The organism is Citrobacter sp. S39 (genome assembly GCF_009495675.1).
Lineage (GTDB): Bacteria > Pseudomonadota > Gammaproteobacteria > Enterobacterales > Enterobacteriaceae > Citrobacter > Citrobacter freundii.
The window spans coordinates 460032-517702 of record NZ_CP045555.1 but is presented as its reverse complement, the minus strand read 5'-3'; the positions used below and the strand labels follow the sequence as shown (position 1 = coordinate 517702).

The window sequence follows — 57671 nt, the reverse complement described above, 5'->3', positions numbered from 1 at the left end:
CTGGGTATCCCACGGGTCACCCTGCGTGCCAAGGAAGTCTTCCGCACCTTGTCCCATTGCCAGCGCTGCCCACCACTCGATCAGTTCATACATTGCGCTAATCGCCAGGGCTACGCAGCAGACCAAAAATGCCAGCATCTTACGACCACGGACAATATTGCCACGCACTAAAATCTCTCTTGCTGTTAGGGCTGGTACCAGCCCCTGGAAGAAGTGACCCAACTTGTCATAGGGGTTACGACTGAGATCCAGCCATTCCTGAACCTGAAAACCGACGGGAACTTTGGCGTAGGTATACATCCCGCCTACCATCAGAATGATGGCGTGCAAGAAAATCAACGTATAAAGCAGCGGCGTCAATGGATACTGCTTCATGGTAGCCAGCAACAGCGGGACGACAATAATGACCGGCGTGACTTCCATCAGCCAGGTGATTTTCTCCGAGGCAGAGATACCGGTGTAGATAAGGATCAGCGCCAGGAACACTGCGCCAGTGTGCAAGATTGTGGGGTTCAGAGTGCGGAGCATTGCGAATTCACACGTAATGGAAAAGGTCACTATTCCCTGTGAACGGCAAAAATTCAATACCAGTAAATGGGGGGATAAAGTTGGCCCGGGGGGATCGCTGGACTGACGCCAAAAATTTAGTGCCAGTCCAGTGCCGGGCCGAATGGGTTACTTCGCGCAGTTAGCGCATTGTTTGCTGACGATTTGCTGGAAGAAATCGTTGCCTTTGTCATCGACCAGGATGAAAGCAGGGAAATCTTCTACTTCGATTTTCCAGATAGCTTCCATTCCCAGCTCCGGGTATTCCACGCATTCCAGATGCTTAATGCTCTGCTGCGCCAGTACCGCTGCCGGACCACCGATGCTGCCTAAGTAGAAGCCGCCGTGTTTGTGGCAGGCGTCAGTCACTTGCTGACTGCGGTTACCTTTCGCCAACATGATCATGCTGCCGCCGTGAGACTGCAACAGGTCAACGTAGGAGTCCATACGACCCGCGGTGGTTGGGCCTAAAGAACCGGACGGATAGCCTGCAGGCGTTTTGGCCGGACCCGCGTAGTAGATCGGATGATCTTTCACGTACTGCGGTAAACCTTCGCCGGACTCAATACGTTCTTTTAACTTCGCGTGGGCAATGTCACGACCGACAATGATAGTACCGCTCAGTGACAGACGAGTAGAAACCGGGTACTGAGAGAGCTGGGCGAGGATCTCTTTCATCGGGCGGTTAAGGTCAACTTTAACCACTTCACCTTCACCCGCCTGGCGCAGAGATTCCGGAATGTACTGACCTGGGTTATGTTCCAGTTTTTCAATCCAGATCCCTTCGCGGTTAATCTTGGCTTTAATATTACGGTCTGCGGAGCAAGAAACGCCCATACCAACTGGGCAGGATGCGCCGTGGCGAGGCAGGCGGATCACGCGGATATCATGTGCGAAGTATTTCCCGCCAAATTGAGCGCCAAGGCCGAGTTTCTGTGCCTCGATCAGCAGTTCCTGTTCTAGTTGCAGATCGCGGAACGCCTGGCCGTGAGCATTACCTTCAGTCGGCAGCGCGTCATAGTAGTGTGTGCTGGCCAGTTTCACCGTTTTAAGGGTACTTTCCGCTGACGTCCCGCCAATGACGAATGCGATGTGGTACGGCGGGCAAGCTGCAGTACCCAGCGTGCGCATTTTCTCAACCAGGAAGTTTTTCAGTTTGCCGGGAGTCAGCAGCGCTTTGGTTTCCTGATACAGATAGGTTTTGTTGGCTGAGCCGCCGCCTTTGGCCACGCACAGGAATTTGTATTCGTCACCGTCCACGCTGTACAGATCGATTTGTGCGGGCAGGTTGGTGCCAGTATTCACTTCTTTGTACATATCCAGCGCCGCGTTTTGCGAGTAGCGCAGGTTATCTTCAATATAGGTATTAAATACGCCTTTGGAGAGGGCCGCTTCATCGCCGCCGCCGGTCCAAACGCGCTGACCTTTTTTACCCATGATAATTGCCGTACCGGTGTCCTGGCAGGTTGGCAACACGCCTTTGGCGGCGATTTCGGAGTTTCTCAGGAACTGCAGCGCTACGTACTTATCGTTTTCGCTGGCTTCGGGATCATGGAGAATTGAGGCTACTTGCTGTTGGTGTTCTGGGCGGAGCATGAAGGAGGCATCGTGGAAGGCTTGTTGGGCCAGTAGCGTAAGTGCTTCAGGAGCTACTTTCAGGATTGTTTCGCCTTCAAACTCGCCGACACTGACGTGATCGGATGTCAGCAGGTAGTACTCAGTTTTGTCTTCCCCCAGTGGGAAAGCCGCCTGGTAAGTGAATTCAACTTTTGACATTTGCTTCCAGCCTTTTCATTTTTCTCAGGAATTTTAAAATTCTCTGTGTCTTAATGGTGGCGTGCCGTACCAACGCGGACGGCACGCGAACTGTGATTACAGGAAACCGTACATTGCGGCGAAGATCCAACCAAAGACACAGGATACGCTTACGCCGATCAAACCAGGCAGAATGAAGCTGTGGTTGATAACGAAGCGGCCGATGTGGGTGGTGCCAGAGCGGTCAAACTGAATAGCCGCCAGGTCGCTCGGGTAGGTCGGCAGAATGTAGTAACCGTAACATGCCGGAGCGGAAGCCACGATGTACGCTGGATCAACCCCGATTGCCAGTGCGACCGGAACAATCGCTGCCAGCGCTGCTGCCTGGGAGTTTACAAATTTGGATACCAGCAGCAGAACAATTGCATAGGCCCACGGATACTCTTTCACCATATTGCCCAGCACACCTTCGATTTCTGTCATGTGCGCGCCGAACATTGTTTCGGCCATCCAGGCAATACCGTACACCGCCACAATCGCGATCATACCGGAACGGAAGACTTCGTTTTTAGATATTGAAGCGGGATTGGTCTTCGTCAGGATAATAATCAGCGCACCGGTCAGCAGCATGAACATCTGGATAACCAGCACCATTGACAGTGGTTTGCCGCTAAAGGTAGGGCGCAGCTCAGAGAACGCGCCGAGTACGGCAACAACGGCGATAGCGGCAAGGAAGATCCACATGGCCAGCCAGTTGCTTTTCGGCAGCTTTTTGTCTAACAGCGTGGCGGTATCGCCATACACATAGTTGTGGTTTTCAGGTACAGAAATGAACTTCTGGAACTCTTCATCTTTATCCAGATCTTTACCACGGAACCAGCTGAAGATACCGATCGCCAGGATACCCAACAGGGTAGACGGGATGGTGATGCTGAGCAGGTCGAGGAATTCGAGATGCTTGCCTTCAAACGTTACGTTACCCAGCATTGCCACCAGTGACACAACGGCTACAGAAACCGGGCTGGCGATAATCCCCATCTGCGCACCGATAGAACTCGCCGCCATCGGACGTTCCGGGCGAATATTGTTCTTAATGGCAACGTCATAAATGATTGGCAGGATGGTGTATACCACGTGCCCTGTACCGCAGAGAATCGTCAGGGTGCAGGTAACGAAAGGTGCGACGATGGAAACATATTTTGGGTTACGGCGCAGCAGCTTTTCAGCGATTTGCAGCATAACGTCAAGACCGCCGGAGGCTTGTAAGGTTGCCGATGCGGCCACCACGGCAATAATAACCAGCATGACATCTACAGGTGGTTTACCCGGCTGGAGATGGAAAACGAAAACCAGAATGACCAGGCCGATACCGCCTAATAAACCCAGCGCGATACCGCCCTTTCTGGCACCATAAAACAAACATATTAATATTATGAGAAGTTGTATACTAAATAACATTTTATTTACCCTCGCGAAAAACCCAGTCAATTTTTTGAAAAATGGATCTGTGCCACATTCTTTTTTGCCAGAATAAGCATCAAAAAATGGTCAGTATTCGATATGTCCGTATTTGCGATTAATGTTCAAATGTCTTGCTAGAATTTTTTTTTAAAGTTATGGCGATATTTGGTTTTTTCTGTGGCTTTGATCAGAGGAGAGAATCCTCAGGCGATGGGAAGCAGAGCTGAACATGGAGAGCCGCGGTTGACGCTGTAATTTATCTATTTTGCGTTTTCCGCTATTACATGAACCACCGACAGAATGAGTGAGTGGGTTATTTATGTGATCACGGTCACGCCATTTCATGATGTGATGAAGTCGGCGTGCGGATACTTTTATTTGCTCACAAAAATGTACGGTGTCCATGGTACGTAGCATGGTCTCCATTGCTACCAGTCTAGATTTTGTATGTCTGGTTAATTTCAGACTAATCCTTTATGGGTAAAAATACACACTCTGCGAGTTAGATAATACTTAATTAACTTTTGTTAGCGATTTTGAAATTAAAAACAGTGTGATATTTGTCAATATTAAAATAATACATTTAACATGCCGGATACAAATATATTTGATCTAACGCAAATTTATAATTTTGCAGTGTCAACTGGTGAAATAGGGATTTTTCATTATTTTAATAATTGTTACTTTCAAATAACAAATAATCCCAAGTGTATTTATTGGCAATATTGTTTAAGCAATGAATAGTGTTCAGCCTGCACGCGATAACGATAAACAGGTCTGCCGGTCACGCCATAATGGATGCTGGTAAATAAGATGTGACAATTGACGAGCCAGATAAGGTATTTACGGCAAGAGACGCGCGAGATATTGACCTCGTTAGCCAGCTCATCCGTGGAGAACTCCTGATCCTGGTGCTCATCAATCCACTGGCACAACGTGCGCAACGTTTGTGGCGTTAATCCTTTGGGTAAGCGCCGCGTTTCTTGTTCATTGGAGGAGCTGCCGTGAATCAACTGGTCAAGCTCAGACTGTTCATAGTACTGATGCTTTTCCATCTCAGTTTTTTTCTGTAGCCAGCCGGTGAGCGCCTCTTCAAACCGGGACGCCTGGAAAGGTTTGATCAAGTAGTCAACGACGCCGTAGTGAAGTGAATCTTTGATGGTAGTGGCATCGGCTGCAGAAGAGATGACGATGACATCGCACTTGCAACCTTCACTGTGCAGAACCGGTAGCAGGTCCAGACCGTTTTCTTTTTGCATATAAATATCTAGCAAAATCAGATCGATATGATGACCGCTATGAAAGATTATCTCTTTTGCTTTCTCCAGCGTGGAGGCTGTGCCGCAGCAGTGAAAACCGGAGAGTTGCGCGACATAACGGCGGTTTAATTCCGCTACCATTGCATCGTCATCGACAATTAAGACATTGATCATCTGCTGGCCCTCTCACCATTCCACGGTAACTGTACAAAAAATTGGGTGAAGATCCCAGGTTCAGACTCGACGGATATATTGCCGCCAACGTTTTCAACCTGTTGTTTAACAAGCGCTAAACCTACGCCCCGTTCGGTTCCTTTTGACGAAACGCCCTTCTCAAAGATGTGCTCAATGTTTTCGGGGGCGATCCCCGGACCATCGTCATTCACTTCGCAATGCAACCAGCCGTGTCGATAATGCAAGGATACGCTGATCTCACCACCAGGTTCTTGACCTAGCGCCTCCAGGGCGTTTTCAATCAGATTCCCCAGAACGGTAATCAGCACCGCCACCTGATCTTCGTTGTTATTTTCCGGTAGCTGGCTTTCATTGCTGATGACCAGGCTATGGCCTAAATCAGATGTGCGATTAATCTTACTGAGTAAAAATCCTGCGATCACCGGAGATTTTATTTTTCCTAACAGTGAGCCAATTTCTTCCTGATAATTGTTCGCGGTCTTTAGGATGTAATTTTCAAGCTGCTTATAACTTTTCAGATGCAATAATCCCAGAATCACGTGCAATTTATTCATGAATTCGTGGGATCGTTCACGAAGTGCATCGGCATAGTTGACCATACCGTCCAGGCGTTGCATTAACTTTCGGACTTCAGTCTTATCTCTGAAGGTTGAAATGGCGCCGATGATTTTACCGTTGCTGAGTACCGGGACCGTGTTAATTAAGAGTAGCCGATCCTTCACCATGATCTCTTCATCGCGGCGCGGCGTTCCGTCATGTAGTACCTGTGAAAAATCGACCACCTGTGACCACGCATGGCTGAGCGTGGAGAGCTGGGCATCATCTTGTGATTTGTGATAATCCAGCAGCTCCTGCGCAGCTTGGTTAATCAACGTCACCTCACCGCACTCGTCAACGGCAATGACTCCTTCCTTTATAGAGTGCAGCATCGCCTGGCGTTGTTCGAACAGATTGGAGATTTCATAAGGTTCCAGACCAAACAGAATGCGTTTGAGGACCTTAACGAATATCCATGTGCCGAGCAGCCCAACCAGCACGCCAAATAAGATTGACCAGATGATGCTGCCGCGGCTGTTATTGATCTGTTCAGCAACTCTGCTTAGCTCAAGACCGATCGCCACCACGCCAATTTGCTGGTGATGTTCGTCGTATATAGGGGTGAATACCCGTAGGGCTTTAGCCAGAAATCCGCGATTAATGGCGACATTCTCTTTACCTTGCAGGGCCAGCAAAATGTCATCGCCTTTAAATGGCTGGCCGATTCGCTGTGCTTCGGGATGGGAGTAACGAATGCTTTGCATATCGGTGACGACGATGAACAAAAAATCGTTGCTCTTATTCACCGCCTGGGCAATCGCCTGAATACCGCTTTCCTCGGGCTTTTTCATTAGTCCCTGGCGGATCTCCGGAGAGTTGGCCAACGTTCGCGCGACGGCAAGCGCTTTACTCGCTAACGCATCGCGCGTCATGTTGCTAATTTGCGAGAAATAAATCAGATGAACGACGAGCAGCACGGAGAAGAGAACTGCACTAACCATGAGGATCACGGTGGTGCCAAGCTTCATCGGGCGTTTGCGTATAGCAGTACGTTGCAGTGAGTGTCTCATCACGGTCCTGGAATCACGGTTTGTGCGGGTATTATCGCCTGATGGGGGGCGTAATTCAAAGGTGGTAGGGATTATGGAGCTTAAGTTGTCAGCCCTTCTTCTTTATATAGCGTAGAGTGAATTTCTTTCTATATAGAGGTTTTCATATCGGTTCTCTCCCTTTTCAGGGACGCTGACAGATAATTTGCTTACGATTGTGGATAACTCTGTGTGTAAATGGGTATAAGGCGGGGTTTTGCTGTGGAATGCAGCAGTCAGTCATTTTTCTGCAATTTAAGGGTTGCGGGCCACAGGAAACTCCCTATAATGCGCCTCCATCGACACGGCGGATGTGAATCACTTCACACAAACAGCCGGTTCGGTTGAAGAGAAAAACCTGAAAATGAGGGTTGACTCTGAAAGAGGAAAGCGTAATATACGCCACCTCGCGACAGAGCGCTAAAGCGCGTCGCAACTGCTCTTTAACAATTTATCAGACAATCTGTGTGGGCACTCGAAGATACGGATTCTTAACGTCGCAAGACGAAAAATGAATACCAAGTCTCTGAGTGAACATACGTAATTCATTACGAAGTTTAATTCACGAGCATCAAACTTAAATTGAAGAGTTTGATCATGGCTCAGATTGAACGCTGGCGGCAGGCCTAACACATGCAAGTCGAACGGTAGCACAGAGGAGCTTGCTCCTTGGGTGACGAGTGGCGGACGGGTGAGTAATGTCTGGGAAACTGCCCGATGGAGGGGGATAACTACTGGAAACGGTAGCTAATACCGCATAACGTCGCAAGACCAAAGAGGGGGACCTTCGGGCCTCTTGCCATCGGATGTGCCCAGATGGGATTAGCTAGTAGGTGGGGTAACGGCTCACCTAGGCGACGATCCCTAGCTGGTCTGAGAGGATGACCAGCCACACTGGAACTGAGACACGGTCCAGACTCCTACGGGAGGCAGCAGTGGGGAATATTGCACAATGGGCGCAAGCCTGATGCAGCCATGCCGCGTGTATGAAGAAGGCCTTCGGGTTGTAAAGTACTTTCAGCGAGGAGGAAGGCGTTGTGGTTAATAACCGCAGCGATTGACGTTACTCGCAGAAGAAGCACCGGCTAACTCCGTGCCAGCAGCCGCGGTAATACGGAGGGTGCAAGCGTTAATCGGAATTACTGGGCGTAAAGCGCACGCAGGCGGTCTGTCAAGTCGGATGTGAAATCCCCGGGCTCAACCTGGGAACTGCATCCGAAACTGGCAGGCTAGAGTCTTGTAGAGGGGGGTAGAATTCCAGGTGTAGCGGTGAAATGCGTAGAGATCTGGAGGAATACCGGTGGCGAAGGCGGCCCCCTGGACAAAGACTGACGCTCAGGTGCGAAAGCGTGGGGAGCAAACAGGATTAGATACCCTGGTAGTCCACGCCGTAAACGATGTCGACTTGGAGGTTGTGCCCTTGAGGCGTGGCTTCCGGAGCTAACGCGTTAAGTCGACCGCCTGGGGAGTACGGCCGCAAGGTTAAAACTCAAATGAATTGACGGGGGCCCGCACAAGCGGTGGAGCATGTGGTTTAATTCGATGCAACGCGAAGAACCTTACCTACTCTTGACATCCAGAGAACTTAGCAGAGATGCTTTGGTGCCTTCGGGAACTCTGAGACAGGTGCTGCATGGCTGTCGTCAGCTCGTGTTGTGAAATGTTGGGTTAAGTCCCGCAACGAGCGCAACCCTTATCCTTTGTTGCCAGCGGTTAGGCCGGGAACTCAAAGGAGACTGCCAGTGATAAACTGGAGGAAGGTGGGGATGACGTCAAGTCATCATGGCCCTTACGAGTAGGGCTACACACGTGCTACAATGGCATATACAAAGAGAAGCGACCTCGCGAGAGCAAGCGGACCTCATAAAGTATGTCGTAGTCCGGATTGGAGTCTGCAACTCGACTCCATGAAGTCGGAATCGCTAGTAATCGTGGATCAGAATGCCACGGTGAATACGTTCCCGGGCCTTGTACACACCGCCCGTCACACCATGGGAGTGGGTTGCAAAAGAAGTAGGTAGCTTAACCTTCGGGAGGGCGCTTACCACTTTGTGATTCATGACTGGGGTGAAGTCGTAACAAGGTAACCGTAGGGGAACCTGCGGTTGGATCACCTCCTTACCTTAAAGAAGCGTTCTTTGTAGTGCTCACACAGATTGTCTGATGAAAAGTAAATAGCAAGGCGTCTTGCGATTGAGACTTATACGTCCCCTTCGTCTAGAGGCCCAGGACACCGCCCTTTCACGGCGGTAACAGGGGTTCGAATCCCCTAGGGGACGCCACTTGCTGGTATGTGTGAGTGAAAGTCGCCGACCCCAATATCTCAAAACTTACCTTCGGGTGACGTTTGAGATATTTGCTCTTTAAAAATCTGGATCAAGCTGAAAATTGAAACGACACACTGTTTCATTTCTCCGTAATAAGAAATGAAAAGCGGTGTGTTCGAGTCTCTCAAATTTTCGCAACACGATGGTGTTTTACGAAACATCTTCGGGTTGTGAGGTTAAGCGACTAAGCGTACACGGTGGATGCCCTGGCAGTCAGAGGCGATGAAGGACGTGCTAATCTGCGATAAGCGTCGGTAAGGTGATATGAACCGTTATAACCGGCGATTTCCGAATGGGGAAACCCAGTGTGTTTCGACACACTATCATTACGTGAATACATAGCGTAATGAAGCGAACCGGGGGAACTGAAACATCTAAGTACCCCGAGGAAAAGAAATCAACCGAGATTCCCCCAGTAGCGGCGAGCGAACGGGGAGCAGCCCAGAGTCTGAATCAGCTTGTGTGTTAGTGGAACGGTCTGGAAAGTCCGACGGTACAGGGTGATAGTCCCGTACACCAAAATGCACAGGTTGTGAACTCGAAGAGTAGGGCGGGACACGTGGTATCCTGTCTGAATATGGGGGGACCATCCTCCAAGGCTAAATACTCCTGACTGACCGATAGTGAACCAGTACCGTGAGGGAAAGGCGAAAAGAACCCCGGCGAGGGGAGTGAAAAAGAACCTGAAACCGTGTACGTACAAGCAGTGGGAGCCTCTTTATGGGGTGACTGCGTACCTTTTGTATAATGGGTCAGCGACTTATATTCTGTAGCAAGGTTAACCGTATAGGGGAGCCGAAGGGAAACCGAGTCTTAACTGGGCGTTAAGTTGCAGGGTATAGACCCGAAACCCGGTGATCTAGCCATGGGCAGGTTGAAGGTTGGGTAACACTAACTGGAGGACCGAACCGACTAATGTTGAAAAATTAGCGGATGACTTGTGGCTGGGGGTGAAAGGCCAATCAAACCGGGAGATAGCTGGTTCTCCCCGAAAGCTATTTAGGTAGCGCCTCGTGAACTCATCTTCGGGGGTAGAGCACTGTTTCGGCTAGGGGGTCATCCCGACTTACCAACCCGATGCAAACTGCGAATACCGAAGAATGTTATCACGGGAGACACACGGCGGGTGCTAACGTCCGTCGTGAAGAGGGAAACAACCCAGACCGCCAGCTAAGGTCCCAAAGTCATGGTTAAGTGGGAAACGATGTGGGAAGGCACAGACAGCCAGGATGTTGGCTTAGAAGCAGCCATCATTTAAAGAAAGCGTAATAGCTCACTGGTCGAGTCGGCCTGCGCGGAAGATGTAACGGGGCTAAACCATGCACCGAAGCTGCGGCAGCGACACTATGTGTTGTTGGGTAGGGGAGCGTTCTGTAAGCCGTTGAAGGTGTATCGTGAGGTATGCTGGAGGTATCAGAAGTGCGAATGCTGACATAAGTAACGATAATGCGGGTGAAAAACCCGCACGCCGGAAGACCAAGGGTTCCTGTCCAACGTTAATCGGGGCAGGGTGAGTCGACCCCTAAGGCGAGGCCGAAAGGCGTAGTCGATGGGAAACAGGTTAATATTCCTGTACTTGGTGTTACTGCGAAGGGGGGACGGAGAAGGCTATGTTAGCCGGGCGACGGTTGTCCCGGTTTAAGCATGTAGGCGGAGGTTCCAGGTAAATCCGGTACCTTTTTAACGCTGAGGTGTGATGACGAGGCACTACGGTGCTGAAGTAACAAATGCCCTGCTTCCAGGAAAAGCCTCTAAGCATCAGGTAACACGAAATCGTACCCCAAACCGACACAGGTGGTCAGGTAGAGAATACCAAGGCGCTTGAGAGAACTCGGGTGAAGGAACTAGGCAAAATGGTGCCGTAACTTCGGGAGAAGGCACGCTGATATGTAGGTGAAGTGATTTACTCATGGAGCTGAAATCAGTCGAAGATACCAGCTGGCTGCAACTGTTTATTAAAAACACAGCACTGTGCAAACACGAAAGTGGACGTATACGGTGTGACGCCTGCCCGGTGCCGGAAGGTTAATTGATGGGGTTATCCGTAAGGAGAAGCTCTTGATCGAAGCCCCGGTAAACGGCGGCCGTAACTATAACGGTCCTAAGGTAGCGAAATTCCTTGTCGGGTAAGTTCCGACCTGCACGAATGGCGTAATGATGGCCAGGCTGTCTCCACCCGAGACTCAGTGAAATTGAACTCGCTGTGAAGATGCAGTGTACCCGCGGCAAGACGGAAAGACCCCGTGAACCTTTACTATAGCTTGACACTGAACACTGGTCCTTGATGTGTAGGATAGGTGGGAGGCTTTGAAGTGTGGACGCCAGTCTGCATGGAGCCATCCTTGAAATACCACCCTTTAATGGCTGGTGTTCTAACGTGGACCCGTAATCCGGGTTGCGGACAGTGTCTGGTGGGTAGTTTGACTGGGGCGGTCTCCTCCTAAAGAGTAACGGAGGAGCACGAAGGTTAGCTAATCCTGGTCGGACATCAGGAGGTTAGTGCAAAGGCATAAGCTAGCTTGACTGCGAGAGTGACGGCTCGAGCAGGTGCGAAAGCAGGTCTTAGTGATCCGGTGGTTCTGAATGGAAGGGCCATCGCTCAACGGATAAAAGGTACTCCGGGGATAACAGGCTGATACCGCCCAAGAGTTCATATCGACGGCGGTGTTTGGCACCTCGATGTCGGCTCATCACATCCTGGGGCTGAAGTAGGTCCCAAGGGTATGGCTGTTCGCCATTTAAAGTGGTACGCGAGCTGGGTTTAGAACGTCGTGAGACAGTTCGGTCCCTATCTGCCGTGGGCGCTGGAGAATTGAGGGGGGCTGCTCCTAGTACGAGAGGACCGGAGTGGACGCATCACTGGTGTTCGGGTTGTCATGCCAATGGCATTGCCCGGTAGCTAAATGCGGAAGAGATAAGTGCTGAAAGCATCTAAGCACGAAACTTGCCCCGAGATGAGTTCTCCCTGAGACTTTAAGTCTCCTGAAGGAACGTTAAAGACGATGACGTTGATAGGTCGGGTGTGTAAGCGTAGCGATACGTTGAGCTAACCGATACTAATGAACCGTGAGGCTTAACCTTACAACGCCGAAGATGTTTTGGCGAAGAGACGACATTCAGCTTGATACAGATAAGATTAACCGGCGAAAAGCGGGTTAATAACAGAATTTGCCTGGCGGCTGTAGCGCGGTGGTCCCACCTGACCCCATGCCGAACTCAGAAGTGAAACGCCGTAGCGCCGATGGTAGTGTGGGGTCTCCCCATGCGAGAGTAGGGAACTGCCAGGCATCAAATAAAAGCGAAAGGCCCGGTCGAAAGGCCGGGCCTTTTGTTTTATCTGTGGTCTGTCGGTGAGCGCTCTCCTGAGGAGGACAAATCCGCCGGGAGCGGATTTGAACGTTGCGCAGCAACGGCCCGGAGGGTGGCGGGCAGGACGCCCGCCATAAACTGCCAGGCATCAAATAAAGTGAAAAAGCCCATCCTGACGGATGGGCTTTTTTGCGTCTGAGCGGGGTAAAACCGCCGGGCTGAACGTATTGTGCAGGCCTGATAAGCGCAGCGCATCAGGCAGATCACGACACCGCACCATCGGGTGCAAAGCAATATCCTGAGCCTCCATAACACAAGCCATTCTGCGGCATACACGATAAACACCCAATCTGAATTATCTGTATTACCTCCCGAAAATATCAGGATCTCCTGCGGCAGTTACGTGTACCTTTATCTATTAGTAAGGGTCAATCCGGAGAATAAAGTGTTCGGAAAAATGGTATTAAACTACATGCCGGGTCTAAAAAATTTATTAGCGTACGATAAAAGCTGGCTAAAACATGATGTTAAAGCCGGATTATCCGTTGCTGCCGTAGCACTACCGGTTGCGATTGCTTACGCTGAGTTGGCGGGAGTCGGGGCTATCGTCGGGTTATATTCCTGCGTTTTGCCAATGCTAGCTTATGCACTGTTTGGTTCTTCCCGCCAATTGATTGTTGGTCCTGATGCCACGACCTGCGCGGTAATTGCGGCAGTTGTGGTTCCTCTTTCTGCCGGAAATCCAGAACTCCACTGGCAGTTAACAATCGTCATGACCGTGATGATGGGAGGATGGTGTCTACTTGCCAGTAAGTTTCGCCTGGGTGCGCTTGCTGATCTGCTTTCTCATCCCATTCTAACGGGGCTGCTTAACGGTGTTGCCGTGACGATTATTGTCGGGCAACTCGGTAAGGTGCTGGGGATTACGCTTGATGAAGAGCAAGTGATAGAGAAGATTATTGCCCTGCCAGGCCGACTCTCAGAAATTCATTTATTAACCTTAGGGATCTCCATCCTAACGTTAGCGATTTTAATAGCTATCAAAACGTTTCGTAGCCAATGGCCAGCACCGTTAATTGCAATTGTGATAACAACGGCGCTGGTATGGGTCACATCTGCACAGCAGTATGGTATTGCCACTATTGGGGGATCGGGCTTCCAGTCTGGTTTGCCTGTTGTTCACTGGGGCTCATTTCAGCCTGGTCTGGCGCGTGATTTATTGATCCCTGCGCTGAACCTGGCATTAGTCAGTTTTGTTAGCCTGATGCTAACCGCTCGCAGTTTTGCCGCGAAAAATGGATACGAAATAAATGCTGATGCTGAGTTCAGGGCTTTGGGTGTTGCGAATCTGATGTCTGGCTTATCTCAGGGGTTTGCGATTAGCGGAGCCGATTCCCGGACTGCGGTAAATGACTCCACCGGAGGGAAAAGTCAGCTGGTTTCCGTTGTTGCAGCCTTAATCATCGGAATTGTCGTGGTATTTTTCACGCAGCCATTACAATTTATTCCGGTATCTGCATTAGGCATTGTTCTAATTTATGCATCGTGGTCATTGATTGATTTACGCGGACTCTGGAATCTGAGGCGAAGAAATAAACCCGCATTTCGCCTGGCGTTCTTCACTTTTGGCTGTGTTCTGATTATTGGTGTTATTCAGGGGATCGGCCTTGCGGTATTGCTGGGTCTGTTGCAGTTCCTGCGCACAGTTTTTCGTCCTACTGAACACTTATTGGGAATTGACGAAAATGGGATGATTCACTCACTAGGTAATTCAACTGATGTGAAAATGATCCCTGGCGTGTTGATGTACCGATTTAACTCACCGCTGACCTATTTTAATGTGGCCTATTTTAAGCGCCGCGTTTTGAATTTAGTCGATGGTGCAGTACTACAACCTAAATGGGTGGTCATTGACGCCGTTTCTTGCTTTACCTATTCAGATATCAGCGTCCTGGCAACCATTAATGAGTTAAAGCGGGACCTGAAGGGGCGGCAGATTAAGTTAATTCTTGCGGGCCGGAAAACGGAGTTAACACGCTGGTTTAAAGAGAGTCGACCGACAATGAAGGACGACGACATGATTCTGGCACCAGACCTTTATTTGGCGCTGCGGTTTATTCAAAGCAAAGAAAGCATGAGTGATGGTGAATCTGGCGTTGTTGAATAAAGCAGATTTAGGTAAATAATCAGGATGGATGGAAGGCGCTGAGGACGGGTTTTCGTCCAGCAGGACCTGACATCGACCAGAACCCTATGTTGCTAAAGGGGGGATCAGCATCCGCCGGGGACGGTGAGTTCCCCGGCAGAGCATTGATATCGGCAAGCTACCTGAAATATAAGCAGTGTGACTGTTGTTAACCTTACGCTGTGAATGCGACAGATCGCTTAAATGATATCCTTCCCATTGCTGGCTTCGAGCTCCCGAATCAGGCGCTTGTTGATCTTGCCAACGCTGGTTTTGGGAATATCCGGGACTATCCTTATCTGTCGTGGGATCGCCCATTTAGTGATGTGGCCGCGGTCGACGAATCCTTGTAGATGTGTCGCTATGGCTTGCGGCTCCAGGTCCTCCCCTTCCTTGCAAACCACCAGAGCCAGGGGGCGTTCGCCCCACTGCTCATCAGGTATCCCGACGACGGCTACCGACCTGACCGCCGCGTGTGAGCTGATGAGGCTCTCCAGCTCCAGCGTGCTTATCCACTCACCACCCGTCTTGATTACGTCTTTGATGCGATCCTTGATTTCCACTATCCCATGGGGATCGATAGAGGCTATGTCGCCGGTGTGCAGCCAACTGCCATTCCATAGCTCAGCCCCTTTCTCGGGCTCCTTCAGGTAGCCCTGAGTCAACCAAGGGGCTCGCACCACTATTTCGCCCAAGGCTTCTCCGTCGTGCACCACCTCCCGACCTTCGCCATCGACGATACGCAGATCCACCAACGGGACAGGCAGGCCGGTCCGAATCCGCAGGGGTAACTGTTCATCCATGGGAAGGGCCAGCTCGGCATCGCTTAAGTGGGTCATACAGAGCAGGGGACAGGTCTCAGACATGCCATAGCCGGCGTGAATGCGTATGCCCCTATGGTGGGCCTGTGTCGCCAGTCCAAGGGACAGTGAACTGCCACCCAGTAACATCTTCCATCCTGACAGATCAGTCTGCGTGGCTTCTTCGCACTCAAGGATCATTTGCAAAATGGTTGGCACACAATGCGAGAAGGTCACACCCTCATCGTGATAAAACCGCACCAGTTTGTTGGGTTCGTAACGACCGGGGTATACCTGCTTCACACCCAGCATTGTTGCGACATAGGGAGCGCCCCAGGCATGCACGTGGAACATAGGGGTGATCGGCATGTAGACATCGTTCGATCGTAGCAGCGACTGTCCCTCGTGGGCTGCCAGGAGACCCAGCTCATTGAGCGTGTGCAGGACCAGCTGGCGATGGCTGAAGTAGACTCCCTTGGGATTGCCCGTGGTTCCAGTGGTATAGAACAAGGTAGCTATCGAGTTTTCATCGAAGTCGGGGAAGTCAAAGAGTTCTCCCGCTGCGGCCAGCAGGGTCTCATATTCCCCTAGCACCGGCAGGCTGGTCGCCTTCGATTCTTCGTCACTAAGCTGGATGTATCCCCGGACAGTGGTCAGTGTCTCTGCCAGTGACTCGACAACCGGCAAGAAGTCGTCGTGCACCAGTACCAGGTTGTCCTCGGCATGATTCATGGTGTAAGCGATTTGGTCCGCCGAGAAGCGGACGTTCACCGTGTGCAGCACGGCACCAATCATGGGTACCGCGAAGAAGCACTCGAGGGCGCGATGGCTGTCCCAATCTAGCAAGGCGACGGTGTCTCCAGGCATGACACCGGCCGCTGTCAGCATGTTTGCCAGGCGATGAATGCGCTGTTTGAGGGTACGATAGTCGTAACGGAGCTTATCGGCGTAGACGATTTCTCGCTCGGGATGAGAACGCCCACCCGACAGCAGTAGGCTCTTGATCAGCAACGGATAGGCATGGGCCCCCTGCGCTGACTGTATGATTCTTGTTTTCACCATCCAGATTCCTCGTTGACTCACTATTTGCTCGGTATGATGGCAATTGTAGATGAAGGTTGGCTTTTACTCCCTGGCGTTTGCTTCAGATATCGAGGCGGAGACCAGTTCCAGCCCCTGGGGATGAATGTGCGTACCTTGCAACGCGATCGGGTTATTCGCTACCTGCAGAATCCTGGCTACTCTATGCCCAGTTCCTTCACCCGCTGGTTCAGTGCCCAAGGTTGTTCAGATAAATTACTCAAATCTGGCCTACGGTTAAGCACGCCAGAAAAAGAGGTGTTCCTGATACCGCTATATTTTTTGCAGTACCATCGTGGTCTCACTGAAAGGTTTAGCTGGCGTGATGAGGTAGGGTAGGAGTCGCTGTGGACAGAACGATCAGAAATCTAGCAGAACCCTAAAAGCAAAAACCCGCCATAGGCGGGTTTTTCTGAATAGTGGTGCCCGGACTCGGAATCGAACCAAGGACACGGGGATTTTCAATCCCCTGCTCTACCGACTGAGCTATCCGGGCAACGGGGCGCATTAAACCGTATTCACGTCTGTCAGTCAATCAAATTTCTGGAAACATTGTTCAACCGCTTAATATTGCGGCAATCTGCATGGTTATGCCTGAAGTTTGCACAAATCTCCCCGACAGATGCGGCTAAAACAGATAATGCTCGCTTAGGTCAGCGCACCGCCCATTCGGCACTGGGCAAAGCGTAGGATATCTTCGGCCAGGTGGTGTGCCGTTTCGACATCAGCATGACTACGATTAACCAGCATGCGGCTCAGGCAGCCTTCCAGCACCAGTTCCATCTGTTTGGCGACCATTGCCGGGTCGTCAACTTCCAACGTCGTGAGCAGTTCATGGGTGAAGTCATGTGCTGCCTTTTTTTGCTGATCGGCTAACTGATGGATCGGATGCCCAGGATCGGGGTAAAACGTACAGGCGGCGATGAACAGACAGCCGGGATAGCGATTATTGCTCACGCATTCGGACAGTGCAGTGTAGCGCGCTAGTAATTTCTGCTCAGCGCTCAGGGTGTCATCCAGCAAAAGCTGACGCCGCCAGATATCCACCCGCTGGCTGAGGTAACGTAGCGCATCGTACAGAATGGCCTCTTTATCGGGCCAAAAGCGCTGCAGTTCATCCAGAGGATAATCGATACGTTCGGCCACCATTTCCAGCGTGGTATTGGCTATCCCTTGCACCTCAAGTAATTTCAGGGCTTCTCCCAGGACATCTTCACGTTGCACGGTATTCTCCTCCGTATTTCCTGTTGCAAGTGTCGCTCACGGTTGGCGATCGCGCAAATGTGCGCTGAAGGTCGCGGCATCCATAAAACCCGTTACCCGGGCCTCCGGATGTTCTTTTCCCTCGGCATCAAAGAACAAGATAGTCGGCAAACCTAAAACCTGTAGATGTTTCAGCAGAGCAACATCCTGGGCATTGTTTGCTGTCACATCCGCTTGCAACAGCACCGTGTTGCCTAGCGCTTGCTGAACCTGCGGATTACTGAACGTGTACTTTTCAAATTCCTTACAGGCTACACACCAGTCGGCATACAGATCCAGCATGACTGGCCTGCCTTTAGCTTGCTCCAGCGCTTGATTTAACGCATCTACCGATGCCACCGGCGTGAAGTTAAGGTGTGCCTGGGTTTGAGTATGCGGCGCGCCGAACGCCCAGTCTTGCAGTGGACGCACGCATACCAGTGCTGCGGCTAACAGGACAATCTGCACGATACGCATCCAGGCGTGCTTTGCCTGCAGGCTGGTAATGAACGCCCAGCCAAAGAACGCGACGCCTAACAGTGACCATAAGCGAACGCCCCACTCGTCGCCAACGATACGTTCGAGTAAGAAGACGGGAAGCGCCAGAATGACAAAGCCAAAAGCGGTTTTGACATGTTCCATCCATGGGCCACTTTTAGGCAGCAGGCGGTTGCCAAATACGGTAATTAGCATCAGGGGGAATCCCATCCCCAACGCATACAGATACAGCGTGCCGCCTCCCAGCCACATGTTCCCGCTCTGAGCGATATACAGCAAAATCGCGCTTAGCGGGGCCGTTGTGCAAGGAGAACAGATGAGGCCAGCAATCGCCCCCATCGCAAAGACGCTGCCGGGAGCTCCGCCTTGCTGGCGGTTACTCATTAGCGTGAGGCGCGTTTGCAGCGATGAAGGCAGTTGCAGTGTGAACAGGCCAAACATCGACAGAGCCAGCAGCGTAAAGATGACGGCAAGGCCAATCAGGACGTAAGGATGTTGTAGCGCGGCCTGGAACTGTAAACCGGCGGCTGCAACAACCAAACCCAGCGCGGTATAGGTGAGCGCCATCCCTTGAACGTAGATAAACGTCAGCAGCAGTGCCCGTCCGGTTGATAAGCGTTGCTTGCCGCCCAGTACGATCCCGGAAATCAGCGGATACATCGGCAGTACGCAAGGCGTAAACGCGATACCAATTCCAATCAGCAATGCCCACAGTGCGGAAAAGGGAAGTTGGGCCGTGGGCTGCGGTTTCTCTTGCGGATCGACAGTGGCTGGCACCGGCGCAGGTGTCGCCTGGATATCGGCAGACACTTCACTTAATGGCACCGTTTTTGTTTCTGGTGGATAGCAAAATCCGGCGTCGGCGCAGCCCTGGTATGTGATCGTTAATGTTGCGCCAGACTTAGCCTGATTGACCGTGATCGGGATAGTCAGCTGTTTACGGTAAATCTCACTTTTGCCGTAAAACTCATCTTCATGCCAGACGCCTGGCGGCAGTTTTATCTCGGCAATATCGGCCTGAGATGGCGTAATGCTTATCTGTTTGCGATACAGATAGTAGCCATCTTTAACCTGCCATGTGAGGTTCAGATCGTGTTGGTTTTGCTGAAAATCAAAAACAAACGCCCGATCGGCAGGAACAAACTGCGAGCGGCCAGGCGCGTCAAATAATCCAGCAAAGGTAGATGTGCTGCACAGCAGCAGGATCAGCGTAAGGATGCGTTGAGCCATGAGCGGTAATCAAAGTCTCCGTGAGTGACGGGTAAAACCAGAAGTTCAGGCGTTTGATACGGATGATGTGACTTCAGGCAATCGAGAAGGGCTTGCTGGTGTGTGACGGTGGTTTTTAAAATCATCTGGACTTCATATTCCTGTTCCAGTTTACCTTCCCAATAGTAGAGGGAGGTCGCACCGGGTAGCAGGGTTACGCAGGCAGCCAGCTTTTCCGCCAGCACTTTGGCGGCGAGATCCTGGGCGGTTGCTTCATCCGGGGCGGTACAGAGCACCACAACGGTATCGGGGATGGAAATATCCTGACTCTTTACATCAAGCATAAACACCTCGAAAGAACAGAGTAACCAGCAAAAGAATGGTCACTATACAACGGACGAGGGAAGGATGTTAGTTAAAGCGGGGTGGGGAGTAGGAACTGCAGGGCGCCCAGGCACCCTGCAGGAAAAACTTACAGCATGAAGCTGCCCAGCAAGAAGCCGAAGCAGACAGCCAGAACCACACCCAGAGTACCAGGGATGAAGAACGGATGGTTAAAGACGAATTTACCGATGCGGGTTGTACCGGTGTCATCCATCTGAACCGCCGCAACCAGAGTTGGGTAGGTTGGCAGAATGAACAGACCAGAAACAGCGGCGAAAGACGCAACAGCAGTCAGTGGGGAAACGTTCAGAGCCAGAGCCATCGGCATCAGTGCTTTAGCGGTTGCAGCCTGAGAGTACAGCAGCGCGGAAGCAAAGAAGAAGATGACCGCCAGCAGCCACGGATGACCCTGGATTACGCTACCTGCAGTATCTTTGATCCAGTCAATGTTGTGAGATACGAAGGTATCACCCAGCCATGCAACACCCAGGATACAAATACAGGCGCTCATACCGGCTTTGAAGGTGCTGGAGTTCAGGATGGAGTCAGTTTCAACGCGGCAGACGATCGTGGTCAGCGTCGCGACGCTCAGCATGATGATCAGGATTGCGTTGGTGGTGTTCATCAGCGGTTTAGCGACCAGGCCAAGGCTTGGGCTGTTGATGATGGCGTAAACAACTACGCAAACCACGCCCAGCAGGAACAGCCAAACGGAGGTTTTCGCGCCAGCTTTGATTTCAACTTGTCTTTCACCGCGCAGTTCAACCAGGCCTTCTTCCAGACGCTTACGATAAATCGGGTCGTCAGACAGTTTGGAGTTGAACAGTGCGGTGATCAGGAAGGACATCACCAGAACGGCCAGCAGGGTGGACGGAATGACCACGGACAGCAGGTGAATGTAGCTGATGCCATGACCTTCCATGACGGAAGACATGTAAACCACGGCTGCGGAGATTGGAGAAGCCGTAATCGCAATCTGTGCAGAAACCACTGCGGTAGAGAGCGGACGGCAAGGCTTGATACCTTGTTCCTTCGCAACTTCAGCGATAACCGGCAGCGTTGCCAGAGAGATGTTGCCAGTACCGGCAAAGATAGTCAGGAAATAGGTCACGATAGGTGCAAGGATCGTGATGTATTTCGGGTTCTTACGCAGCAGTTTTTCAGTTTGATGAACCAGATAGTCCAGACCACCTGCAATCTGCATAGCTGAAATGGCAGCGATAACCGCCATGATGATGGAAATAACATCGAACGGGATATTACCGGGTTTTACGCCGATAGCGGCAAGAACCAGAACACCCAGCCCACCTGCAAATCCAATACCGATACCCCCAAGTCTGGCACCTAAAAAGATTGCCAGCAAAACGATGATAAGTTCTAAAACTATCATATTAGCCTTCCTTGTTGTTTAACAAGTTGATATTAAATTGTTGTTTTTAAGTAACTTCGAGTAAGAAAAAAGGCACGTCATCATGACGTGCCTTCTCCGGTACTACCCTACACGATTACTGTTCGCTTTCATCAGTATAACGTTTTGCTTTATAAGCAGGGTGCATCAGGTTCTGTGCAGAGAAGATATCGTCCAGTTCAGACTCGGTCAACAGACCGCGTTCCAGGACAACTTCACGTACGCTCTTACCAGTTTCGGCACAAATTTTACCGACGATGTCGCCGTTGTGGTGACCGATGAACGGGTTGAGGTAAGTAACGATGCCGATGGAGTTGAATACAAACGCTTCACAGACTTCTTTGTTAGCAGTGATACCACTAACGCATTTTTCCAGCAGGTTGTAGCAAGCGTTGCTCAGAATGTGAATGGATTCAAACATTGCCTGACCAATGACCGGCTCCATTACGTTCAGCTGGAGCTGACCAGCTTCAGATGCCATGGTGACAGTGATGTCGTTACCGATGACTTTGAAGCACACCTGGTTTACGACTTCCGGAACAACCGGGTTCACTTTAGCTGGCATGATAGAAGACCCAGCCTGCAGTTCCGGCAGGTTGATCTCGTTCAGACCCGCACGCGGACCAGAGGAGAGTAAACGCAGGTCGTTACAGATTTTGGACATCTTCACAGCCAGACGTTTCAGTGCGCCGTGCACCATAACGTATGCGCCACAGTCAGAAGTTGCTTCAATCAGGTCTTCTGCCGGAACACAGGCGAAGCCAGTGACTTCAGCCAGTTTCTGTACTGCCAGCGGAGAGTACTCTTTCGGAGTGTTCAGACCAGTACCGATTGCTGTTGCGCCGAGGTTAACTTCCAGCAGCAGCTCAGCGGTACGCCCAATGTTTTTCACTTCTTCTTTCAGCAGTACGCTGAAAGCACGGAATTCCTGACCGAGAGTCATCGGTACAGCATCCTGCAATTGGGTACGACCCATTTTCAGGATGTCCTGGAATTCATCGGCTTTTTTCTCAAAGCCTTCACGCAGCTGGTTCAGTGCATCAATCAGTTTGATGATGGATGCGTATACAGCGATACGGAAGCCAGTTGGGTATGCATCGTTGGTAGACTGACATTTGTTAACGTGGTCGTTCGGGTTCAGGTACTGATATTCACCTTTCTGGTGACCCATCAGTTCCAGACCGATATTGGCCAGAACTTCGTTGGTGTTCATGTTGACGGAGGTACCCGCACCACCCTGGTAAACATCTACCGGGAACTGATCCATGCATTTTCCGTTATTCAGGACTTCATCACACGCCGCGATGATGGCATTTGCCACACTCTTAGGAATGGTTTGCAGCTCTTTGTTGGCCATTGCCGCTGCCTTTTTAACCATTACCATACCGCGAACAAATTCAGGAATATCGCTGATTTTGCTGTTGCTAATGTAGAAGTTTTCAATCGCTCTCAGAGTGTGGACACCGTAGTAGGCGTCCGCTGGAACTTCCCTGGTACCCAACAAGTCTTCTTCGATACGAATGTTGTTTAACATGTGAACCTTCTTTTTCAAGCTGCCAATGATTTGACTAAACACACAGGATATATGTGATTTCGATTGTTTCTCGACCGACGATTATCCCCTGCATCGGTCTGATACCCGAGATCATATGCTGGTTAAGGATTTCTACCGTAATCTGGATCACTTAAAGCGTGGAATTTACCCCTTATTTATTATTCTGTGAAATGGATCACCCCTTTGTGATTAACCCTAAATATTAGTGTACAAGCCACTTGAAATTTTGCTAACCACCACAATATCAAATCGATGCGATTAACATAATTTTTCGAACAGAAGTTGAACAAAACGGCTGTTATTAACAGGAGATCCCTTTGCGCTGGATACCATTACTTGCCATTTTTCTCTATGTTTACATAGAGATATCTATTTTTATTCAGGTTGCCCATGTGATGGGCGTCCTGATGACGCTGATTTTGGTTATTTTTACGTCGGTTATCGGTATGTCTCTGGTTCGTAATCAGGGATTTAAGAACTTTTTACTGATGCAACAAAAAATGGCTGCTGGTGAAAGTCCGGCTGCAGAAATGATCAAAAGCGTATCGCTGATTATTGCCGGTCTGCTGTTGGTACTGCCTGGTTTTTTCACCGATTTCCTCGGTCTTCTTCTTTTATTACCCCCGGTGCAAAAACATCTGACGATGAAACTGCTGCCACATTTACGTTTTTCACGTATGCCTGGCGGTGGTTTTAGCGCCGGAACCGGTGGCGGTGAGACTTTTGATGGTGAATTTCAGCGTAAGGATGACAAGCGCGACAGCATCGAACATAAAGACGATCGTCGGGATTAAGCCTCAGTATGTAGGCCGGATAAGCGTTAGCGCCATCCGGCAAAAGTGTTTATAGGCCGGATGATGGCGTCAACGTTGCCTTATCCGGCCTGCGGGGTAAAAACAGCCACAGCCCTGCCAGCATAATCAACGCGTACAAACTCTTCCAGCCGACCATTGCCAGTAGTAGTAGGCACAGCAGACCACCAATGATCGCCAGTGCGCGGTAATGCCCTTTCAGTAATCGACAACCCGCCAACATGCACAGCAAATAAATCATAATAAAGATGCCGTTGGCGTAGATGATTAACGCATCGAGATTGATTTGCAGCATATAGATACACAGAGTACTGACTACGCAGCAGCCTAATACGGCGTTTAGCGCATTGCGCGGAAGGTGGCGGGGGGACAGGCGAGCCAGATAACTCTCAGGCTTATACTGCGCTTGCGACCAGACCAGTCGAGCGAAACTTTGAATATAAATGTTGAGGCTGGCAAAACAGGCCAAATAACCAATGATGCAGGCGACCCACAGTGCCTGTACACCAAACAGTTGCACGACGATTTCTGGCAGCGATGCTGCGGCGGCCATTTGCTCGCCGTAGGCACCAAAATGGAGAACGACGACGGTGCATGCCCAATAAACAGATCCAGCCAGCAGCAGGCCAATCATCAGCGCGCGTGGGAAGTCTCGTTCCGGATTTTTGAATTCAGACGCCAGGTGAGCAAACGCTTCGAGGCCAACAAAACACCAGAACATCACCGACAGCGCGGCGAACAGACCGGGGAGTTCAATATCGCTAATTGCAGGGAAGGGGATTTCGCCTGGTTTCAGATCGCCCGCCCACCAGATAGCAACAATGAGGGCAACAATCAGTCCGGCAATGACCGTTTGCAGATTAGCGCTTGAGCTTGCGCCGCGGGAGCCGATGTACCAAACCAATGCCAGCGTACCCAGCTCAGCCAGCAGAAGCTGCTCGTCATGCCAGCCAAACATCGCCTGACCGAATCCGGCGGCGATGTGCAATGCCGCAGGCAAGCCGACAGGAATGACCGACAAAAATAGCCATCCGGTGACGCGCTCCAGTCGTGAACCAAAGGCCATGCCGACAAAATGCGCCACACCGCCTGCGCTGGGGAAATGACGACCCAGTACGGCGAAGACAATCGCCACCGGAAAGACCAAAACAATCAGCACCGGCCAGGCCCACAGGCTGTTATTGCCAGCCACCAGCGCAGCCAGCGCGGGGACGGCGAAAACGCCTGTACCTAACAATGATGTCGACAACAGGCCAACGCCCTGAGCCAATCCCAGCTCTTGTTTCAGTCCGCTCATAAGTGGTTATCCGATTATGCCCATTGACCGGGCTACAACGCAGATTTTTGATGGTATCACAATCGGATTTGCTTATGACGACGTGACTGAAATCGTTATGGAATGTGAGGCAGGTCGGCATTTTGACGGGATTTTCTGCTGATAAAAAATTTTTTTCGCTTGCCCCCTTGAAGGCACAAAACCCCATCCCCATCTCTCTGGTCACTAGCCGGGAAACCGTTTACGGGCCGGCGTCACCCATAACTGATAAAGACTTTCTCAAAGGAGAGCTATCAATGAGTATTCGTCCGTTACATGATCGTGTGATCGTCAAACGTAAAGAAGTTGAATCCAAATCTGCTGGCGGCATCGTACTGACTGGTTCTGCAGCAGGTAAATCAACTCGTGGCGAAATCATCGCTGTCGGTAAGGGTCGCATCCTGGACAACGGTACCGTACAGCCGCTGGACGTGAAAGTCGGCGATATCGTTATTTTCAACGATGGCTACGGTGTTAAATCTGAGAAGATCGACAATGAAGAAGTGTTGATCATGTCTGAAAGCGACATCCTGGCAATTGTTGAAGCCTAATCCGCGAACGACACTGAACATACGAATTTAAGGGAAAGAGAAAATGGCAGCTAAAGACGTAAAATTCGGTAACGACGCTCGTGTGAAAATGCTGCGCGGCGTAAACGTACTGGCAGATGCAGTGAAAGTTACCCTCGGTCCAAAAGGCCGTAACGTAGTTCTGGATAAATCTTTCGGTGCACCGACCATCACTAAAGATGGTGTTTCCGTAGCACGTGAAATCGAACTGGAAGACAAGTTCGAAAACATGGGTGCGCAGATGGTGAAAGAAGTTGCCTCTAAAGCGAACGACGCTGCAGGTGACGGTACCACCACCGCAACAGTACTGGCTCAGTCCATCATCACTGAAGGTCTGAAAGCCGTTGCTGCGGGCATGAACCCGATGGATCTGAAACGTGGTATCGACAAAGCTGTCGCTGCTGCTGTTGAAGAACTGAAAGCACTGTCCGTACCGTGCTCCGACTCTAAAGCTATTGCTCAGGTTGGTACCATCTCCGCAAACTCCGACGAAACCGTAGGTAAACTGATCGCTGAAGCGATGGACAAAGTCGGTAAAGAAGGCGTGATCACCGTTGAAGACGGTACCGGTCTGCAGGACGAACTGGACGTGGTTGAAGGTATGCAGTTCGACCGTGGCTATCTGTCTCCTTACTTCATCAACAAGCCGGAAACTGGCGCAGTAGAACTGGAAAGCCCGTTCATCCTGCTGGCTGACAAGAAAATCTCCAACATCCGCGAAATGCTGCCGGTTCTGGAAGCTGTAGCGAAAGCAGGCAAACCGCTGCTGATCATCGCTGAAGATGTTGAAGGCGAAGCGCTGGCAACTCTGGTTGTTAACACCATGCGCGGTATCGTGAAAGTCGCTGCGGTTAAAGCACCTGGCTTCGGCGATCGTCGTAAAGCAATGCTGCAGGATATCGCTACCCTGACCGGTGGTACCGTTATCTCTGAAGAGATCGGTATGGAGCTGGAAAAAGCAACTCTGGAAGATCTGGGCCAGGCGAAACGCGTTGTTATCAACAAAGATACCACCACCATCATCGATGGCGTGGGCGACGAAGCTGCAATCCAGGGTCGCGTGACTCAGATTCGTCAGCAGATCGAAGAAGCAACTTCCGACTATGACCGTGAAAAACTGCAGGAGCGCGTAGCGAAACTGGCAGGCGGCGTTGCGGTTATCAAAGTTGGTGCTGCGACTGAAGTTGAAATGAAAGAGAAGAAAGCCCGCGTTGAAGATGCCCTGCACGCTACCCGTGCTGCGGTAGAAGAAGGCGTGGTTGCTGGTGGTGGCGTTGCGCTGATTCGCGTAGCGTCTAAAATTGCCGGCCTGAAAGGTCAGAACGAAGACCAGAACGTAGGTATCAAAGTTGCGCTGCGCGCAATGGAATCTCCACTGCGTCAAATCGTACTGAACTGCGGCGAAGAGCCGTCTGTAGTGGCTAACACCGTGAAAGCCGGTGACGGTAACTACGGTTACAACGCTGCAACTGAAGAATACGGCAACATGATCGACATGGGTATCCTGGATCCAACCAAAGTAACTCGTTCTGCTCTGCAGTACGCGGCTTCTGTTGCGGGTCTGATGATCACCACCGAGTGCATGGTTACCGACCTGCCGAAAGGCGATGCTCCTGACTTAGGTGCTGCTGGTGGTATGGGCGGCATGGGTGGAATGGGCGGCATGATGTAATCATGTTGTTCTGAACCTCTCAGAATTGAGAAACCCCTGGGCAGAAATGTCCGGGGGTTTTTCTTTTGGTCATCTTTTTAGTATATGATTCAGCTACGGACATAACGTCCAACTAATTGATCATGGGGAATGACATGCACGTGAAATATTTAGCAGGGATCGTTGGTGCCGCGCTACTGATGGCGGGTTGTAGCTCCAGCAACGAACTGAGTTCAGCCGGGCAAAGCGTACGCTTTGTCGAAGACAAGCCTGGCGCAGAGTGCCAACTGATAGGCACGGCAACCGGTAAGCAAAGCAACTGGCTTTCTGGCCAGCACGGCGAAGAGGGCGGCTCAATGCGTGGCGCAGCAAACGATCTGCGTAACCAGGCTGCGGCAATGGGCGGTAATGTGATTTATGGCGTCAGCAGCCCATCGCAGGGAATGCTGTCCAGCTTTGTTCCTACCGCCAGTGAGATGATTGGACAGGTTTATAAGTGCCCTAACTGATTACACTTCATCCTTCAACCAGCCTCTTTGTTGGATGCGCTGTGAAACCCCAGTCACATAGTTATCTATGCTCCTGGGGATTTTCTTCGCTTGCCGCCGCGATGCAGATTGAATGATTTTGTGTAATAAAGTGGCCTGGACAGACTCATGCAATCGTAGGCCTGATAAGCGCAGCGCCATCAGGCATTCTGAGTCTTATGTGCAGACTGAACGCGTAAATGATGCAGTGCGCGCAGGCACTGATCCTGATTGAGCTTTTGCGTCTTATCACCCGTCAACGTTCTGATAAACACCTGGCACGGTACACCGGCAAGTTTTTTCAGCCGTGGGCTGAAATCGAGCAGACGGCGAGTAATGGCTTCGGCCTCTTTGCTGCCGGAAGCGGCGCGAGTTTTTACTACCGAACCACAGAAATGGGCTTTTCCTTTATCATCCGTATAGCGGTAAATAATCGCCAGATAATGATTAAACAGGTTATGTTTCCATTCGGGTTGTGTATAAGAGTCGTATTCCAGATTGTCGTTTTGCTGGCAATCCACATCGTACAGCGGCAGGAAATCCAGCAGCGATGTAATTCGTAGCGCTAAATCCCGCATGCCAGCATTATTTTTTGCATGAATAATTGCATGCGCCAACACCTGAATTTGTAATTCATTAACCAGTAATTCATCTGTTTTGCCATCATGCAGTGTCAGAGAAAATGATAAGTTTTCCCCTTTATCATCCACTAACGTCAGTGAATTTATGCGACGGTTAATATCCGCATTTTTTAGCTCATCTTCCTGAATTAACGGAATGTTTTCGTGCATCTTTTTGCTGGCTTTGTCACGTTCTTTTTCATATTGCAAACGTGCGTCTTCGCTAAGCTGGTGTTTCATATAGAGCCTGCTCTCGAGCGCGATAAGCAGATCTCTTAGCCCAAGCGGAGAGAGAAAAAACAGCGACTCTTTATTTCTTGGTTCTTTAATCTTCAATGCCAAGGCAACAAATTCATTCTTTTGACGAATAACGCCGGTATTAACACCCTTAATACTTATAGCCATCAAAGGTTCTCCCTAACCATATATTTATTGAAAATCTAGATTTGACTTGATTTATATTTTTTGCAAATAACTAATTGCGCGCTGCGAGTTAAAATAGCACATATTAAAAGTGCGGCTCCACCTGCAGGGATATTAAATAATCGTGATCGATAGCGAGTGTCCGGAATCGGACACTCAATAATGGTTATTGTTGGCGTAACTGCAGGTCCAACGGCGTTTTACTTGGCTCTCCGCCAATTTCACGCGCCAGTTTGGGGACCATGTAACCGGAAACCAGTGTCAGCAGTTCACGCATAATGTGACGTGCTTCATCATCGCTGACCATAAAGTGGGCGGCACCCTGTACTTTATCCAGCACGTGCAGGTAATAGGGCATCACACCGGCATCAAATAGTGCGTTGCTAAGGTTAGCCAGGGTTTGTGCGTTATCGTTCACGCCACGCAGCAATACGCTTTGGTTGAGTAGCGTAATGCCCGCGGCGCGCAGACTACTCATCGCCTGGCGAAACGTCTCATCAACTTCATTGGCATGGTTAATGTGATTGACCAGCAGAATCTGCAGAGAGGAGCGCGCAAAACGTTCGACCAGTCCTTCGGTAATGCGCGCAGGGATCACTATCGGCAAACGGCTGTGAATACGCAGGCGTTTAATGTGCGGAATGGCTTCCAGTTGCGTGAGCAACCAGTCCAGTTCGTGGTCTTTGGCCATTAACGGATCGCCACCAGAGAAGATGATTTCATCCAGCTCAGGATGCGCGGTAATGTAGTCGAGAGCGACCTGCCAGTTGCGCTTATTGCCTTGGTTTTCGGCATATGGGAAGTGTCGACGGAAGCAATAGCGACAATTCACCGCACAACCGCCTTTGACCAGCAACAGTGCCCGATTGCGATATTTATGCAGCAGACCGGGAACCACACTGTGCTGTTCTTCCAGCGGGTCGGTTGAGTAGCCTGGCGCGGCAACAAACTCTTCCTGGGAGGTAAGTACCTGACGCAAAAGCGGATCGTCCGGGTTACCTTTCTCCATGCGGGCAATAAACGCGCGCGGCACGCGCAGGGCGAAAAGCCGTCTCGCATCGCGTCCGGCCAACAGTTTTTCATCTGCGTCTATATTCAAAAGATGCAGAAGTTCATCGGGATCGGTCACAACATCGGCAAGTTGCGATAACCAATCTTCTCTGGATGGGGTATTTAGGGTTACAATATGCGCCATTTTGTGGCTTAGCTACCAGTTAACAATTTTCAGAGGGCCTTATGGCAACGTACTATAGCAACGATTTTCGTGCTGGTCTTAAAATCATGTTGGACGGCGAACCTTATGCGGTTGAAGCCAGCGAATTCGTTAAACCAGGTAAAGGCCAGGCGTTTGCGCGCGTTAAGCTGCGTCGCCTGCTGACCGGTACTCGCGTAGAGAAAACCTTCAAGTCTACTGACTCCGCTGAAGGCGCAGACGTAGCCGACATGAACCTGACTTTCCTGTATAGCGACGGTGAGTTCTGGCACTTTATGAATAACACCACTTTCGAACAGCTGGCTGCTGACGAGAAAGCGGTAGGCGATAACGCTAAATGGCTGCTGGACCAGGCTGAATGCATCGTGACCCTGTGGAACGGTCAGCCGATCTCCGTAACTCCGCCGAACTTCGTTGAGCTGGAAGTTGTTGAAACCGACCCAGGTCTGAAAGGCGATACCGCTGGTACTGGCGGCAAACCGGCTACCCTGTCTACCGGCGCAGTCGTTAAAGTTCCGCTGTTCGTACAGATCGGCGAAGTGATCAAAGTGGATACCCGCTCCGGCGAATACGTTTCTCGCGTAAAATAAGTCTTCCATTTGATCTTATGGCGCAGGTTGCTGCGCCATACTTTTTCCAGGGCAGGAATGATGAAACGTCTTCTCGGTCTTGTAATGCTACTCCTTTTCACCAGCACCCTCCTGACGGGATGCAATACCGCGCGCGGCTTCGGTGAAGACATCAAACATCTTGGCAATTCAATCTCTCACGCTGCCAGCTAATCCTTTCATATAGTCTTAAAAACGATTGTTTATCCATCACACTCCCAGATCTTGTCTATTATTAAGTAGCTATACACAAACAATATTGGCTAGAAAAGGAAGACGTTATGGTTAAGAAGACAATTGCTGCGATCTTTTCTGTGTTGGTACTTTCTTCCGTTTTAACCGCGTGTAATACCACACGAGGCGTAGGACAGGATATTTCTGAAGGCGGTAGCGCCATTTCTGGTGCAGCGACAAAAGCTCAGCAATAATGAAGAACGGTACGACGTCGTGTCGTACCGTTAATCTCCCTTCCCTGGGAGTGACAGAAACGGCGAGAAGCGGTTCCCCAGGTGCAGTTTCATACGGATATTCCGCTTATAGGTGTAGACCGTTTTGCCATGAATGCTGAGTGCGGCGGCAATGGCATTGTTACTCACACCATCCATCCACATTGATAATACTTTCTCCTCCTGCGGCGTAAGCAAAGGCGTGGCGTTTTTGGGGATTTCTAATGCGGGGCGAACCTGAAGTGCTTCCTGAATTGTGTGGGAGAGTGTGTTCAGCGTGGTGTGCTTGGTCAAGACCGAATGGGCGACGGATTGAGAGGGCGCGATGGGGGCATGCTGTCTATCTGCTGATTGCAGTAAAATCAGTGGGATAACGCCACAACTCATAAAAAAAGGGTTAATTGGCGGACTGGAGTGCGTCTCGCTAATAAAACTGTATAAATCCGCGATCACCAGATGCGGTTTCCATTGCAAAATATGCTCTTTTGCTAACAGGAGATTATTGATTCCTGATACCAGAAATGAAGAGCTGAACCTGCCAGAATGATTAAGCAAGGCCTCTATCCCTGTGCGGGTAAAGTGGCACCGGTCAATCACTAAAATTTTAAGCATAAACGTTTCGCATTCAGAAGAGGGGCAATCGACTTTCCGGTTTCAGAAAGCCCTTCATCATAGAGAACTCCGATGAGTGCCAAATGCGGGAACTACGCCGCTAATTATGCTTAATTCTTGCTTTTAGCAGGCAATGAATAAAAAGGTTGAAATTCATTTTCTTCCGGGCAAAAATGCCATTTCACACATCAGCTTTGTAGGACGACCTGCAAACGCTTCTTTCACCGGGGACGGCCCCATTGTTCTGGAGCCTGATATGTCCTGGATCGTTTTATTAATTGCAGGTTTGCTCGAAGTCGTCTGGGCGATTGGCCTGAAATATACCCACGGTTTTACGCGTCTTACGCCAAGCATTATCACTATTGCGGCGATGATCGTTAGTATTGCCATGCTCTCCTGGGCAATGCGCACATTACCTGTAGGAACCGCTTATGCGGTCTGGACCGGCATTGGCGCTGTCGGGGCGGCCATTACAGGGATTTTGCTGCTGGGTGAATCTGCCAGCCCGGCGCGTTTGCTGAGCCTTGGGCTGATCGTTGCTGGCATTATTGGTCTGAAGCTGAGCACTCACTAAGCGCCAGGCTGTTTCACCCAAATCAGCTTATTCACCTCAAACCCTTCCCGGGTCGCGATGGCTAACATTTGCTGTTTCATTTCATCTGAAATAGTTGGAGTCCGTGAAAGGATCCACAGGTAGTCGCGATCCGGACCGCAAACCAGCGCGTGACGATATTCCCGGTCGAGTGCAATTACGTTATACCCACCATAGAAGGGGCCGAAGAATGATACTTTAAGCGCGGCCGTGCTTGGGTCGCCGGTGAAATAGGCTTTCCCTTCCGTTTTCTGCCACATCTCCCTGTCAGGGTTATAGCCCTTGTTAATAACGTTGATGCCGCCGTCGTCGCGCAAGCTGTACGTTGCGGTCACTTTATCCAACCCGCGCTCGAAACGATGGTCGAAGCGCGCAATTTCATACCATGTTCCCAGATAGCGTTTGGCATCAAAGTTATTCACCACGGTAACGCCTTTCGGCGGTGTTGGGGAGCTGCAAGCGACAACCAGGAATGCAGCCGTAACTGCAGCAACGACGGGCAGAATGCGCATAGTGTTTTCCTTACTGTTTTTTGTTAAGTGTAGATGACAGCAGGGAAAAAAGAGCAAGAAAGGAGGTCCGATTTACCGGACCCCTCTGTCAGTTATTGCAGTTTTTCAAGAATGCGCCAGGCCGCCTCGACGCGAGCCGGGTTGGGGTAGCTTTTGTTTGCCAACATTACGATGCCAAGGTTTTTTTCTGGAACGAAGGCAACGTAGCTGCCAAATCCGCCTGTGGATCCTGTTTTATGCACCCATGAGGCTTTCACGGCAGGTGCTGGCGGGTTTACCTCAACGGCGGGAAGCGCTGCCAATGCCACTTTGCTGTCGCTGCCGTTGATGATCGAATCAGCTTTCAGCGGCCAGTTCAGCATCTCCCAGCCTAATCCCTGGTACATATCACCAATACGCCAGTAGCGAGACTGCGCAAGCTCAATGCCCTGCTGGAGCGTTTTCTCCTGAACGTGGCTGGCGTCCATGTTGGCCTGAACCCAGCGGGCCATATCGATAACGCTGGATTTCACGCCATAGGCTTCGGCGTCAAGTTGTCCCGGAGAAACGTGTACAGGCTTCCCTTCGCGATAGCCCCAGGCATAATTTTTTTGTTCGCTTTGCGGAACCGTAATCCAGGTATGCGCCAGTTTTAATGGTTGCAGGACGCGTCTGGTCATTGCCTCTTCGTAGCTCATACCTGAAGGTTTTACCACCAGCGCACCAAACAGACCAATGCTGGAGTTAGCGTAAAGACGCTTAGCGCCCGGAGTCCATTGTGGTTGCCAGTTTTGATAAAAGCGCAGTAATTCGGCTTTATCCGTAACGTCATCGGGGATCTGCAGCGGCAGGCCACCCGCTGTATAGGTGGCTAAGTGCAGCAGGCTGATACCCCGCCACTGTTTGCCTGTCAGTTCTGGCCAGTATTTCGTGACCGGATCGCTGAGCTTAATTTCGCCGCGGGCGATAGCGTCGCCGCCCAACACGCCGTTAAACGTCTTACTGACCGACCCTAGCTCAAACAGCGTTTGCTGCGTGACTGGGTGGTTATTGGCGATATCGGCTTTACCCCAGGTAAAGTAATAAGGTTTCCCCTCGTAGATAATCGCCACGGCCATACCCGGAATAGCCTGCTCCTGCATCAGTGGTGTGATGGTGCGGTTAACGATATCGGCAATTTGTTGTTCTGTTTTTGCGGCAGCAAACGTGGAGAAAGAGGCTGTCAGCAGCAGTGCGCAGCATATCGATTTTTTCATCATGAAATCAGTTCCGTAATTAAAAGCAAAAGGGTGTCCGGGCCCGTCAGACGCAATCAGTGTGTTTGATTTGCACCGTGTTGACAAACGGTTAAATTTAGCAGCAGATATAAGTTTTTCTAACAGGCCGGATGATGACGCGTAGCTATATCCCTCTTAACTCGCTGCGGGCTTTTGAAGCCGCGGCCAGACATCTCAGCTTTACCCGCGCTGCGATTGAGCTCAACGTGACGCATTCTGCCATCAGCCAGCATGTAAAATCGCTGGAGCAGCAGCTGAATTGTCAGCTTTTTGTGCGCGGTTCTCGTGGATTAATGTTGACGACTGAAGGGGAAAGTCTGTTACCTGTACTTAATGACTCCTTCGATCGTATGGCGGGGATGTTGGATCGTTTTGCCACTAAACAGACCCAGGAAAAACTTAAAATTGGCGTAGTGGGAACCTTTGCTATCGGCTGTCTTTTCCCGCTTCTGAGCGATTTTAAGCGCAGTTACCCACATATTGATTTGCATATTTCTACCCATAATAATCGCGTGGATCCCGCCGCCGAAGGGCTGGATTATACCATTCGCTACGGTGGGGGAGCCTGGCACGATACCGATGCGCAATATTTATGTAGCGCGCTGATGTCTCCACTGTGTTCGCCAACATTGGCTTCGCAGATTCAAACGCCTGCGGACATCCTGAAATTTCCGTTATTGCGATCGTATCGGCGGGATGAGTGGGCGCTTTGGATGCAGGCGGCCGGAGAGGCGCCTCCGTCACCGACGCACAATGTGATGGTGTTTGATTCGTCCGTCACCATGCTGGAAGCCGCTCAGGCGGGGATCGGTGTGGCAATTGCGCCAGTCAGAATGTTCACGCATTTACTCAGCAGTGAACGTATCGTTCAGCCGTTTTTAACGCAGATTGATTTGGGAAGCTACTGGATAACGCGTTTGCAATCTCGCCCGGAGACGCCCGCGATGCGTGAATTTTCCCGTTGGTTGACCGGGGTGCTGCACAAATAAAAAAGGCCCGCCAATGGCGGGCCTGATAATTAACGCATGTACTTAGATGGTCAGAATACCAATCGCCGTTACAACGGTCAGGATAGCTGCCAGTCCGTAGAATACCCATTTGCCAGCCGGCACGTGGATTTTCAGGTCATGCATCGCGTGGTGCATACGGTGTAAACCACACCACAGCGGCAGAACGATCATCAGGAACAGAAACGCACGTCCGATGAAGCTCTGAGCGAATGCCAGTACGCGTTCATAGCTGAAAGCATCAGGAACAAAGCCCAGCGGCAGCATAATGCCTACCAGCAGGATCATTACCGGCGCAATGATTGCGCTCCACATACCGCCTGCACCAAACAGGCCCCAGAATACGGGTTCGTCAGAGCGTTTTGGATTTGGATTAATCATTCCGGACTCCTTACCAGAACAGGGCAACAAACAGTATGACTACTGTAGCAACCACAGTGACTGCCCAGAGACCTTTGATGATCGGCTCTGGCCCCATTTTTTCGTCTTTTACGATGATGTTGGCTGCTTTTGGTGCCAGCTCAAACCAGGTTTTGGTATGCAGCAGCGCTGCTGCCAGGGCGATAATGTTAAGGATTACCACCACCGGGTTTTGTAAAAAGGCGACAAAGCCCATCCAGGACTCTGCACCATGCTTGAGTGCAAACAGGCCGATAATCAGTTCAATGCTGAACCAGACTGCCGGGACTGCCGTGCCTTCACGCAGCATGTAAAAACGATAAAATGGCAGCTTTTTCCACCAGGTGGACGTCATTGGCCGCACATAGGCTTTACGTTTAGTCGTCATCGTGCACTCCTTAGCGTGGTTTCAGGGTAGCGATAAGAAAGTCTTTTGAACTTTCAACTTTACCCTGCTGAATGGCCGCAGCCGGATCGACGTGTTTCGGGCAGACTTCGGAGCAGTAGCCCACGAAAGTACAGGTCCAGACGCCGTTCGGGCTGTTCAATTGAGCCATACGCTCCTTCTTACCGTGGTCGCGGCTATCTTCGTTGTAACGATGCGCCAGCGTAATCGCAGCCGGTCCAATGAACTCAGGGTTCAGGCCGAACTGCGGACACGCGGCGTAGCACAGACCACAGTTGATGCAACCGGAGAACTGATGATACTTCGCCATCTGCGCCGGAGTCTGGGTGTTTGGACCCTGATCCGGTGTACGCGGGTTACCGATGATGTACGGTTTGATCGCTTCCAGGCTTTCGATAAAGTGCGTCATGTCGACGACCAGATCGCGCTCAATCGGGAAGTTGCCCAGCGCTTCAACCTTCATGCCGTTTGTGTAATCACGCAGGAAGGTTTTGCACGCCAGTTTCGGTACATTGTTGACCATCATGCCGCAGGAGCCGCAGATTGCCATACGGCAGGACCAGCGGTAGCTCAGGTCCGGTGCCAGGTTATCCTTGATGTAGCCCAGCGCATCCAGCAGTGACGTGGTTTCATCATAAGGAACTTCGTAGAAAGCACTGTGCGGCGCGGTATCGGTTTCCGGGTTATAGCGCACCACCTCAACTTTCAGGTTTTTCATCTCAGCCATTCGCCTTCTCCTTCTTATCGGCTGCTTCCGCTTCGCCACCGTAAACACGTTTAGCCGGTGGCAGAGTGGTGATTTTCACGTCGCTGTATTCCAGGCGAGTCGTCCCGTCAGCATCGCGGAAGGCGAGGGTGTGTTTGAGGAAGTTCACGTCGTCACGCTCGGTGCAGCCTTCATCCAGACGCTGGTGCGCGCCGCGGGATTCTTTACGTGCCAGAGCGGAGTGCGCCATACATTCAGCAACGTTCAGACCGTGACCCAGTTCGATGGTGTACAGCAGGTCGGTGTTGAAGACGCTGGAAGTATCAGTGATACGTACGCGCTTGAAGCGCTCCTGCAGTTCCGCCAGCTTATCAACGGTTTTCTGCATCAGTTCCGGCGTACGGTAGATACCGCAACCTTCTTCCATGGAGATACCCATTTCATCACGGATCTTAGACCAGTTTTCGTTACCTTCCTGGTTAACCAGATCTTTCAGACGTTTTTCAACGCCAGCAACCTGTGCGTCAAGAGCGGCACTGTTTGCAGCGCCAGCCGTTGCAGCTCGTTCCGCAGCTTGTTCACCGGCCATACGACCGAAGACCACCAGTTCCGCCAGGGAGTTAGAGCCCAGACGGTTAGCGCCATGCAGACCAACAGAGGAACATTCGCCGACAGCGAACAGACCTTTAATGCGGGTTTCACAGTGCTGATCGGTTTCGATACCGCCCATGGTGTAGTGTGCGGTCGGACGTACCGGGATCGGTTCTTTAACCGGATCGACACCCACGTAAGCTTTCGCCAGTTCGCAGATGAACGGTAAACGTTCGAGCAGTTTTTTCTCGCCGAGGTGACGCAGGTCCAGGTGAACCACATCGCCACGCGGAGTGGAAATGGTGTTGCCTTTGCGCCATTCGTGCCAGAAAGCCTGAGAAACTTTGTCGCGCGGACCGAGTTCCATGTATTTGTTTTTCGGCTCGCCCAGCGGGGTTTCCGGACCCATGCCGTAGTCTTGCAGATAACGGTAGCCGTTTTTGTTGACCAGGATACCGCCTTCACCACGGCAACCTTCTGTCATCAGGATACCGGAGCCTGGCAGACCCGTCGGGTGATATTGAACGAACTCCATATCACGCAGCGGAACGCCGTGGCTCAGCGCCATGCCCATACCGTCGCCGGTTACGATGCCGCCGTTGGTATTGTAACGGTAAACACGACCAGCGCCGCCCGTTGCCATTACGACTGCGTTAGCACGGATCTGCACCAGCGTGCCTTCCATCATGTTCATGGCAACCAGGCCGCGGGCATGACCCTCGTCCACCAGGATATCCAGAACGAAGTGTTCGTCAAAGCGCTGAATCTGCGGGAACTGCAAAGATGTTTGGAACAGCGTATGCAACATGTGGAAGCCGGTTTTATCTGCGGCAAACCAGGTACGCTCGATTTTCATGCCGCCGAAGCGACGTACGTTGACGCTACCGTCTTCACGACGGCTCCATGGGCAGCCCCATTGTTCCAGTTGCGTCATTTCAGTTGGGCAGTGGTGGACAAAGTAATCCACGACATCCTGCTCACATAGCCAGTCTCCGCCTGCTACCGTATCGTGAAAATGGTAGTCAAAGCTGTCATGATCCTGCGCGACAGCAGCAGAGCCGCCTTCGGCAGCAACGGTATGGCTGCGCATTGGGTACACTTTTGAGATCAGTGCGATTTTAGCGTTGGGATTTGCTTGTGCGGCAGCAATTGCAGCACGTAATCCCGCGCCACCGGCGCCTATAATGGCAAGATCGGCTTGAAAGGTTTGCACGACATTCCTCCAGATTGTTGTTATTTCATCCCCGCCTGAAATCAGATGCTTCATCGGCTTCAAACAGGTTATGAACGCGTTTCCACTGCTCCTTTATAGGTACAATAGTATAGTCTTAGGGATGTGCGGGAAATTTGACGTGTTCGATTTTTTTAGCGTGTCACAGGGGGGAATTATCATTGAATTTGATTAATTTAATTACTAAACCACCCTATGTCGCTTTTTTTATCCAATTGCCAGTGCTGATTACTGCTGCCTGAAATTTGTCTCGTTAGCGCGATACGAGTAGACTTCGTGCCCTTGTCTTAAATCGGAGAAACAACCATGAGCGAAACGGCAACCTGGCAGCCGAGCGCGTCCATCCCCAATCTGTTAAAACGTGCAGCAATTATAGCGGAGATTCGCCGCTTTTTTGCCGATCGTGGCGTGCTTGAGGTTGAGACCCCTTGTATGAGTCAGGCAACGGTAACGGACATCCATCTGTTCCCGTTCGAAACGCGTTTCGTTGGCCCTGGACACTCCCAGGGGATGAATCTCTATTTAATGACCAGCCCTGAATACCATATGAAGCGCCTGCTGGTGGCAGGGTGCGGCCCGGTGTATCAACTGTGCCGCAGCTTCCGTAATGAAGAGATGGGGCGCCATCATAACCCTGAATTCACCATGCTTGAGTGGTATCGTCCGCACTACGATATGTATCGGCTGATGAATGAGGTGGACGATTTGCTTCAGCAGGTGCTGGACTGTTCGCCTGCGGAAAGCCTCTCTTACCAGCAAGCCTTCCAGCGTCATCTGGAGATAGACCCGCTGTCTGCGGATAAAGCCCAGCTGCGGGAAGTGGCGGCGAAATTGGATCTCAGCAATATCGCCGATACCGAAGAAGACCGGGACACCTTACTGCAGCTGCTGTTTACGATGGGCGTTGAGCCGCATATTGGTAAAGACAAACCGACGTTTGTGTATCATTTCCCTGCTAGCCAGGCATCACTGGCGCAAATCAGTACCGAAGATCACCGCGTGGCTGAACGTTTCGAGGTTTATTACAAAGGTATTGAGCTGGCAAATGGTTTCCATGAATTGACCGACGCGCGCGAGCAGCAGCAGCGGTTTGAACAGGATAACCGCAAACGTGCCGCACGAGGCTTACCGCAGCAACCTATCGATACCAACCTGCTGGAAGCGCTGAAAGTAGGCATGCCGGATTGCTCAGGCGTGGCGCTGGGTGTTGACCGTCTGGTGATGCTGGCGCTGGGCGCAGAGAGCCTGGCCGAGGTTATCGCATTTACCGTCGATCGCGCATAACTTACTCTTCCGCAATACAAAGTGGCGGCTTAATCGCCACTTTGTAGCATATTTTTTCATTTCCCCTCTAATAGCCACAATTTACACCTGGATATTTGATATCGTTTAGGTATCAATTCTGTGTTGATTTTTTTATCGCTGAACTCTGCAAAGAGAGCAGTGCCAACCGGTGAGCGGCGTTTGCTAAACGCTTGCCAGAGTAAGGGATGGTTTAATGACCCAAACAATAAAAAAGATGAGCCTGCCAGGTCTCATTCTCATGATATTTACGTCAGTTTTCGGTTTTGCTAATAGCCCCTCCGCATTCTATTTAATGGGGTATAGTGCAATACCGTGGTATATATTTTCTGCATTATTATTCTTTATTCCATTTGCTTTAATGATGGCGGAAATGGGTTCTGCCTATCGGAAAGAAGAGGGTGGAATCTATTCGTGGATGAATAATAGCGTTGGACCGCGCTATGCCTTTATCGGCACGTTTATGTGGTTTTCTTCTTATGTGATATGGATGGTAAGTACTGCGGCGAAAGTCTGGGTACCTTTTTCAACCTTCTTGTTTGGCGCAGACATGACGCAGCACTGGCGTATTGCAGGGCTTGAGCCTACGCAGGTTGTCGGGCTGCTCGCCGTCGGCTGGATGATCCTGGTGACCTGCGTGGCATCCCGGGGTATTAATAAGATTGCGCGTATTACGGCAGTAGGCGGAATTGCCGTAATGTGTCTTAATTTAGTTCTGTTGTTAGTGAGTGTCGCTATTTTGTTATTAACTGGTGGCCACTTTGCACAGGATATTAATTTCATCTCCTCACCTAATCCCGGATATCAGTCCGGGCTGGCAATGTTGTCATTTGTTGTGTTTGCCATTTTTGCTTATGGCGGAATTGAAGCTGTAGGGGGACTGGTTGATAAAACAGAAAAACCAGAAAAGAACTTTGCTAAAGGTATTGTTTTTGCCGCTATTGTCATTTCTGTTGGTTATTCACTGGCCATCTTTTTATGGGGCGTTAGCACCAACTGGCAGCAGGTATTAAGCAATAGCTCGGTCAACCTCGGCAATATTACTTATATCCTGATGAAGAGCCTCGGGATGACGTTGGGTAATGCGCTGCATCTTTCCCCTGAGACCGCGATGGTGATGGGTGTATGGTTTGCACGTATTACCGGGCTTTCCATGTTCCTTGCCTATACCGGCGCTTTTTTCACCCTCAGCTACTCACCGCTGAAAGCGATTATTCAGGGCACGCCGAAGGCGTTGTGGCCCGCGCCGATGACCAAACTGAATGCCGTAGGGATGCCGACGACGGCAATGTGGTTACAGTGCCTGCTGGTGAGCCTGTTTATCCTGTTGGTTTCATTTGGTGGCGATACGGCGTCAGCGTTCTATAACAAACTGACGCTGATGGCGAACGTCTCCATGACGCTGCCGTATCTGTTCCTGGCACTGGCGTTTCCGTTCTTTAAAGCCCGTCCGGGTCTGGAAAGACCGTTTGTGGTCTTTAAAACCCGAGCGGCGACGCTGCTGGCAACGGGTGTGGTCGTTCTGGTGGTGACGTTTGCCAACGTGTTCACCATCATCCAGCCGGTAATTGAAGCCGGGGACTGGAACAGTGCCTTGTGGATGACCGGCGGCCCGATCTTCTTCTCGCTGCTGGCGATGGCGATTTATCAGAACTACAGCCGCCGCGTTGACCGTCAGCCGGTTCTGGTGACAGAGTAAATTGGGCCGTGTAGGCCGGATAAGGCAATGCCGCCATCCGGCAATCAGTATCGAATTGCCTGATGGCGCTACGCTTATCAGGCCTACAAGACCCACACTGTAGCCCGGCCTAACGCAGTGACGCCGGGATTTCCCGGTGCGAGTGTTAGCGACGTTATTACTCATACACATCGTCCATAAATAATATGGTATTTATGGACGATAGATTAGTGTTGTAATTATTTTTTAGATAAATGCTATTTACTGTGAATTATATCTTTAATCAATTGCTTTAAATGTTTTTGATATTTTATGTTTCTGTTTCTCGCTTAATGTAGTATCCAGTGGTTTACTTATCTTTTAAGCTAAGGACAGTGACATGCGTGATTCGGTTATTTTCTGTAAGGTCGACAGCTATGGTTTTCCACATTGGAATGGTGTGGATTTTCTTCGTTGGAAAACTCTTCCAACAAATTGGCGTTTTGATACAGGGACTGCACATTTATGGATATATAAAACAGCATGGTTAGTTTATCATAGAAATATGCTAAAAAAATCGGCTGAGGAAGCCCAAATCCCTCTATTGTTGTTGGCTGGTGTCGCTGCAGCAGAGGTGGGGGGACGCCAGAAAGATTTAAGTCAGTGGGTGTATTACAAGTCAGACAAATTCTGGAAACTATCTCGCGAAGGGAGGATAAGGCCTTATCTAATGCTACTTCAGTTGGTTCTATCGCAATACAGCTGGGTGTGGCCGCTAGCACGATGGGCATCAGGCCCGATAAGTTGACCTCTTTTGAGCAGTTTCAGCTATCGAATTGTCTGCTGGATAATCGCTTTAATATTCGGGTTGTCGCGTTTCATTTGCGCGATCTTATTATGTTAAGTTACCCTGGGAAAGATACTGCTCATCTTACCGATGAGCAAATTATTATTATTGGCTCAAGATATAATCGTGGTACCCAACGAGAAATTCAAAGCATTACTGATTCTATTTCTGCTCCGGTTGGTACTAAACAGCGTGAATACAGTGAGTATGGGCGGCGAATTATTGAGAAAAAGACAGCAATAATGGAAATTATGCGAGGAGGATGAATGAATTCGAAAGCCATATCGCTGAATGTTATCTGGGGAACAGTAAGTTTCGTTCTGATTATTATTTTCTCTACCCAGGATAAAGAGTGGTTTATCGATGGGCTGGGGGTTAATAATATTTGTGACCTGATGACCTATGTTGAAAGTGATGATATCCGTGATGCTGGTATTATCTTCACGCTCCCGCTTTTTATTCCCTATATCTATGTCATTGCATACAGGAAGCAGCGTAGTTTCTGGCAGTTACTGACGGTGACGGTATTGGTTTGCTTTTGGCTATGGCGCTTCTTCCTGCGATACCAGTTCTGCCTGTAATCCAATAGTCTGGTAGCCCGGCCTAACGTAGTGACGCCGGGATTTCCCCGGCGTCGGTGCTAGCGCCCCTCGTCCGGGCTACTCAGGTATTACAAACTTCCCGCCGGGCGACTGCCTCTGCCCGCAGAACTTAACGTTCTCCCCGTTTGCTTACCACCGAGGCTCTCCAGACGCATCTGGAACGGTGGGAACGGCATATCAATACCGTGCTCGCGGAAGCCTGCCAGAATCAGTTGGTGGATTTCATGGCGCAGCGGCATGCGATGCCCCATTTCAGCGGCATAAATACGCAGTTCGAAGATTTGAATTCCTTGTTGCAGGTCAACCAGGAAGACTTCTGGCGCCGGGTTATCGATAACCAGCGAGCAACGATGTGCGGCAGTCAGCAGGATCTGCGTAACCTCCTCGCTGTTAGCCTCCGACGGTGCCGGGATGGTTAACACCACACGGGTAACCGAATCGGATAGCGACCAGTTGATAAACTGTTCGGTGATAAAGGCTTTGTTGGGTACGATGATCTCTTTGCGGTCCCAGTCGCTGATAGTGGTGGCACGGGTATTAATTTTCGTCACGCTACCGGTAAGATCGCGAATTGTAACCGTGTCGCCAATGCGGATTGGCTTTTCAAACAGGATAATCAGGCCGGAAATAAAGTTGGCGAAGATCTCCTGCAAACCAAAGCCCAGACCGACACCGAGAGCCGCCACCAGCCATTGCAGTTTGGACCACTCAATACCGATCATCGAGAAACCCACCAGGCCGCCAATCAGCATCAGAAGATACTTAGTGATAGTGGTGATGGCGTAACCGGTGCCGGGGGTTAAATCCAGATGTTGCAGTAGCGCCAGCTCCAGCAACGCGGGTAGGTTGCGCACTAGCTGGGTGGTGATGATAAACACCAGAATAGCAATGAGCACCGCGCCCAGCGTTATCGGTTCTAAGCTTTCCACGCCCTGCACCGTGGAGGTGACATCCCACAACGAGATGTTTTCCAGGAAGCCGAAAGCGGAATGAATTTCTGACCATAGCACAATGACCGAGAGCAGGGCGATAAGCATCAGGATAGAACGTACCAGGCGCAGCGATTGCGCGCTGATTGCATCCAGATCCACTTCGCTTTCATCTACATCGATCGTACCTTCAAGGCTGGTGGAATGAGGTGGTTCCTCTTCGCCCCGCGCACGTTGCGCCAGCATTTCGGCGCGTCGATGTTTGGCGCGGTCAAACGCAAGGCGGCGGCGCTGAATTAGCATCCAGCGGCGGATGACGTGATACACCACCAGTAATAAGAACCAAATCGCCACGGATGTTTCCAGGCGTGCCAGCAGGGCTTGCGATGTGGCGAGATAACCCACTGCCGCGGCGAGAATGGCAATCAGCGGCGCGCCCATCAGCATATTCCACAGCATACTATTGACCATGTTATCGCTGTTGCCCTCTTTATCGAGGTACAGCGGTATCCCGGCGCGTTTCAGGCTCAGGGTCACGACCGCCAGCGCACCGCAAATCAGAATAAAGCACAGACGTCCCAGTGAGGCGGAGAATTCTCGGTCATTGAGATTATCAAACATAATCACCGCCATGATCAGCGGGACAATCAGCCCGATGCTCATCAGGTAGTAGTGCATGGCTTTCGCGACGCGGTTACGTGGCCAGCCAAAGTGGGCAATGAACAGACCGTTGGGACGCGCAAAGGTGGCGCAAATCATTACCGCCCATAGCATAGGCACCGTGGCGGTAACGCCATCGCCGATAGCAACAGCCAGCGGGTAAGGCCAGGCTTCCTGCAGCCCGTAACCGAGCGTTGCCCATAACACCGGCAACGGAGAAGCGACGAGTATTGACCAGAATACCGTGCGTATTGTCAGCCAGAAATGGTCCTGGGTGACTTTCCCGACTCGCGCGGACGAGCGTTCAAGGAAACGGGTGAAGTGCTTGCGCGAAGAGAGGCTAAAGCCAACCAGCACCAACGCCGCGAACAGCGGCAATAGTGTTTCTTTGCTGGTCAGCATCATGATGCTGGCTTTACCCAACTGATTAAACGTATCTAATGAGATCAAACGCCGCAGATCCTGAACGATGTCGACAGGCCAGGAGAGCGAGATGGGACTGACGTCTGACGTCCAGAACAGATAGCGGTGCGTTGCTTCGTTGACCTCTTTTAGCGCATCTTCCAGTTGGCTGTTGGAGACTTTGAGCTTGGTCAGCTCAAGGATCAGCGTATCGCCGCCCTGTAACAATGAGTTCAGCAGCTCGCGCTGGGTGCGTAGCTGGGCGTTGAGAATACTGCTCTGTTCAGCGGTCAGCGGTTGTCCATCGGCCTGATGAATCTGACGCAGCTGCGGCTGTTTGTTGAGGAGATCCTCATAGCGCATACGGTGCACGCGAAGCTGCGCCATTTCGGTATCCAACTGCTGGGGCTTGGGCATTTCCGGCAGACGGGATACCTGCGCGCGCAGCGCTTCTCCCAGCATATTTGAAACCCCAAGCCACTGAGACTGCTCTCGCAGCGTATTCAAGGCCTGGCGGACCTGCAGCGTTTGGCTGGCAGCCTGACGCTGCTGCGAGGCGACCAGGTCCATACGTTGCGCCTGCTGGTTCAAGGCCTGAGACAGCTCGCGGTTAACCTTGAACTGATCGACAATACCTTCCGGCAGTCCCGCGCTGTTTTCCGCCAGCAGTTCTGTACTTTCCAGCGCTCGCTCTGCTTCACGCTGACGCTGACTGTTGAGTTGATTGCGCAAAGCCTGCAGGTAAGTGTCGAGTTGTTGACTCTGTTTTTCCGCCAGTTCGGAGCGCATACGCGCCAGTTCCTGACGGTTATTGGCGGAAAGCTGTGCCAGCTCCAGTTCATCGACCAGGGCTTTAAGTTTGGCGGATTCAGCTTGCATCGCCTGATTCTGCGCGGAATTGCCGTTGGCGGTACCAATGCGCCGCTCAAGCTCATTGAGCTGGCGGCGGGCATCGGTTTGCTGTTGAGGAAGCTGGCTTAACGAGTCGGCGATTTCCCGGGCGCGATCCTGCTCCTGCTGGGCCTGACGACTCTTTTCCAGCAGTTGGCTGCTAACCTGGAGGATCTCCTGGTTTAATGCATCGGTAGAGAGTCCGGTTGGCACATTGCGCGGTTCATCGCGCAGGTTACTAAGCTGTGCGCGTAACGTTGCGGACAGCTTGGGGAAGTTATCAATAACCTGCTGATATTGCTGTGCGCGCTCGAGAGAGCCTTTCCGCTCCTCAAGGGCATTCAGCGCGGACTGGAGCGCCTCGACGGTTTCTGGCTGAGCGGGTTTTGCCGCTTTTGCCTGCTCCAGTTCCTGTGTGAGTTGTTTGGCATCGGGGGCCGTCGCAGCGTACGCCCCCAGGCTGAGGCACCAGGCCATCAGAAAAGTGATAATCAGGCGCACAGCAGCGATTCCTATGTTTAACTTTCGTCTTTTTTGTCGTCAGCCAGCGGGCTGGCGTCGTGTTCTGCTTCGATCTCTTCTTTCGCCAGCGGGGCCGGTTCTGTCTCTGGCGTCACGAAAGTCTCGGTCGAGATGGCCATTGGTTGGCCGATTTTGGTCACGGAAAGATCCTGCAACTGCTCAACCAGGTTAACTTTGCCAGGTGCGAACAGGTTGATGACGGTGGAACCGAGCTTAAAGCGGCCCATTTCCTGACCTTTCAACAGCGCCACCGACCCTTCGCTTTCGCCTTCCGGCCAGGTCCAGCGCTTGATGACGCCTTCACGCGGTGGGGTAATGGTGCCAGCCCATGTGGTTTCAATGCTGCCGACGATAGTCGCGCCGACCAGAATCTGCACCATCGGACCAAATTCGGTATCAAACAAACAGATTACGCGTTCGTTGCGGGCAAACAGGTTCGGTACGTTTTGCGCAGTCAGGATGTTTACAGAGAAGAGATCGCCCGGCACATACATCATTTCACGCAGGATACCGTTACACGGCATGTGTACACGGTGGTAATCGCGTGGAGACAAGTAAGTGGTTACAAACGTACCGTTGCGGAATTTTTCCGCCATCTGATAGTTGCCAGCCAGCAGCGCTTCAAGGGTATAGCTGTGCCCTTTAGCCTGCAGCAATTTGTCTTCTTCGATGTTGCCTAACTGGTTGATCACGCCGTCAGCGGGCATGACCAGTACGTTTGGATCTGTATTAATCGGGCGAGCATCGTCGCGCAGTGGGCGAACAAAGAAGTCGTTAAAGGTGCGATAGCTGGCGGTGTCCGGCTTTTGCGCCTCTTTCATATCGACCTTGTAATATTTCACGAACAGATCGATAACCAATTTGGTCAGCCATCCCGCTCGTTTGCTCGCACCCCAACCCGCCAGGCGAGTGAGCCATAGTTTCGGCAGAATGTATTGTAGCGAAAGCTTAAATGAGTTTAACAAGGTAGCCTCCAGGCCATAATTTGTTCCCGATCCGGCATGTGGGCCGGATCCTGAAAAAAGGGGGACGATTCTAGCGATGCTTAGCTTAGTTGTCAGTTGTCTGTATCAGAAAAGTTTTTACGCGTTTTTACCTGCGCCATGCTTTCCAGGATGCGGTGATAATTTTCAAACCGGGTTTCGGCTATGGCCCCTTTTTCTACAGCCTCACGGATAGCGCAGCCTGGATCGGTATCATGCTTGCAGTCGCGGTATTTGCAATGGCCCAGGTAGTCATGAAATTCGACAAAGCCATGCGTGATTTGTTCCGGCTCCAGATGCCACAGTCCGAACTCACGTACGCCAGGGGAGTCGATAACGTCGCCGCCGTGCGGGAAGTGATACAGGCGAGAGGCCGTGGTAGTGTGCTGTCCAAGACCGGAGTTGTCGGAGACATCGTTGGTCAGGATCTCTTCTTGCAGGCCGAGAAGATTATTGAGCAGGCTGGATTTACCTACGCCCGACTGACCGGCAAAAATGCTGATGCGATCGGTTAATGCTTCTTCAAGCGGTTTCAGGCCGTCTTTAGTGCGGCTGGATACCATCAACACCCGATAGCCAATGTCGCGATAGATATCCATCTGTTCGTTAACGAAGGCCATGCCTTCATCATCCAGCAGATCGATCTTATTCAGTACGATAATTGGTTCAACATGTAGCGTTTCGCAGGCTACCAGATATCGGTCGATAATATTGAGTGACAGCTCGGGTAAGATGGCTGAGACAATAACGATCTGGTCGATGTTGGCGGCAATAGGTTTTACCCCGTCGTAAAAGTCGGGGCGTGTCAGTACCGAGGTACGATCGTGTACCGCTTCAACGATACCTTTGACATTCACGCCTTCAGCCGCCGCTTTACCCGGGCGCCAGACTACGCGATCGCCAGTAACCAGCGAGCGAATTGTACGGCGGATATTGCAGCGGTGAATTTCACCGTCAGCAGACTCTACGTCGGCATGCATGCCAAAACGGCTGATAACGATGCCTTCAGCGGTTTCGCCAAACAGGTTGTCGTCGTAGTCGGGCTTCTCCGTGGACGTTTTAAGACGACGCTGGTGATTGGCGTTCACACGGCGCTGTTGGCCTTTGGAGAGTTTATTCTTACTCAATCGGACTGGCTCCTGGTCGCCCATGATGGGCAAAACATTTATGATACACACAATTTTAGATCAATGTAGTCACACTGAATGTGACGCTGAAGGGTGGAAAATAGCATGAGTGCCAATGAAAACAACCTGATTTGGATCGATCTGGAGATGACAGGTCTGGATCCCGAGCGCGATCGCATTATTGAGATCGCCACGCTGGTGACGGATGCCAACCTGAATATTCTGGCAGAAGGACCGACAATTGCGGTGCACCAGTCCGACGAACAACTGGCATTAATGGATGACTGGAACGTACGTACGCACACCAGTAGCGGGCTGGTGGAACGTGTGAAGGCGAGCACCATGGGCGATCGTGAAGCAGAACTGGCCACGCTGGCTTTTTTGAAAGAGTGGGTTCCGGAAGGGAAATCACCTATCTGTGGCAACAGCATCGGCCAGGATCGTCGTTTCCTGTTTAAATACATGCCGGAGCTGGAGGCGTATTTCCATTATCGCTATCTGGACGTCAGCACGCTCAAAGAACTGGCGCGTCGTTGGAAGCCGGAAATCCTGGCTGGCTTCACCAAGCAGGGAACACATCAGGCGATGGACGACATTCGTGAATCTGTTGCTGAGCTTGCTTACTATCGCGAACATTTTATTAAGCTTTGATTTTGTTCTCCGGTGGCTTGCGTCACCGGCTTTTTGACGCTAAATTGTTCAGCTTGATTGCAAAGTAATCACTTGAACGAATTTTCGAAAAAAACGTATTCAAGGGGGTTGCAGCTAAACGGATTTCTCGTATAATGCGCCTCCCGTAACGACGCAGAAATGCGAATTACGACAGCAACAAATTTGCGGGAATAGCTCAGTTGGTAGAGCACGACCTTGCCAAGGTCGGGGTCGCGAGTTCGAGTCTCGTTTCCCGCTCCAAAATTTGAAAATGCTTGTAAAGCAAAGACACACCCAAGCGGGAATAGCTCAGTTGGTAGAGCACGACCTTGCCAAGGTCGGGGTCGCGAGTTCGAGTCTCGTTTCCCGCTCCAAAATTTGAAAGTGCTTATAAGCACAGACCACCAATCGCAGAATTTCGAATTGCGACAAGGCGGCAACTGAATGAGTTCTTAGGAGCTTACTGAAGTAAGTGACTCAGGCGAATGAAGGCAGCCAACGCAGTAGCGGTTCGAAAGACGAAGATTATGCGGGAATAGCTCAGTTGGTAGAGCACGACCTTGCCAAGGTCGGGGTCGCGAGTTCGAGTCTCGTTTCCCGCTCCAAATTCTTACCCCAATAAAAATATCCACAACGAATAATCGCGTTGGGGACGTTTTGTTTCGTCATTGACATACTCTTGTAAACAGACTTATCCACAGGTTCGGGTATTATTCCTGGAATGAAAAAAACTTCGCCGGGTGAATAGTATCATTTTAACTGATTGAAATTATTGGTTTAATTATCATTTCAAATTGTTAATGCGATCACTTGACGATTTTTTCCCTCTTGAATATCAATGTGTTTTTATTTTTATACACAAGCTGTGGATGACTTAAGCGTCGCGCGGCAGACCCTTCTCAATGACCCTGACCAAACGTTGTTTCTTCGGTAGCTGCACCTCAACTACGCAGGCATTTCGCTTCTCGATTTGCTGAGCAACCGCCCAGTCTATATGTTCGTCGAGAAGTGGGTGCTCACCTCTGCGACTTTCCAGCGCGTGAATAACTGCGTTATCCCAGGGGGCATTACCCAACGCAACGGCGATATTTCGCAGCCAGCGCAGGTGGCCAATACGACGAATGGCAGACCCCTCCGTGACTTTTAAAAACCACGCTTCGCTCCAGCTAAACAGCTCTATTAACTCCGGAGCATGAAGCTGCTTGCGCGGGTTGAAGTCATCCTCTGTCGTCAACTGTGAATAGCGGTTCCACGGGCAAATGAGCTGGCAATCGTCGCAGCCGTAAATTCGATTCCCCAACAATGGACGAAACTCTTCCGGGATCGGGCCTTCCAGTTCGATAGTGAGATAAGAGATACAGCGGCGCGCATCTACGGTGTAGGGTTCAACGATGGCCCCAGTGGGACAGATGGTCATGCAGGCGACGCATTTCCCGCATCCTTCTTCTGCTGGTTGGTCGACCGGCAAGGGTAAATCGATCAGTAATTCCCCGAGGAAGAAAAATGAACCGGCTTCGCGATTGAGGATTAGTGAGTGCTTACCTGTCCAGCCAAGCCCGGCTTTTTCAGCCAAAGGACGCTCAAGAATGGGCGCAGAATCGACAAAAGGTCTAAAATTCAGCGAAGCGCAGTGCTGTTGAATCATCTCTCCCAGCTTTTTTAAGCGGTTACGTAACAGCTTATGGTAGTCGCGGCCAAGCGCGTAACGGCTGACGTAACCCAGAGAAGGGTTCTTCAACGTGCTGGCAAAGGCCGCTTTGGCAGGAAGATAGTTCATACGTACGCTGATGACGCGTAGCGTACCGGGCAATAATTCGTGGGGGCGGGCGCGCATCATGCCGTGACGGGCCATCCAGTCCATCTCGCCGTGGTATTGTTTATCCAGCCAGGCCTGCAGTTTGGGCTCTGCTTCGCTGAGGTCGGTATCGGCAATACCGACCTGCTGAAAGCCAAGCTCCAGCCCCCACTGCTTAATATTTTGCGCTAACTGATTGAGATCGAGGGGCTCTGACATGACGGACCATACAATGAAGAAAAACCCCGCAAGTATACCACACTCCATCTGGCACGCCGATGACATCAGGCGTATGGAGCGAGAGGCGGCAGACAGTTTAGGGCTGACGTTGTATGAGCTGATGCAACGGGCGGGAGAGGCGGCGTTTCAGGTCACCCGCGAGGCCTATCCGAACGCCCAACACTGGCTGGTGCTATGTGGTCACGGCAACAACGGCGGTGATGGTTACGTGGTGGCAAGACTTGCCAAAGCGCAGGGTTTTAATGTTACGTTGCTGGCGCACGAGGGTGATAAACCGCTCCCCGAGGAAGCGCAGCAGGCGCACGACGCTTGGCTTAACGCCGGTGGCGTTATTCATGCTGCTGATATTAACTGGCCAGACAGCGTGGACGTCATTATCGACGCGCTGTCAGGTACTGGCTTAAAAAACGCGCCGCGTGAACCTCTCCCGGCGTTGATCGAACGTGCCAATAGCCACCCAGCCCCTACAATTGCAATCGACATTCCCTCCGGCCTGCTGGCGCAGACGGGGGCGACGCCGGGGGCAGTCATCAACGCTGCGCATACCGTTACCTTTATTGCGCTCAAGCCAGGTCTGCTCACCGGTAAAGCACGCGATGTCACCGGACGTCTGCATGTTAATGCTCTTGGGCTGGACGACTGGCTGGCGGGGCAGAACGCGCCGCTGCAACGTTTTGATGCTCAACAGCTTGCGCACTGGCTAACGCCGCGTCGGCCCACCTCACACAAAGGCTCCCACGGTCGGCTGGTTATTATCGGCGGCGACTACGGCACGGCAGGTGCAATACGTATGGCCGGTGAAGCGGCGTTGCGTGCGGGAGCCGGGCTGGTCAAAGTATTGACTCGCAGTGAGAACATTGCGCCTGTTCTGACTGCCAGACCAGAACTGATGGTCGATGCGCTGACGCCGCAGACTCTGGAAGAGAGCCTGGCATGGGCGGATGTTGTGGTGATAGGACCAGGTCTTGGTCAGCAGGAGTGGGGCAAAAAAGCGCTGCAAAAAGTGGAGAATTTTCGCAAACCGATGCTCTGGGATGCGGATGCGCTGAACCTGCTGGCAATCAACCCCGATAAACGTCACAATCGCGTGATCACGCCGCATCCAGGTGAAGCCGCGCGACTGCTGGGCTGTTCCATTGCAGAAATTGAAGACGATCGCTTACTTTGTGCACAACGTCTGGTAAAACGGTACGGAGGCGTGGTAGTGCTGAAAGGCGCGGGTACGGTTGTTGCTGCTGAACAGGCTGAGTTAGGTATTATTGATACCGGCAATGCAGGGATGGCCAGCGGCGGAATGGGAGATGTGCTTTCCGGTATTATTGGCGCATTGCTCGGACAGAAGCTTACCCCGTATGATGCAGCATGTGCGGGATGTGTTGCGCACGGAGCGGCGGCGGATGTGCTGGCGGCGCGTTTTGGTACGCGCGGCATGCTGGCGACAGATCTCTTTACCACGCTACAGCGTATTGTTAACCCTGATGTGATTGACGTTTATCATGATGAATCGAGTAATTCCACTACCTGATGAGCAGGCAACTTTAGACCTGGGACTGCGGGTAGCCAAAGCCTGTGACGGCGCGACGGTTATATATTTGTACGGCGACCTGGGGGCGGGTAAAACCACTTTCAGCCGGGGATTTCTGCAAGCGTTAGGTCATAAAGGTAATGTAAAAAGCCCCACCTACACGCTGGTTGAACCCTATTCACTCGATAACTTGATGGTTTATCACTTCGATTTATACCGACTTGCGGACCCGGAGGAGCTGGAATTTATGGGGATCCGCGATTATTTTGCCAATGATGCCATCTGCCTGGTGGAATGGCCGCAACAAGGTAAAGGTGTACTGCCAGACCCGGACGTCGAAATACACATTGAATATCAGGCGCAAGGTCGGGAGGCGCGCGTAAGCGCAGTCTCCTCATCGGGTGAATTATTGCTGGCGCGTTTAGCCGAATAACCTTAAGGGTGGCGGGATGATTTATCGCATCAGAAACTGGCTGATGGCAACCCTGGTCCTGCTGTGCGCGCAGGCAGGGGCCGCCAGCCTCTCCGATCTTCAGGTTTCCAATGGCAATCAACAGGCGCGGATTACGCTGAGCTTTATTGGCGAGCCTGAATACGCCGTGACCCAGGACGGGAAACGCACGGTCGCGCTGGATATTAAACAAACCGGAGTGATTCAGGGATTACCGCTGCTGTTTAGCGGCAATAATCTGGTGAAATCTATCCGCTCCGGCACGCCAAAAGATGCGCAGTCCTTGCGTCTGGTGGTGGATTTAACCGAGAACGGCAAGGCCGAAGCCGTTAAACGACAGAACGGCGGCAATTATACCGTTGTGTTTACCATCAAAGCTGATGCGCCACCGCCACCGCCACCGCCACCGCCTCCAGTGGTTGTTAAGCGTGTTGAAACGCCGGTTGTCGCCCCTCGTCCTGCCGAGCCTGCGCGTAACCCGTTTAAAGCAGAGAACGATCGCACCACGATGGTGACCAACAGTAATACCTCCACACGACCTGCGGCGCGCGCCAGCACCGGCAGCGGTGAAAAAGTGGTTATTGCCATTGATGCCGGACACGGCGGGCAGGATCCGGGGGCGATTGGCCCCGGCGGCACGCGTGAGAAAAACGTCACGATTGCCGTGGCGCGTAAACTGCGCAGCTTGCTCAATGATGACCCAATGTTTAAAGGCGTACTCACCCGTGATGGCGATTACTTTATCTCGGTGATGGGGCGTTCAGACGTCGCACGTAAACAAAACGCCAATTTCCTGGTTTCTATTCACGCGGATGCCGCGCCAAACCGGGATGCTACAGGCGCTTCCGTTTGGGTGCTGTCGAACCGTCGGGCGAACAGTGAGATGGCCGGCTGGCTGGAACAGCACGAAAAACAATCGGAGCTGTTGGGCGGCGCGGGCGATGTGCTGGCAAACAGCCAGTCCGATCCTTATCTCAGCCAGGCCGTACTGGATCTGCAGTTCGGTCATTCGCAGCGCGTCGGGTATGATGTGGCGACCAGCATGATCGGCCAGTTAGAACGTATTGGTTCGATGCATAAGCGCCGTCCGGAACACGCCAGTCTTGGCGTACTGCGTTCGCCTGATATCCCGTCTGTGCTGGTTGAAACCGGCTTTATCAGCAACAACAGCGAAGAACGTCTGTTGGCGAGCGATGATTACCAGCAGCAACTGGCTGAGGCGATATACAAAGGATTGCGTAACTATTTCCAGGCGCACCCGATGCAAACCGGACCGCAGGGCGCGCCGGCGCAAACCGCCAGCGCCATATCGCCGGGTAACACGTTAACAAATTAAGGATTAGCCATGCCGATTCAGGTTCTACCGCCACAGCTGGCGAACCAGATTGCCGCAGGCGAGGTGGTAGAACGGCCTGCGTCAGTGGTGAAAGAGCTGGTGGAAAACAGCATCGATGCCGGTGCGACGCGCATTGATATCGATATTGAGCGCGGCGGCGCGAAGCTTATCCGTATTCGTGACAACGGCTGCGGGATTAAAAAAGACGAGCTGGCGCTGGCGCTGGCGCGTCATGCCACCAGTAAAATAGCCTCGCTTGACGATCTTGAGGCCATCGTGAGCCTCGGATTTCGTGGCGAAGCGCTGGCAAGTATCAGCTCCGTGTCTCGTTTAACCCTGACATCGCGCACACAAGAGCAGCCTGAGGCCTGGCAAGCCTATGCTGAAGGGCGCGACATGGATGTGACGGTAAAACCTGCTGCGCATCCAGTGGGAACCACACTGGAGGTGTTAGATCTGTTCTACAACACCCCGGCGCGGCGCAAATTTATGCGCACCGAGAAAACTGAATTTAATCATATCGACGAGATTATTCGCCGCATTGCGCTGGCGCGTTTTGATGTGACGATTAATTTGTCTCACAACGGCAAAGTGGTGCGTCAGTACCGGGCAGTGGCCGTGGATGGGCAGAAAGAGCGCCGGCTGGGCGCGATTTGCGGCACGCCGTTTCTGGAGCATGCGCTGGCGATTGAATGGCAGCATGGTGATTTAACGCTGCGTGGCTGGGTGGCCGATCCTAATCACACAACGGCAGCACTGGCAGAAATCCAGTACTGTTATGTGAATGGTCGGATGATGCGAGATCGGCTGATCAACCATGCTATCCGCCAGGCCTGTGAAGATAAGCTGGGAGCCGATCAACAACCCGCTTTTGTGCTGTATCTGGAAATCGATCCGCATCAAGTGGATGTCAACGTACACCCAGCTAAACATGAGGTCCGTTTCCATCAATCCCGCCTGGTGCACGATTTTATTTACCAGGGCGTGTTGAGCGTCCTGCAACAGCAGCTTGAAACGCCGCTGCCGTTGGCTGATGAGGACGAACCTGCTCCAAGGCACATCCCGGAAAACCGTGTTGCTGCCGGACGTAACCATTTTGCCGAGCCTGCCCCCGCGCGTGAACCTGCAACACCGCGGTACTCAGCATCCGCTGGCGCTGGAAACGGCAGTAGTGGCGCAGGCCGTCAGGCGGGGGCCAGTTGGCCTCATGCCCAACCCGGATATCAAAAGCAGCAGGGCGAAATTTATCAGAAACTGATGCAGACGCCGGCTCCAACGCGTAAAACGCCGGTCTCTGAAACATCATCGGCACCTCTGAGTGGCAGCAGTCAGGGCTTTGGCCGGGTGCTAACAATTGTCGGTGCAGACTGTGCGTTACTCGAGTGCGATGGCCATATTCGGTTGCTGGCATTACCGGTGGCTGAGCGTTGGCTGCGTCAGGCGCAATTAACGCCGGACCAGGGGACCGTTTGCGCCCAGCCGTTGCTGATCCCTTTACGGTTAAAAGTCAACGCCGATGAAAAAGCGGCGCTGCAAAAAGGACAGAGCCAACTGGCTGAGCTGGGCATTGAATTTCAACTGGATGCGCAGCATGTGACCATCCGGGCGGTGCCTTTACCCTTACGCCAACAAAATTTACAAATCTTGATTCCTGAACTGATAGGCTACCTGGCGCAGCAATCCGTATTCGAGCCAGGCAATATTGCGCAGTGGATCGCACGTAACCTGATTAGCGAGCATCCACAGTGGAGTATGGCACAGGCGATTACACTGTTAGCGGATGTTGAGCGGCTCTGCCCACAACTCGTGAAGGCACCGCCGGGTGGTCTGTTACAACCTGTTGATTTACATTCGGTAATGAATGCCCTGAAACATGAGTGATACCCGTAAGGCGAGCCTGCCAAAGGCGATTTTTTTGATGGGGCCAACGGCCTCCGGTAAAACGGCACTCGCAATTGAATTGCGTAAAGTTTTGCCCATAGAGTTGATAAGCGTTGATTCCGCCCTTATTTACAAGGGGATGGATATCGGTACAGCCAAGCCCGATGCAGATGAATTACAGGCCGCGCCGCACCGATTACTGGATATTCGCGATCCGTCGCAAGCGTACTCCGCTGCGGATTTTCGTCGCGATGCGTTAGCCGAGATGGCCGACATCACCGCCGCGGGGCGTATCCCGTTGCTGGTGGGCGGCACAATGTTATATTTCAAAGCCTTGCTTGAGGGGCTGTCGCCGTTACCGTCGGCGGACTCGGAAGTCAGGGCCAGAATTGAGCAGCAGGCGGCAGAGCAGGGTTGGGACGCGTTACACCGACAGCTTCAGGACATCGATCCGGTGGCTGCGGCGCGTATTCATCCAAATGATCCGCAAAGACTTTCCCGGGCACTGGAAGTTTTTTTCATTTCGGGTAAAACTTTAACGGAGCTGACGCAAACGTCAGGAGATGCTTTGCCGTATCAGGTGCATCAGTTTGCAATCGCCCCGGCGAGCCGTGAACTGCTCCATCAGCGAATTGAGCAGCGTTTTCATCAGATGTTAGCTTCAGGTTTTGAAGCAGAAGTCCGGGCGCTTTTTGCCCGTGGAGATTTGCATACGGATTTGCCTTCCATTCGTTGTGTAGGGTATCGCCAGATGTGGTCATACATTGAAGGTGAAATTTCATACGATGAAATGGTTTATAGAGGTGTTTGCGCCACGAGGCAGTTGGCGAAGCGACAGGTAACCTGGTTGCGTGGTTGGGAAGGGGTGCACTGGCTTGACAGTGAAAAGCCTGACCAGGCGCGAAACGAAGTATTACAGGTTGTTGGTGCTATCGCGAACTGAATGTGTACAATTGAAACGTATCGTGCGCAATTTTTCAGAATCGAAAGGTTCAAAGTACAAATAAGCATATAAGGAAAAGAGAGAATGGCTAAGGGGCAATCTTTACAAGATCCGTTCCTGAACGCACTGCGTCGGGAACGTGTTCCAGTTTCTATTTATTTGGTGAATGGTATTAAGCTGCAAGGTCAAATCGAGTCTTTTGATCAGTTCGTGATCCTGTTGAAAAACACGGTCAGCCAGATGGTTTATAAGCACGCGATTTCTACTGTTGTCCCGTCTCGTCCGGTTTCTCATCACAGCAATAATGCCACCGGCGGCACTGGCAGCAACTACCATCACGGTAGCAACGCGCAAGGTTCATCTGCGCAACAGGACAGCGAAGAAACCGAATAAGGTTATTAGCTGTTTTACATACGGGGAGCCAGCGATCCTGCGTTCCCCGTTGATTTATATTAAGGGGTTGACGCTTGTTTGACCGTTATGATGCCGGTGAGCAGGCGGTACTGGTACACATCTATTTTTCGCAAGACAAAGATATGGAAGACCTCCAGGAGTTTGAATCTCTGGTTTCTTCCGCCGGTGTCGAAGCAATG

Annotated in this window: 46 protein-coding genes, 5 tRNA genes, 3 rRNA genes and 1 pseudogene (2 of these 55 cut by a window edge); 29 read left to right on the top strand and 26 right to left on the bottom strand. The window is 51.5% G+C overall.

The window, feature by feature from the left end; all coding sequences use genetic code 11:
* From GFB57_RS02395 to GFB57_RS02375, 5 genes are all read right to left on the bottom strand, one after another.
* Positions 1-528, bottom strand: partial view of a DUF2238 domain-containing protein gene (locus tag GFB57_RS02395; protein ID WP_003031870.1) — the 5' portion only. The gene continues 96 nt to the left of window position 1, outside the view; 528 of the gene's 624 nt are visible here — the first part of the coding sequence; it begins with the start codon at positions 526-528; the stop codon falls past the left edge of the window.
* A gap of 147 nt (positions 529-675) precedes the next feature.
* Positions 676-2322 (bottom strand): class I fumarate hydratase FumA, encoded by a 1647-nt coding sequence (gene fumA / locus GFB57_RS02390; protein ID WP_003031871.1) that lies wholly within the window; start codon positions 2320-2322, stop codon positions 676-678.
* Positions 2323-2418: 96 nt separating this feature from the next.
* Positions 2419-3759 carry an anaerobic C4-dicarboxylate transporter DcuB gene (gene dcuB, locus GFB57_RS02385; protein WP_003031873.1) on the bottom strand — a complete coding sequence of 447 codons (1341 nt, stop codon included), beginning with the start codon at positions 3757-3759 and terminating at the stop codon, positions 2419-2421.
* A gap of 716 nt (positions 3760-4475) precedes the next feature.
* Positions 4476-5195, bottom strand: a complete 720-nt coding sequence (gene dcuR, locus GFB57_RS02380; RefSeq protein WP_003031875.1) for a two-component system response regulator DcuR — start codon at positions 5193-5195, stop codon at positions 4476-4478.
* Entirely contained in the window at positions 5192-6823 is a 1632-nt protein-coding gene (locus GFB57_RS02375; protein WP_003031877.1) for a sensor histidine kinase, read from the bottom strand. Before GFB57_RS02375 ends, dcuR begins: the two co-directional genes overlap by 4 nt.
* 597 nt (positions 6824-7420) lie before the next feature.
* On the opposite strand from GFB57_RS02375, the gene GFB57_RS02370 reads away from it, so the two are divergent.
* The 5 genes from GFB57_RS02370 to GFB57_RS02350 all read left to right on the top strand — a co-directional run bounded on the left by GFB57_RS02370 (position 7421) and on the right by GFB57_RS02350 (position 14644).
* Positions 7421-8962, top strand: a 16S ribosomal RNA gene (locus GFB57_RS02370).
* 85 nt (positions 8963-9047) lie between these two features.
* A tRNA-Glu gene (locus tag GFB57_RS02365) sits at positions 9048-9123 on the top strand.
* A 219-nt stretch (positions 9124-9342) separates the two neighbouring features.
* Positions 9343-12249: ribosomal RNA gene (locus GFB57_RS02360) — 23S ribosomal RNA — on the top strand.
* A gap of 90 nt (positions 12250-12339) precedes the next feature.
* Positions 12340-12455: ribosomal RNA gene (gene rrf / locus GFB57_RS02355) — 5S ribosomal RNA — on the top strand.
* Together the 16S, 23S and 5S rRNA genes with 1 tRNA gene alongside form the textbook arrangement of a ribosomal RNA operon.
* Positions 12456-12922: 467 nt before the next feature.
* The gene (locus GFB57_RS02350; RefSeq protein WP_003036604.1) at positions 12923-14644 is read left to right on the top strand and encodes a SulP family inorganic anion transporter; all 1722 of its coding nucleotides are present in this window, start codon (positions 12923-12925) and stop codon (positions 14642-14644) included.
* Between the two features lie 218 nt (positions 14645-14862).
* Here GFB57_RS02350 and GFB57_RS02345 read toward each other — a convergent pair whose 3' ends face one another.
* The 7 genes from GFB57_RS02345 to aspA form a co-directional block, all read right to left on the bottom strand.
* Positions 14863-16524, bottom strand: coding sequence for a fatty acid--CoA ligase (locus GFB57_RS02345; RefSeq protein ID WP_003036606.1), 1662 nt, complete (start codon positions 16522-16524; stop codon positions 14863-14865).
* Between the two features lie 438 nt (positions 16525-16962).
* Positions 16963-17038: transfer RNA gene (locus tag GFB57_RS02340), tRNA-Phe, on the bottom strand.
* A 152-nt stretch (positions 17039-17190) separates the two neighbouring features.
* On the bottom strand, positions 17191-17766 hold the full coding sequence (locus tag GFB57_RS02335) for a transcriptional regulator (protein ID WP_003025441.1): 576 nt from the start codon (positions 17764-17766) through the stop codon (positions 17191-17193).
* A 36-nt stretch (positions 17767-17802) separates the two neighbouring features.
* Complete coding sequence (locus GFB57_RS02330; protein ID WP_003025444.1) at positions 17803-19512, bottom strand: protein-disulfide reductase DsbD; 1710 nt, start codon at positions 19510-19512, stop codon at positions 17803-17805.
* Positions 19488-19835: a divalent cation tolerance protein CutA gene (gene cutA, locus GFB57_RS02325; protein ID WP_003025447.1), complete on the bottom strand. Its 348-nt coding sequence runs from the start codon at positions 19833-19835 to the stop codon at positions 19488-19490. The genes GFB57_RS02330 and cutA overlap by 25 nt, the downstream gene beginning before the upstream one ends.
* A gap of 128 nt (positions 19836-19963) precedes the next feature.
* Positions 19964-21265 (bottom strand): anaerobic C4-dicarboxylate transporter DcuA, encoded by a 1302-nt coding sequence (gene dcuA, locus GFB57_RS02320; RefSeq protein WP_003025449.1) that lies wholly within the window; start codon positions 21263-21265, stop codon positions 19964-19966.
* Between the two features lie 115 nt (positions 21266-21380).
* Positions 21381-22817 carry an aspartate ammonia-lyase gene (aspA, locus tag GFB57_RS02315; RefSeq protein ID WP_003025452.1) on the bottom strand — a complete coding sequence of 479 codons (1437 nt, stop codon included), beginning with the start codon at positions 22815-22817 and terminating at the stop codon, positions 21381-21383.
* Positions 22818-23155: 338 nt separating this feature from the next.
* On the opposite strand from aspA, the gene GFB57_RS02310 reads away from it, so the two are divergent.
* Positions 23156-23632, top strand: a complete 477-nt coding sequence (locus GFB57_RS02310; protein WP_003025457.1) for an FxsA family protein — start codon at positions 23156-23158, stop codon at positions 23630-23632.
* A gap of 49 nt (positions 23633-23681) precedes the next feature.
* On the opposite strand, the gene yjeH is transcribed toward GFB57_RS02310, so the two are convergent.
* Positions 23682-24947 (bottom strand): L-methionine/branched-chain amino acid transporter, encoded by a 1266-nt coding sequence (gene yjeH / locus GFB57_RS02305; RefSeq protein ID WP_290366930.1) that lies wholly within the window; start codon positions 24945-24947, stop codon positions 23682-23684.
* Positions 24948-25222: 275 nt separating this feature from the next.
* Here yjeH and GFB57_RS02300 point away from each other — a divergent pair, with 275 nt between their 5' ends.
* The 3 genes from GFB57_RS02300 to GFB57_RS02290 all read left to right on the top strand — a co-directional run bounded on the left by GFB57_RS02300 (position 25223) and on the right by GFB57_RS02290 (position 27694).
* On the top strand, positions 25223-25516 hold the full coding sequence (locus tag GFB57_RS02300) for a co-chaperone GroES (protein ID WP_000027827.1): 294 nt from the start codon (positions 25223-25225) through the stop codon (positions 25514-25516).
* 43 nt (positions 25517-25559) lie between these two features.
* A complete protein-coding gene (gene groL / locus GFB57_RS02295) occupies positions 25560-27206 on the top strand; it encodes a chaperonin GroEL (protein WP_003025464.1) in 1647 nt (548 codons plus the stop codon).
* A 134-nt stretch (positions 27207-27340) separates the two neighbouring features.
* Complete coding sequence (locus GFB57_RS02290) at positions 27341-27694, top strand: DUF4156 domain-containing protein (RefSeq protein ID WP_003025468.1); 354 nt, start codon at positions 27341-27343, stop codon at positions 27692-27694.
* 179 nt (positions 27695-27873) lie between these two features.
* On the opposite strand, the gene yjeJ is transcribed toward GFB57_RS02290, so the two are convergent.
* Both yjeJ and epmB read right to left on the bottom strand, forming a co-directional pair.
* The gene (gene yjeJ / locus GFB57_RS02285; RefSeq protein WP_290366929.1) at positions 27874-28737 is read right to left on the bottom strand and encodes a YjeJ family protein; all 864 of its coding nucleotides are present in this window, start codon (positions 28735-28737) and stop codon (positions 27874-27876) included.
* A gap of 184 nt (positions 28738-28921) precedes the next feature.
* On the bottom strand, positions 28922-29950 hold the full coding sequence (gene epmB, locus GFB57_RS02280) for an EF-P beta-lysylation protein EpmB (protein WP_003025475.1): 1029 nt from the start codon (positions 29948-29950) through the stop codon (positions 28922-28924).
* A 41-nt stretch (positions 29951-29991) separates the two neighbouring features.
* Between epmB and efp the strand changes: the two genes are divergently transcribed.
* From efp to ecnB, 3 genes are all read left to right on the top strand, one after another.
* Positions 29992-30558 (top strand): elongation factor P, encoded by a 567-nt coding sequence (gene efp, locus GFB57_RS02275; protein ID WP_003025478.1) that lies wholly within the window; start codon positions 29992-29994, stop codon positions 30556-30558.
* Positions 30559-30615: 57 nt separating this feature from the next.
* Complete coding sequence (gene ecnA / locus GFB57_RS02270; RefSeq protein WP_003830568.1) at positions 30616-30750, top strand: lipoprotein antitoxin entericidin A; 135 nt, start codon at positions 30616-30618, stop codon at positions 30748-30750.
* A gap of 107 nt (positions 30751-30857) precedes the next feature.
* Complete coding sequence (ecnB, locus tag GFB57_RS02265; RefSeq protein ID WP_003025482.1) at positions 30858-31004, top strand: lipoprotein toxin entericidin B; 147 nt, start codon at positions 30858-30860, stop codon at positions 31002-31004.
* Positions 31005-31034: 30 nt separating this feature from the next.
* Here ecnB and GFB57_RS02260 read toward each other — a convergent pair whose 3' ends face one another.
* Positions 31035-31634 (bottom strand): LuxR C-terminal-related transcriptional regulator, encoded by a 600-nt coding sequence (locus GFB57_RS02260; RefSeq protein ID WP_003025485.1) that lies wholly within the window; start codon positions 31632-31634, stop codon positions 31035-31037.
* Between the two features lie 256 nt (positions 31635-31890).
* On the opposite strand from GFB57_RS02260, the gene sugE reads away from it, so the two are divergent.
* Complete coding sequence (gene sugE, locus GFB57_RS02255) at positions 31891-32208, top strand: quaternary ammonium compound efflux SMR transporter SugE (RefSeq protein ID WP_000118520.1); 318 nt, start codon at positions 31891-31893, stop codon at positions 32206-32208.
* Here sugE and GFB57_RS02250 read toward each other — a convergent pair.
* Together GFB57_RS02250 and blaCMY are read right to left on the bottom strand one after the other, a co-directional pair.
* Positions 32205-32738, bottom strand: a complete 534-nt coding sequence (locus GFB57_RS02250; RefSeq protein WP_003025522.1) for a lipocalin family protein — start codon at positions 32736-32738, stop codon at positions 32205-32207. The genes sugE and GFB57_RS02250 overlap by 4 nt on opposite strands.
* Before the next feature lie 92 nt (positions 32739-32830).
* On the bottom strand, positions 32831-33973 hold the full coding sequence (gene blaCMY, locus GFB57_RS02245) for a CMY-2 family class C beta-lactamase (RefSeq protein ID WP_003025525.1): 1143 nt from the start codon (positions 33971-33973) through the stop codon (positions 32831-32833).
* A 134-nt stretch (positions 33974-34107) separates the two neighbouring features.
* On the opposite strand from blaCMY, the gene ampR reads away from it, so the two are divergent.
* Positions 34108-34983: a LysR family transcriptional regulator AmpR gene (gene ampR, locus GFB57_RS02240; RefSeq protein WP_003025533.1), complete on the top strand. Its 876-nt coding sequence runs from the start codon at positions 34108-34110 to the stop codon at positions 34981-34983.
* 42 nt (positions 34984-35025) lie between these two features.
* Here the strand turns inward: ampR and frdD are convergent, their stop codons facing one another.
* The 4 genes from frdD to frdA are packed head-to-tail and all read right to left on the bottom strand — an operon-like array spanning position 35026 to position 38316.
* The gene (gene frdD, locus GFB57_RS02235; protein ID WP_003025535.1) at positions 35026-35382 is read right to left on the bottom strand and encodes a fumarate reductase subunit FrdD; all 357 of its coding nucleotides are present in this window, start codon (positions 35380-35382) and stop codon (positions 35026-35028) included.
* 10 nt (positions 35383-35392) lie between these two features.
* Positions 35393-35788, bottom strand: coding sequence for a fumarate reductase subunit FrdC (gene frdC, locus GFB57_RS02230; protein ID WP_003025537.1), 396 nt, complete (start codon positions 35786-35788; stop codon positions 35393-35395).
* Positions 35789-35798: 10 nt separating this feature from the next.
* Entirely contained in the window at positions 35799-36533 is a 735-nt protein-coding gene (frdB, locus tag GFB57_RS02225; protein ID WP_003025540.1) for a fumarate reductase iron-sulfur protein, read from the bottom strand.
* Positions 36526-38316, bottom strand: a complete 1791-nt coding sequence (gene frdA / locus GFB57_RS02220; protein ID WP_003025543.1) for a fumarate reductase (quinol) flavoprotein subunit — start codon at positions 38314-38316, stop codon at positions 36526-36528. The genes frdB and frdA overlap by 8 nt, the downstream gene beginning before the upstream one ends.
* A gap of 324 nt (positions 38317-38640) precedes the next feature.
* Between frdA and epmA the strand changes: the two genes are divergently transcribed.
* The 4 genes and pseudogenes from epmA (at position 38641) to GFB57_RS02200 (ending at position 42721) form a co-directional block, all read left to right on the top strand.
* Complete coding sequence (gene epmA / locus GFB57_RS02215; RefSeq protein ID WP_003025546.1) at positions 38641-39618, top strand: elongation factor P--(R)-beta-lysine ligase; 978 nt, start codon at positions 38641-38643, stop codon at positions 39616-39618.
* A gap of 214 nt (positions 39619-39832) precedes the next feature.
* Positions 39833-41335, top strand: coding sequence for a glutamate/gamma-aminobutyrate family transporter YjeM (yjeM, locus tag GFB57_RS02210; protein WP_003025549.1), 1503 nt, complete (start codon positions 39833-39835; stop codon positions 41333-41335).
* Positions 41336-41693: 358 nt separating this feature from the next.
* Positions 41694-42406: pseudogene (locus GFB57_RS02205) on the top strand (hypothetical protein).
* A complete protein-coding gene (locus tag GFB57_RS02200) occupies positions 42407-42721 on the top strand; it encodes a YjeO family protein (protein ID WP_003025555.1) in 315 nt (104 codons plus the stop codon). It abuts the pseudogene before it with no gap.
* Between the two features lie 89 nt (positions 42722-42810).
* On the opposite strand, the gene mscM is transcribed toward GFB57_RS02200, so the two are convergent.
* The 3 genes from mscM to rsgA all read right to left on the bottom strand — a co-directional run bounded on the left by mscM (position 42811) and on the right by rsgA (position 48256).
* A complete protein-coding gene (gene mscM, locus GFB57_RS02195; protein ID WP_003025557.1) occupies positions 42811-46125 on the bottom strand; it encodes a miniconductance mechanosensitive channel MscM in 3315 nt (1104 codons plus the stop codon).
* A gap of 17 nt (positions 46126-46142) precedes the next feature.
* Positions 46143-47111, bottom strand: a complete 969-nt coding sequence (asd, locus tag GFB57_RS02190; protein WP_003025559.1) for an archaetidylserine decarboxylase — start codon at positions 47109-47111, stop codon at positions 46143-46145.
* A gap of 92 nt (positions 47112-47203) precedes the next feature.
* The gene (gene rsgA, locus GFB57_RS02185; RefSeq protein ID WP_003025561.1) at positions 47204-48256 is read right to left on the bottom strand and encodes a small ribosomal subunit biogenesis GTPase RsgA; all 1053 of its coding nucleotides are present in this window, start codon (positions 48254-48256) and stop codon (positions 47204-47206) included.
* Between the two features lie 105 nt (positions 48257-48361).
* Between rsgA and orn the strand changes: the two genes are divergently transcribed.
* The 4 genes from orn (at position 48362) to GFB57_RS02165 (ending at position 49512) form a co-directional block, all read left to right on the top strand.
* Positions 48362-48907, top strand: coding sequence for an oligoribonuclease (orn, locus tag GFB57_RS02180; protein WP_003025565.1), 546 nt, complete (start codon positions 48362-48364; stop codon positions 48905-48907).
* 185 nt (positions 48908-49092) lie between these two features.
* Positions 49093-49168 (top strand) — tRNA-Gly (locus tag GFB57_RS02175).
* 37 nt (positions 49169-49205) lie between these two features.
* Positions 49206-49281: transfer RNA gene (locus tag GFB57_RS02170), tRNA-Gly, on the top strand.
* 155 nt (positions 49282-49436) lie between these two features.
* Positions 49437-49512 (top strand) — tRNA-Gly (locus GFB57_RS02165).
* 269 nt (positions 49513-49781) lie between these two features.
* Here GFB57_RS02165 and queG read toward each other — a convergent pair.
* Positions 49782-50921 (bottom strand): tRNA epoxyqueuosine(34) reductase QueG, encoded by a 1140-nt coding sequence (gene queG, locus GFB57_RS02160; RefSeq protein WP_003025567.1) that lies wholly within the window; start codon positions 50919-50921, stop codon positions 49782-49784.
* Between queG and nnr the strand changes: the two genes are divergently transcribed.
* The 7 genes from nnr to hflX all read left to right on the top strand — a co-directional run.
* Positions 50920-52467, top strand: coding sequence for a bifunctional ADP-dependent NAD(P)H-hydrate dehydratase/NAD(P)H-hydrate epimerase (nnr, locus tag GFB57_RS02155; RefSeq protein ID WP_003025569.1), 1548 nt, complete (start codon positions 50920-50922; stop codon positions 52465-52467). The genes queG and nnr overlap by 2 nt on opposite strands.
* Complete coding sequence (tsaE, locus tag GFB57_RS02150) at positions 52439-52900, top strand: tRNA (adenosine(37)-N6)-threonylcarbamoyltransferase complex ATPase subunit type 1 TsaE (RefSeq protein ID WP_003025570.1); 462 nt, start codon at positions 52439-52441, stop codon at positions 52898-52900. The genes nnr and tsaE overlap by 29 nt, the downstream gene beginning before the upstream one ends.
* A 16-nt stretch (positions 52901-52916) precedes the next feature.
* Positions 52917-54254, top strand: coding sequence for an N-acetylmuramoyl-L-alanine amidase AmiB (gene amiB, locus GFB57_RS02145; protein WP_003025574.1), 1338 nt, complete (start codon positions 52917-52919; stop codon positions 54252-54254).
* A gap of 9 nt (positions 54255-54263) precedes the next feature.
* On the top strand, positions 54264-56135 hold the full coding sequence (gene mutL / locus GFB57_RS02140) for a DNA mismatch repair endonuclease MutL (RefSeq protein ID WP_008323056.1): 1872 nt from the start codon (positions 54264-54266) through the stop codon (positions 56133-56135).
* Positions 56128-57078, top strand: a complete 951-nt coding sequence (gene miaA, locus GFB57_RS02135) for a tRNA (adenosine(37)-N6)-dimethylallyltransferase MiaA (protein WP_290366928.1) — start codon at positions 56128-56130, stop codon at positions 57076-57078. Before mutL ends, miaA begins: the two co-directional genes overlap by 8 nt.
* Before the next feature lie 84 nt (positions 57079-57162).
* Positions 57163-57471 carry an RNA chaperone Hfq gene (gene hfq / locus GFB57_RS02130; protein WP_003025584.1) on the top strand — a complete coding sequence of 103 codons (309 nt, stop codon included), beginning with the start codon at positions 57163-57165 and terminating at the stop codon, positions 57469-57471.
* Positions 57472-57545: 74 nt separating this feature from the next.
* Positions 57546-57671: the start of a ribosome rescue GTPase HflX gene (gene hflX / locus GFB57_RS02125; protein WP_003025589.1), read on the top strand. 1155 nt of this gene lie beyond the right edge of the window; the window shows 126 of its 1281 coding nt (coding positions 1-126); it begins with the start codon at positions 57546-57548; its stop codon lies beyond the right edge, outside the window.

What these genes read in the sequence shown, in the direction of transcription:
- fumA (WP_003031871.1), bottom strand. Translation starts at nt 2,322, where the DNA reads ATGTCAAAAGTTGAATTCACTTACCAGGCGGCTTTCCCACTGGGGGAA.
- dcuB (WP_003031873.1), bottom strand. Translation starts at nt 3,759, where the DNA reads ATGTTATTTAGTATACAACTTCTCATAATATTAATATGTTTGTTTTAT.
- dcuR (WP_003031875.1), bottom strand. Translation starts at nt 5,195, where the DNA reads ATGATCAATGTCTTAATTGTCGATGACGATGCAATGGTAGCGGAATTA.
- GFB57_RS02375 (WP_003031877.1), bottom strand. Translation starts at nt 6,823, where the DNA reads ATGAGACACTCACTGCAACGTACTGCTATACGCAAACGCCCGATGAAG.
- GFB57_RS02345 (WP_003036606.1), bottom strand. Translation starts at nt 16,524, where the DNA reads ATGGTGAAAACAAGAATCATACAGTCAGCGCAGGGGGCCCATGCCTAT.
- GFB57_RS02330 (WP_003025444.1), bottom strand. Translation starts at nt 19,512, where the DNA reads ATGGCTCAACGCATCCTTACGCTGATCCTGCTGCTGTGCAGCACATCT.
- cutA (WP_003025447.1), bottom strand. Translation starts at nt 19,835, where the DNA reads ATGCTTGATGTAAAGAGTCAGGATATTTCCATCCCCGATACCGTTGTG.
- dcuA (WP_003025449.1), bottom strand. Translation starts at nt 21,265, where the DNA reads ATGATAGTTTTAGAACTTATCATCGTTTTGCTGGCAATCTTTTTAGGT.
- aspA (WP_003025452.1), bottom strand. Translation starts at nt 22,817, where the DNA reads ATGTTAAACAACATTCGTATCGAAGAAGACTTGTTGGGTACCAGGGAA.
- yjeH (WP_290366930.1), bottom strand. Translation starts at nt 24,947, where the DNA reads ATGAGCGGACTGAAACAAGAGCTGGGATTGGCTCAGGGCGTTGGCCTG.
- GFB57_RS02300 (WP_000027827.1), top strand. Translation starts at nt 25,223, where the DNA reads ATGAGTATTCGTCCGTTACATGATCGTGTGATCGTCAAACGTAAAGAA.
- groL (WP_003025464.1), top strand. Translation starts at nt 25,560, where the DNA reads ATGGCAGCTAAAGACGTAAAATTCGGTAACGACGCTCGTGTGAAAATG.
- GFB57_RS02290 (WP_003025468.1), top strand. Translation starts at nt 27,341, where the DNA reads ATGCACGTGAAATATTTAGCAGGGATCGTTGGTGCCGCGCTACTGATG.
- yjeJ (WP_290366929.1), bottom strand. Translation starts at nt 28,737, where the DNA reads ATGGCTATAAGTATTAAGGGTGTTAATACCGGCGTTATTCGTCAAAAG.
- epmB (WP_003025475.1), bottom strand. Translation starts at nt 29,950, where the DNA reads ATGGCGCATATTGTAACCCTAAATACCCCATCCAGAGAAGATTGGTTA.
- efp (WP_003025478.1), top strand. Translation starts at nt 29,992, where the DNA reads ATGGCAACGTACTATAGCAACGATTTTCGTGCTGGTCTTAAAATCATG.
- ecnA (WP_003830568.1), top strand. Translation starts at nt 30,616, where the DNA reads ATGATGAAACGTCTTCTCGGTCTTGTAATGCTACTCCTTTTCACCAGC.
- ecnB (WP_003025482.1), top strand. Translation starts at nt 30,858, where the DNA reads ATGGTTAAGAAGACAATTGCTGCGATCTTTTCTGTGTTGGTACTTTCT.
- GFB57_RS02260 (WP_003025485.1), bottom strand. Translation starts at nt 31,634, where the DNA reads ATGCTTAAAATTTTAGTGATTGACCGGTGCCACTTTACCCGCACAGGG.
- sugE (WP_000118520.1), top strand. Translation starts at nt 31,891, where the DNA reads ATGTCCTGGATCGTTTTATTAATTGCAGGTTTGCTCGAAGTCGTCTGG.
- GFB57_RS02250 (WP_003025522.1), bottom strand. Translation starts at nt 32,738, where the DNA reads ATGCGCATTCTGCCCGTCGTTGCTGCAGTTACGGCTGCATTCCTGGTT.
- blaCMY (WP_003025525.1), bottom strand. Translation starts at nt 33,973, where the DNA reads ATGAAAAAATCGATATGCTGCGCACTGCTGCTGACAGCCTCTTTCTCC.
- ampR (WP_003025533.1), top strand. Translation starts at nt 34,108, where the DNA reads ATGACGCGTAGCTATATCCCTCTTAACTCGCTGCGGGCTTTTGAAGCC.
- frdD (WP_003025535.1), bottom strand. Translation starts at nt 35,382, where the DNA reads ATGATTAATCCAAATCCAAAACGCTCTGACGAACCCGTATTCTGGGGC.
- frdC (WP_003025537.1), bottom strand. Translation starts at nt 35,788, where the DNA reads ATGACGACTAAACGTAAAGCCTATGTGCGGCCAATGACGTCCACCTGG.
- frdB (WP_003025540.1), bottom strand. Translation starts at nt 36,533, where the DNA reads ATGGCTGAGATGAAAAACCTGAAAGTTGAGGTGGTGCGCTATAACCCG.
- epmA (WP_003025546.1), top strand. Translation starts at nt 38,641, where the DNA reads ATGAGCGAAACGGCAACCTGGCAGCCGAGCGCGTCCATCCCCAATCTG.
- yjeM (WP_003025549.1), top strand. Translation starts at nt 39,833, where the DNA reads ATGACCCAAACAATAAAAAAGATGAGCCTGCCAGGTCTCATTCTCATG.
- GFB57_RS02200 (WP_003025555.1), top strand. Translation starts at nt 42,407, where the DNA reads ATGAATTCGAAAGCCATATCGCTGAATGTTATCTGGGGAACAGTAAGT.
- orn (WP_003025565.1), top strand. Translation starts at nt 48,362, where the DNA reads ATGAGTGCCAATGAAAACAACCTGATTTGGATCGATCTGGAGATGACA.
- nnr (WP_003025569.1), top strand. Translation starts at nt 50,920, where the DNA reads ATGACGGACCATACAATGAAGAAAAACCCCGCAAGTATACCACACTCC.
- queG (WP_003025567.1), bottom strand. Translation starts at nt 50,921, where the DNA reads ATGTCAGAGCCCCTCGATCTCAATCAGTTAGCGCAAAATATTAAGCAG.
- tsaE (WP_003025570.1), top strand. Translation starts at nt 52,439, where the DNA reads ATGATGAATCGAGTAATTCCACTACCTGATGAGCAGGCAACTTTAGAC.
- amiB (WP_003025574.1), top strand. Translation starts at nt 52,917, where the DNA reads ATGATTTATCGCATCAGAAACTGGCTGATGGCAACCCTGGTCCTGCTG.
- mutL (WP_008323056.1), top strand. Translation starts at nt 54,264, where the DNA reads ATGCCGATTCAGGTTCTACCGCCACAGCTGGCGAACCAGATTGCCGCA.
- miaA (WP_290366928.1), top strand. Translation starts at nt 56,128, where the DNA reads ATGAGTGATACCCGTAAGGCGAGCCTGCCAAAGGCGATTTTTTTGATG.
- hfq (WP_003025584.1), top strand. Translation starts at nt 57,163, where the DNA reads ATGGCTAAGGGGCAATCTTTACAAGATCCGTTCCTGAACGCACTGCGT.